Raw genomic sequence first — 57,671 nt, 5'->3', positions numbered from 1 at the left:
GGAACCGTCGATCGATCCGGCGCAGTGGCAGCGGATGAAGCAGGCCCAGCTGCTGCTGCAACCGGTAACGCAACTGGACGGTGATGATCACAGCGGCAGTAACGCCAACCCCACCCCCCTGAGTCTGCTGATCTGGCACCCGGTGTGGGAGCACCACCAGCGCCGCGCGGCCGCCGGTGATATCTAAAGATTATGAACAGGCTCTTAGAATACGGGAATTGCCTTTTCCATTTAAAAACGAAGTATTGACAAGGCTATCTGACTAATGATGACCGTCGAAATATAATCGCTCAAGCCCAGCCCTGTTCCATCGATATTACTTGGAATCAAGGTACCAGTTTGAGGATATGAAGCTACAATATATCTACCAAATAAAAAAACACTTGACGCGAGTTTTAAGGACGGAGCATATTACCAGACGCAGCCCGTTTAAGGCAGCATTAGGATATTGAATGGACTCTTATCTATCGAGGAAGACCCATGAGAAGAATATTTTCATGCCTTGTAGGATGTGCATTGCTCTTAGTTACCTCGAGCGTAATTTCACAAGTACTTTACCTTCCAGATACAAATAATTTCGGAACTGCTTACTGCATAAACCCCCAGACTGGCCAAGTGATCACAAATTGCGATGTAACTCTGCACAACGGCCCCTACTTTGTTCCAAACCAGCATAACCACAACAGTCCCGCTCCCCCAGTCAGTTCAGTGTTCCCTTCATCTGGCAATACAGGTTGCTGCGGCTTACCTGTCAGAATTAAAACAACACAGGTGGGACAGGTAGAATATTTGCAAGTATGTGCATACTACTGTTCTGTGACAGACATTTATGTCGGTTATCCAAACTTAGTTGAACTTACCTCAGGGAGTAATTGGGTGCTAATAGGAAAGACCACGTGGCACCCGGTCAATCATTTTGGTACATCTTCAACAGTCAACGGGATTAAGGCTGTAGCTAACCAGTACCATTCTGAATACCCACAATATCCTGTTATCGCAATAAACGACATCGCTTTGCCACTGTCAGGCATATTTGATTTGAGCCGAAACTGGCAAGGCCCGCATTACAACCACAGCCAAGGAAAGGCGGTGGATGTTCGAGGCAATGGAAATCCTAACAGTGTACCGAGAGTTACCAGCGTCCAGAATCGTTTCAAACAAATATGCAGCTTGAAAGGGGCAACTCTAGTTCTCCATGAGTCTGTAGGCACCACAAATGAGCACTTCCATTGCCAATGGCCGTAATTGAAAGGAGTCAGATAATGAAGAAATTAATTCTTACAGTATATCTTTTATTGATACCGGTTTGCACAGCGTTTGCTCAGCAAGAAGGGCTTGGCCAATTAAGCCCCGTTCCGATATGGCCTGGAGATGACGTTATCCCTCCGGAACTGAGCGACAAATATGTATTCCTGGACCCCGAGGCCGGCCAGATGATTTTGGCCTACCCAGAAGGGTTGGGACAACCAAATACGGCAAAAACGGGGCAAATGCATATAGAGCGTCTAAATCTCGGCAACCAAGTTAAAGCTTCCTTATCTGTAGCAGTAGCAAAGAATAAAGGTAAATATGTCTATCGATACACTGTTGAAAATGGCAAAGGGGCCCGTCGACCGATTAAGAAATTTGACATACCTGTCCCAGATCTTGGGCAAGACGATGAAGTTTTCTCTCCAAAAAAATGGCAAGGAGCCAAGGCCGAGACGCAGATACGGGCATTACAAATTGCGACCGGACAGCCGTCAGGATTCTTTCTAAGCTGGTATAACTACGACGAAGAGGAAAGAAAGGATGGTCCAGCAATAAAAGCAGGAGAGAAACTTTCCGGGTTCCATATAGAAAGCGAGTTGAAACCGGGAATTACAATGGCCTATGTAGGAACAGGGGATTACCCTGCCTTGCACGGAGCAATGCCGCAATCCGTTTTAGAGCAGGCTGCGCCACTGATGTCAATAGAAGCCAACAACCAGAATGTGTTAACGGTCGGGCCAAAGTTCCCCAGTGACACCCATAAACTGATTATCGCAGGGGATTTCCATCTCGGCATCAGTCGTATGGTGCGGCACGGGCAACTCGATGGAGATTCGCCTGCGATTCAGGAGGCGCTTCAAGTTTTGGAATATTACCTGAAAGCGGCTGAAGCCGCGGAGGGCGCCGAACTGGAAGATTTTGTTGGTCCCCGCATGGAATTCACTGAAAAGCCAAGGCCTGGACTGGAATCGGATGTACTCCATGCACTAACGGTCGGTCTGGAATAGGCTATCGGATTATTTGAAACTTTTTCGGCGTGCCCCGAGTACAGAAGTCGATTGATCGGGATTCAACCAAAAAGGTAACTACTCACCCATAGGGAACCTGCATTGGCTTAAGCGAGCCACCCTGTAGGAGCGGCGGGGCGGCCATCCGACATGCCCGCGAACAGAACCCGATCGCGGGCATGGCCCGCTCCTACAGGGATGAGCAGTTACCCAAAAAGAATGTATGCGATGGCCCAGCCGGCAAGCAGGCGCCTACAGTACGCTTCGCTGAAGTTGCAGGTGCTGCAATAGCATAATGGTCTTGCCATCGCGGATCTCGCCGCTGGCGATCATGGCGCAGGCCCGCCCGAACGGGAGTTCCAGCACCTCGATATGCTCCTGCTCGCTGGCAAGGCCGCCGCCTTGGGCAACCTGCATATCGTCGGTGTATTCCGCCAGGTAGAAATGCAGCTTTTCCGTGACCGAGCCGGGAGACATATAGGCCTCGAATACCTTGGAGGCCTTCTCTACCCTGTAGCCGGTTTCCTCTTCGGCCTCGCGAAGGACACATTCCAGGGGGTCCTCTCCGTCCAGGGCACCGGCACAGGCTTCGATCATCATGCCGCCGCGATTGCCATTGAGAAATGTGGGCAGGCGAAACTGGCGGGTGAGTACTACGGTGTCTTTTTTCCTGTTATATAACAGCACCGCTGCGCCGTCACCGCGATCGTAGACTTCCCGCTGCTGGGCCTCCCAGCTGCCGTCCGCGGTTCGGTATTCGAAGGTGTATTTCTCGAATTTGGACCAACTGCGCGAAAGCACTTCCGCTTTCAGGTTTTTGACTCGATCGGTCATTTGCTCGCCAAGCTCACCTCTAAGCACAATACGTTGAGTTCAGGTTCGGCACCCTGTGGAGCCTGCAAAGGCGGCCAGGCTCAATCGTTGGCCTCAATACGGTTGAGTTAGGCCACTTTTGTATTCGTAGGGTGCGCCACGCGCACCGCCCCAGGGCTCGCGCGGGTTTCAGACTTTTTTGGTGCGCACGGCGCACCCTACGGTTGGGTCTTAACTCAACAGTATTGTGTCGTTAGCCCACCTTTTCCCCGTGCGCCTGCTTGTCGGCATGGTAGGAGGAGCGCACCAGTGGCCCGCAGGCGGCGTGTTTGAAGCCGATCTGTTCGGCGTAGCGGCGGTACTCTTCGAATTCGTCCGGGTGTACATAGCGCTGCACCGGCAGGTGTTCCCTGCTCGGTTGCAGGTACTGGCCGATGGTGAGCATGTCGATATCGTGTGCGCGCATATCGTCCAGTACAGCGAAGATCTCTTCCTTCTCTTCGCCCAGGCCCACCATCAGGCCGGACTTGGTGAGCACGTCCGGGCGGCGCTTCTTGTATTCCTGCAGCAGTTTCAGCGACCACTTGTAGTTGGCGCCGGGACGGGATTCGCGGTACAGGCGGGGGACGGTTTCCAGGTTGTGGTTGAACACGTCCGGGGCCTCGGCTTCGAGAATATCCAGGGCCACGTCCATACGCCCGCGGAAATCCGGGGTGAGGATTTCCACTTGGAGATTCGGGGACTTTTCGCGGGCGAGACGGATGCAGTCGGCAAAGTGCCGGGCGCCGCCGTCGCGCAGATCGTCCCGATCCACGGAGGTGATCACCACGTAGCGCAGGCCCATGGCGGAGATGGCTTCGGCCAGGTGCTGGGGCTCTTCCAGATCCAGTGGCAGGGGTTTGCCGTGGCCGACGTCGCAGAAGGGGCAGCGGCGGGTGCAGATCTCGCCCATGATCATAAAGGTGGCGGTGCCGCCGCTGAAACACTCTCCCAGGTTCGGGCAGCTGGCCTCCTCGCACACGGTGGCGAGTTTTTGCGAGCGCAAAATGCTCTTGATGCGGTCCACCTCCTTGGAGGCGGGCACTTTCACGCGAATCCAGTCCGGCTTGCGCAGCAGGTTGTCGCTGGCGATCACCTTGACCGGGATGCGTTCAACTTTATCGCCGTCGCGCAATTTTTCGCCCTGCTGTAAGCGGCGGGTGCGTTTTACCGGTACCAGATCGGGTCTCTCAGCCATTGCTCGTTTCCTTTGCGGCGCTGCACGCCGTAAAAATGCTTTCGTCCGCAGTTTCCCAGCGGGTCTCGGACAAGTTCAAGGTGCCCAGTAATTCGCGCACAGTGATTTCCGCCACCGCCTGCCAGCCGGGCACCGGTTGAACCAACTCGGCCATCTGCACCATCTGCAGGCCCGCGTAGCCGCAGGGGTTGATGCGCAGGAAGGGCGCCAGGTCCATATCGATATTGATGGCGATGCCGTGAAAGCTGCAACCGCGGCGCACGCGCAAACCGATGGAGGCGATCTTGTTGCCGGCGCGGGGGCCCTCGCTCAGGTAGACGCCCGGTGCATCGGCGCGGGGCGCGGCCCGGATGCCGAACTCCGCCAGCATGGCTACGGTGGCGCTCTCCAGGGCGGTAACCAGTTCGCGCACACCCACTTTGGCGCGCCTCAGATCCAGCAGCGGATAGACCACCAGTTGACCGGGGCCGTGGTAGGTCACCTGGCCGCCACGATCCACCTGCACTACCGGGATGTCGCCGGGATTCAGCAGGTGCTCCGCCCTGCCCGCCTGGCCCTGGGTGAACACCGGCTCGTGTTCCACGCACCAGATCTCGTCCGGGCTGTCGGCATCGCGGGTATCGGTGTAGTGGGACATGGCGCGCCACACGGTCTCATAACCGCGCCTGCCCAGGTCTCTTACGGTGGTCATCAGAGCACCATATGCACGAACGGGTGAGCCTTCAGTTCCTCGAACAGCGCCAGTAGCTGGGGTTCGCCGGTGGCGACGATAAAGAAGGTCACGGAGGTGAACTTGCCGTTGCGGCTCTCGCGCAGGGTGATGCGCCCCTCGTCCAGATCCGGCGCGTGGCGGCGCATCACTTCCAGAACGAATTCGTGCACCTGGTCATCGGAATCGCGCACGACCTTGACGGGGTAGTCCTCGCAGGGGAATTCGATTTTGGGGGGCACTTGGGGATCTTTGGAATCTTCGCTCATTACCGCTCTCGTCGGACGCGCGCCTGTGCGTGTCGGGCGGGATTATACAGCGGTGGGGGGGAATGATGAATGCGGAATGCGGAATGCGGAATGCGGAATAGTATCTGGGTTTGGGAGATCTGTGACCATAATCGCTCTACCGGTCAATCCGAGGATCAATCCCAGCCGAGGGACATCCCCGCAGCACTATGTCAAACCGTATTCATGGGGTACGGCTGTGCAAACCTGTTCCCGACAGATTTGTTCGCATTCACCTTCATCATTCAGCATTCCGCATTCCGCACTCCGCATTCAACTAAAGAGGCCCATCACGAAGCGCTTGATCGAATCCCAGATACGCTTGAAGAAGCCGGCCTTTTCCACTTCCTCGGCGGCCACCGCGGGCACGTCGGCCACGGTCTCGCCGTCCAGGGTGACCACAACCTTGCCTACAGGCTGGCCCTTCTCCAGTGGCGCTTCCAGCTCGCCGTCGATGATCAGGTCGGCCTTGATGTTCTCCTCGCCGCCACGGGGGATGGTGACGAAGACGTCTTCCTGTACCGAGATACCCACCTCGGCGGACTTGCCGCCCCAGACGCGCTCGGTCTGCAATGTGTCGTCCTTGCTGTACACCTTGTGGGTCTGGAAGTAGCGGAAGCCGTAAGCGAGCAGTTTCTGGGTCTCGGAAGCGCGCTTTTCATCACTGTCGGTGCCTACCACTACTGCGATAAGGCGCATGCCGCGCTTCACCGCGGAGGCCACCAGGCAGTAGCCCGCCGCCTCCGTGTGGCCGGTCTTGATGCCATCCACCGCCGGATCCCGCCACAGCAGCCTGTTGCGGTTGGGTTGGTTGATGCCGGCGTAGCTGAAATACTTCTCCGAGTAGATATCGTAGTGCTGGGGATGGTCGGCGATTACCGCGCGGGCCAGGGTGGCCAGATCGCGGGCGGTGGTGAGGTGTCCTTCCGCCGGCCAGCCGGTGGCGTTGACGAAGTGGGTGTCACGCATACCCAGCAGTTCCGCCTGCTGGTTCATCACCTCGGCGAACACTTCCTCACTGCCGGAGACATGCTCCGCCAGGGCGATGCTGGCGTCGTTGCCGGACTGCACGATCACGCCGCGCAACAGATCGATGACCGGCACCTTGTTTCCCACTTTGACAAACATCTTGGAGCCGCCCTTGCGCCAGGCCTTTTCGGAAATGCGCACTTTGTCGGTCTCTTTGATACTGCCCTTCTCGATCTCTTCCGACACTATGTAGGCGGTCATCATTTTGGTCAGGCTGGCGGGGGGTATCTGCTTGTCGGCATCGTGCTCCACCAGCACCTGTCCGGTGTGCGCGTCGACCAATATATAAGCGGTGGCCGACAGCTGCGGTGGCGCGGGGATCAACGACTGTTCAGCCTGGGCCAGTGCGGCGCAGATAAACAGGAGGGAGCAGGCGATAAGGCGTTTGATCATGGGCAGTTGTCTCTTTGATTCCTCGTATTTTGGTAACTACTCTCCCCTCTCCCGCTTGCGGGGGAGGGGGCGCTGACCGCTCCCCCTCTCCCTAACCCTCTCCCCCAAAGGGGGAGAGGGGACTGTCGGGGAGAGTAGTTACGTATTTTGTTTATAGCTAGTCGTAAACCACCTGGGGTTGGCCGAGCCGGTTCTTTTCCACCGATTCCCGCAGCGCCACCAGCGCCCGCTGCTGGGAGATGGGCCCGATGCGCACACGGTAGAGTGTTTTACCCTCGCGCTCAACGGGGCTGACCGATACAGGATAGTCGACAACCGCCGATACCCGACCACGCACCTTGTCTGCCTGGGAGGCGCTGCCGTATGCACCCACCTGCAGGAAGGTTTTTGCGGGCAGCTTGAAGCTGGCATCTTCCGCCAGGGCTTCCCGCGCGGAAACATCTTTTTCCACCGCCAGCGTTTCTCCCGCCGTCGGCAGTGTCTCCGGGTCCAGCGCCACCACTTCCACCCGGGTCACACCCTTGTTGATGTAGCCGAGTTTCTGTGCGGCAGTGTAACTCAAATCGATAATGCGGCCCGGGACGAATGGGCCGCGATCGTTGATCCGCACGATCACGCTGCGGCCGTTTTCCAGGTTGGTGACCTTGGCGTAGCTGGGCAGCGGCAGGGTTTTGTGCGCGGCGGACATGGCATACATATTGTAGACCTCGCCGTTGGCCGTGCGCTTGCCGTGGAACTTGGTACCGTACCAGGAGGCGTGCCCCTGCTCCTGATAACCTCGTGCACCGCTGCGCACCCGGTAGGTGACGCCGTTGACGACGTAGGGGGATTTGTTGCCGGCCACACCTACCGGCTCGCGCACCGGTGTGGGTTCCGGTGCCGCCAGCATATCCACCGGCACCGGCGGGCCGCTGTCTCTGACCATATCCCCCGCGGGTTTTGCGGGTTTGCTTTGCTGGCCACCGCAACCCGCCAGCAATAGAAGGATCAATGCCGCACCCAGGTGGACGTTGTTCTTGTACATGCTTCCCCCAGCGCGCGGCACAAAAACTCCGCGCCCCCAAGCCATCGTTATCAGAAATGGTTTTTAAAATCAGATTCTATGGATTATCGGAGCAGAAAAAGGTTCAGTTTACACGGGCAGTGGTGAATTCGACATGACTCATACCACTGTTTTTCCGAGCGGGCCTGCGGCCCGCAAGCCGAACTGGAGCCCGGCGCTCCCAGGTCCCGAGTCCCGAGCCCCGAGAATATTTTACGGCTTGCCGCCGCGGGCCTTGACGATCTCCCGGCCCAGTTCATAAGCCGCCATGGCGTAGAGGCGACTGCGGTTGTAGCGGGTGATCACATAGAAGTTGTTCAGGCCGATCCAGTACTGCTTGCCTTTCTTCAACTGCAGGGAGAAAACATTGGCGGCCATATCCGACTCCACCTGGGCGGTGGTGGGAAAGCCCTGTTCCGCCAGCTCGCCCACGGTCCAGTTCAGGTCCAGGGAATCGTTCACCAGGGTCATGTCCGCGTTGGGGCGCGGCTGGCTCAATACAGTGACCGGTTCTCCGGGCTTCCAGCCGTGCTCGGCAAAATAGTTGGCCACACTGCCGATGGCGTCAGTGGTGTCTGTCCAGATATCCACCCGGCCGTCGCCGTTGAAGTCCACCGCGAAGGCGCGGTAGCTGGAGGGCATAAACTGGCCGAAGCCCATGGCGCCGGCATAGGAACCCACGAGCGCAGTGGGGTCCACTCCCTGTTCGCGGGTGAGCAGCAGGTAGTTTTCCAGCTCCTTGGTGAAAAACGGGGCGCGGCGCGGATAGTTGAAGGCCAGGGTGGCCAGGGCGTCCAGCACACGGTAGCTGCCCATGTTGCCGCCGTAGCGGGTTTCGATGCCGATAATGGCGACGATCATCTCCGCCGGCACGCCGTATGTCTTCTCGGCGGCCTCCAGCGTCTTGGCGTTCCTGTCCCAGAAATCCACTCCGCCGGCGATGCTCTGGGGGGTGACGAAGAGTTCGCGGTATTCGTACCAGGGCTTGGCCTTTTCCGCCGGGCGCTTGATGGCCTTGAGGATGGACTCCTTCAACCGCGCCTCGCGCATCAGTTCGAGGAGTTCCTCGCGATCAAAGTCGTGCTCGGCCACCATGTAGTCCACGAAATCCCTGGCGCTCGGGTTATCGCCGTGGCCGGGTTCCTGGGCGCAGGCCGCGAGTATCAACCCCATTCCGGCCAGTAGTCCTGTGGTCCACTTCAAAATAACCGCTCCTGTTCTCATAATACTTCTCTACAACTTCCGGATTTTTATCATTCAAGTTTCGGGGTTCAGTTAGGGGAGCTGTGCCACCGGCGGGTGCCTCGAACTCCGAAACTTGAGTTATCACTCTAAAACGACACCCTGCGCCGCTCGGTGCCAATGGCCATCAGGATACCAAAGCCCGCCATCAGGGTGACCACAGAGGTGCCGCCGTGGCTCACCAGGGGCAGGGGCACGCCGACCACCGGCAGCAGCCCGGTGACCATGCCGATATTCACAAATACATAGACAAAGAAAGTCAGGGTTATACTCCCCGCCAAGAGACGGCCGAAGACATCCTGGGCCATAAAGCTAATATAGATGCCCCGGGCAACGATCAGCAGGTACAGCGCCAATAGTAGCAGCGCACCGCGCAGCCCCCACTCCTCCCCCAGCACTGCGATGATAAAATCCGTGTGACTCTCCGGTAAAAAGTCCAGTTGCGACTGGGTGCCCTGCATGTAGCCCTTGCCGTACAGCCCTCCGGAGCCGATCGCCGCCTTGGATTGGAAGATATTCCAGCCGGCGCCCAGGCGATCGGCATCGGGATTGAACAGGGTGAGGATGCGCTGGCGCTGGTAATCCCGCAGCCCCCACTCCCACATGGGCCAGGAAGCCGCCACCAGCGCCACCAGCGCGCCGCCGATCATCTTCCAACTGAGCCCCGCCAGGTAGAGAGCGAACAGGCCGGAGGCGGCGATCAAAATGGCTGTCCCCAGGTCGGGCTGGCGAACGATCAGCACCGACGGCACCGCGGCAATGGCCAGCGCCCCCAGTACGGTGAGGAAAGACGGCGGCAGGGGCCGGCTGTGCAGGAAGGCGGCCACGGACAGGGGTACCGCCAGCTTCAGCGCCTCGGAGGGCTGGAAGCGAAACCCGGCGATCTCCAACCAGCGCTGCGCGCCCTTGGCCCCCACCCCCATAAACAGCACTGCCACCAGCAGGCCGCAACCGCCCACATAGAGCCAGGGCGACCAGCGCCGGTACATATCCACCGGCACCTGGGCGGCGACGAGCATCACCGCGAAAGCCAGCGCCAGGAACACCGCCTGCCGGCGCACGTAGTGCACCTCGCCGCCGGCGGCGCTGTACAGCACTATCAGGCCTACACCGGAGAGCAGCATCAACAGAAGCAGCAGGGGCACGTCGATATGCCAGCGGCGCGACAGGCTCGCCGGGCGGGAGAGACCGCCGTGGGAATCCGGCAGCCGGTGCATGTAATCGCGACTAGCCACGGTTTCCCCCCTCGCCGTCCGCTTCGGCGGCGCGCACGGTGTTTTCCATCGGGCGCGACATCCAGTCGAAAAACAGCTCCCTGGCCACCGGCGCGGCCACCGCGCCGCCGCCCTCGCCGTTCTCCACCAGCACCGACACGGCGATCTGCGGGTCGTCCACGGGGGCGAAGGCCACGAACAGCGCGTGGTCCCGGTGGCGTTCTTTCAGTGCTTCGGAGTCGTAACGCTCACCCTGGGCGATACCCACTATCTGGGCGGTGCCGGACTTGCCGGCAACCCTGAAATCCAGCCCGGCGCCGGCTTTTTTACCAGTGCCGTGCACGCTGTTGACCACGGATTCCATCCCCTCGAACACCAGTTTCCAGTGCTCCGGTCTAGCCTCCACGTGGTGCAGAATTTCCGGCGGCTCCTCCACGCCGTCCACGGCCATCACCACCTGGGGTTTGTAGTGGGTGCCGCGGTTGGCCATGGTGGCGGTCATCACCGCCAGTTGCAGGGGCGTGGCCAGTACGAAGCCCTGCCCCAGCACCGCGTTCAGGCTGTCCCCGGGGAACCAGGGCAGGCCGCGGGCACCGCGCTTCCACGCCCGCGAGGGGAAGAGGCCGGGGCGTTCCACCGGCAGGTCGATTCCGGTCTTCGCCCCCAGGCCGAAGCGGCTGGCGATATCGTGCATACGATCGATATTCCACTTGTGGGCCATATCGTAGAAGTAGACGTCGCAGCTCTCCGTCAGCGCCTGGATCAGGTCCACCTTGTTGCCGTGGCCCCAGCGCTTCCAGTCCCGATAGCGCCGGGTGTCGTTGGGCAGCCGGTAGAACCCCGGGTCCTTGATGGTGGTTTCGGCGGTGATCACCCCGTCCGCCAGGCCGCCCAGGCCCATCATCGGCTTGAGGGTGGAGCCCGGGGGATACTGCCCCTGCAGGGCGCGGTTGAACAGTGGTACGTCGAGGGAGTCGCTGAGCGCGCGGTAGTCGTTGAAGCTGATGCCGGTGACGAACAGGTTGGGATCGAAAGACGGCTTGCTGACGAACGCCAGCACGCCGCCGGTGTTCACGTCGATGGCCACCACCGCGCCGCGGTGTTCGCCGAGGGCCTCGGTGGCGACCTTCTGCAGGCGGGCGTCCAGGTGCAGGGTCAGTTCCCTGCCCGGCTCGGGGTCGTGGCGCTCCAGTACCCGCAGCACTCGCCCGCGGGCGTTGGTCTCCACATTCTCGTAACCCACCTCGCCCAGCAGCAAATCCTCGTAGGAGCGCTCCAGCCCCACCTTGCCGATGCTCTGGGTACCGCTGTAGCGGCGCACGTCCTCTTCGCTGAACCGGGCCAGATCGCGCTCGCTGATGCGGCCCACGTAGCCCACGCTGTGGGCGAAGAGGTCGGCGAGGGGGTAGTAGCGCACCAGTTCCGCTTCCACGGACACGCCGGGCAGGCGGAACTCGTTGACGCTGATGCGCGCGATTTCGTCCTCGCTGAGGCGGAAGCGCAACGGTATGGGCTCGAACGGCCGCCGCCGCTGCAGGCGCTTGCGGAATTTCTGTACGTCGCTGTCTTCCAAGCGCACCAGCTGGCCCAGCAGCTCCAGGGTGGCGTCCATGTCGCGGATCCGCTCGTGGACGATGGCCAGGGTATAACTGGGGCGGTTGTCCGCCAGCAGGGTGCCGTTGCGGTCGTAGATCAGCCCGCGGGTGGGCGCCACCGGGCGCACCTGGATGCGGTTCTCGTCGGACTGGGTGCGGTAGTCGTCGTAGTTGACCACCTGCAGGTTATAGAGGCGCGCCACCAGCACCCCCAGCAACACCGCCACCCCCGCGAGCGCCACCAGCATGCGGTTGCGAAACAGCCGCTGCTCGGTGAGGGGGTCTTTGAAGTGCAGATCGTGCATGGGGTGACTGGAAGTTTGGCGCGTAAAATTGATTACAGAGTGTACAGGGATAATGCGGAATGATGAATGCGGAATGCGGAATAAACAGCGAAACCACCACATTCACGAGGCACATCCCTGTGCCCCGCCCGCGTTGCGGGCAGCCTTCGGCTGTGCAAATTTGTTCCAGACAAATTTGTCCGCATTATTTGTGATACGGGTGCCCGGCGAGTAGTGTCCAGGCGCGGTACAGCTGTTCCGCCAGTACCACCCGCACCAATGGGTGCGGCAGGGTGAGCGGCGACAGGGACCAGCGCTGCCGGGCGCGCGCCAGGCAATCGGGCGCCAGGCCGTCCGGCCCCCCGATCAGCAGACTGACGTTTTCGCCCAGCATCTGCCAGTCCGCCAGTTGCCGGGACAGCTGCTCCGTGCTCCAGGGTTTGCCCTTCACATCCAGCGCGACTACGTGGTCGCGCGGCGCCAGCGCCGCCAACATCGCCTCGCCCTCTTTCTGGCGGGCCCTTTCCACCAGCGCCGGCGAGCTCTTTTGGCCGCGCTGGCCCAGGGGGATTTCCACCATTTCCAGGACTATTTCCCGGGGCAGCCGCTTGGCGTACTCGGCGTAGCCTTCCTGAACCCAGCGCGGCATCTTGCCGCCGGCGGCGAGAATACGGATTTTCATCAATCTCTACACGTAGGGTGGATAAGCGCAGCGCATCCGCCAGTCACCACCGGGACGGTGGATGCGCTGCGCTTATCCACCCTACGCATTCACTGCCTCCCGGTGGGGGTCATGGACCAGAGCTTCTCCAGGTCGTAGAAGCTGCGCACTTCCGCCAGCATCACGTGCACCACCAGGTCCCCGTAGTCCACCAGCACCCACTCGCCCTGCTCCTTGCCCTCGACGCCGATGGGACGGGCTCCGGCTTTCTTGCCCTCCTCCACCACATTGTCCGCCAGGGACTTCACCTGGCGGTTGGAGGTGCCGGTGCAGATCACCAGGGTGTCCATCACATCGCTCATTTCCGAGACGTCCAGGGCGACGATGTCCTTGCCCTTGAGATCTTCCAGTGCCGCCAGGGCGATATCTTTGATATTCGTCATAACACCTTTGCTTGAAACCTTGACTAGGGGCCGCTTTGAGTGGCCGTTCGATAGAGTTGTTTGTTTTCAATATATTGCAATACCGCATCCGGCAGCAGGTAGCGCGGCGACCGGCCAGCGGCGATCAATTGGCGGATACCGGTGGCGGATATCGGCAGCAGTGTCTGCTCCCGCACCACCAGGCGCCCGCGGGTCTCCCGGTGCAGTTGCTCCACCTCGCCGCCGCGCCTCTCCAGCAGTTCCGCCACCTTCCCCTCCCCGGGCAGCCGCCAGCCCGGGCGGGCGACCACCACCAGGTGGGCCAGCTCCAGCAGGCGCTCCCAGCGGTGCCAACTGGGCAGGGTGAGCAGCGAATCCAGCCCCATGCAGAAGCTGATGGATACTTCCTCTCCCAATTCCCCGCGCAGTTCCTCCAGGGTGTCCACCGTGTAGGTGGGGCCGGGGCGCTGGAGTTCGCGTTCGTCCAGTTGCAGTTCCCCACAGCCCGCCAGCGCAAGCGCCAGCATCTGCCGGCGGTGTTCCGCCGACACCCCCGGGCTCTCCCGGTGGCGCGGCTGGCGGCTGGGTAGAATGCGCATCTCGTCGACCCCCAGCGCCTCGCGAAGCTCCAGGGCCATACGCAGGTGGCCGAAGTGCACCGGGTCGAAGGTGCCGCCGAACAGGGCGATGGTGTGCAGCTCGCTCATCAGGTCAAACCGCGGCGTGGATAAGCTGCGACGGTGGATGCGCTTCGCTTATCCACCCTACGAAACGACTTATTCCTGTAGGAGCGGGCCCTGCCCGCGAAATACCCTTGCGCTGATCGCGGGCATGGCCCGCTCCTACAGGGTGGTTTCCCTGAATCAATGTGGATTTCCTATAGGTCAGGTTCATTGCCGAACGTGGCCATCCCCCAACACTATCCACTTCTGCGAGGTCAGCCCCTCCAGCCCCACCGGGCCGCGGGCGTGGATCTTGTCGGTGCTGATACCGATCTCCGCCCCCAGGCCGTACTCGAAGCCGTCCGCAAAGCGGGTGGAGGCGTTGACCATCACCGAGCTGGAGTCCACTTCGGCGAGGAAGCGCCGGGCGCGGCTGTAGTCCCCGGTGACAATGGCTTCGGTGTGGCCGGAGCCGTAGCGAGCGATATGGTCCATGGCCGCATCCATATCCCCGACGATACGAATGGACAGCACCGGCGCCAGGTACTCCTCGCTCCAGTCCGCCTCCGCGGCGGGGTTGCAGTCCTCGAGGATCTTGCGCGTCCGCTCGCAGCCGCGCAGCTCCACGCCCTTCTCGCGATAGGCCTGCGCCAGCTTCGGCAGTATATCCCCGGCGACGCCCTCCGCCACCAGCAGGCTCTCCATGGCGTTGCACACGCCGTAGCGGTGGGTCTTGGCATTCAGCGCGATATCGAACGCCTTTTGCAGGTCCGCGCGGTCGTCGATATACACATGGCAGACGCCGTGCAGGTGCTTGATCACCGGCACCCGCGCATCGCGGCTGACCCGCTCGATCAGGCTGGGGCCACCGCGGGGCACTATCACGTCCACGTATTCCGGCATGCTGATCAGTGCGCCCACCGCCGCGCGGTCGGTGGTGTCCACCACCTGTACCGCGGTCTCCGGAAGCCCGGCCTCTGCCAGGCCGGCGGCGATGCAGGCGGCGATGGCGCCGTTGGAGTGCAGCGCTTCGCTGCCGCCGCGCAAAATGGTGGCGTTGCCGGATTTCAGACACAGGCTGGCGGCATCGATGGTCACGTTGGGGCGGGATTCGTAGATGATGCCCACCACCCCCAGGGGTACGCGCATCTTGCCCACCTGGATGCCGCTGGGGCGGTATTTGAGGTCATCGACCTCCCCCACCGGGTCCGCCAGTTCGGCAATCTGGTGAAGGCCGTCGATCATCCCGTCGATCCGCTCGCCGGTGAGTTCGAGCCGGTCCAGCAGCGCCGCGTCCAGGCCATTGTCGCGCCCCGCCTTCATGTCCCGGTCGTTGGCCTCGGCGATCTGATCGCGGCGGGCGTCCAGTTGTTCGGCAATGGCATGAAGTGCGCGGTTCTTGGTGGCGGTATCCGCCCGCGCCATCCGCCTCGATGCCTCGCGGGCGGCGCGGCCCATCTCTTCCAGTCTGGCTTGAGTGGATTGTTCACTGGTATTTGCGGCGCTACTGGTCACTCCAACTCTCCGTTCTGTTCTCTTGCTGTTCTCTGGGGCCGCGCAGTATAACCCACCGGACTGCGGATTCACCGGGCCACAGGGGCTTATTCTCGACTCCAGCGATCCAGGCTGGCGGCGATAGTGGCCAGGCGTTCCAGGGGATCGGAAGTGGCCAGCAGTTCCACACGCACCCGGTCCTCCAGCGGCAGCAGTTGCGCCAGTTGCCAGGACAGGGCGTCGGCGCTGTCCACCGGGGCAAACTGCAGGGACAGCATGGCTGCGTGTTGCTTCAACTCCCGCAATACTTCGAGCAGGCCGTCGCAGTTCACGGGCACCGGCCTGGCCGGCTCGTCCGGCAGCCACTCCACCTCGTCGCCGATCAACAGGCCGTCCTCCGCACGGTGGGTTTCCAGTATCCGGAAGCGGCGCTGGCCGCGCACCTGGATATGCAGCAGGCCCTCTTCCCCCTGGCTCCAGTCGACGATCTGCACAGTGAGCCCCACCGGCCAAACCGAAGCGCGGCCCACTTCCTTCCCCTCGCGAATCAGCGCCACGCCAAAGCCACTGTCCGTCTTCAGTGTCTCGGTCACCAGGCGCAGGTAGCGCTGCTCGAAAATACGCAGGGGCAGAGTGACCCCGGGGAACAGCGCCATACCGAGGGGGAAAAGGGGAATCTGTGGCAAAAGTGGTACTCCCGATTCGATCGTCCGAGTTCCAAAGATATCATTCGCGCGGGGCGCGACTTCTTATAGAAAAGAATTGTATGCCAGCTGGACTAAACTTTTCGGAGAATCCCTTTTGGAGTCCCCCATGCGCTGGCGCCAGGGCCGCAGAAGCGAGAATATCGAAGACCGCCGCGGCCAGTCCCCGCGCTCGGGCAACCGACTGGGAAATCTTTTCGCCCTGGCCCCCCTGCTGCTGCGCAGTAAAAAGGCCTGGCTGATCCTCGGCGTGATCGTCGCCATCTACTATTTCAGTGGCGGCTTGGAATACCTGCCCGGCGGCGGCCAACCCCCTCCCCTCAGTACCGAACAGCCCGGCCAGCCGGGCACGCCCGGCGACGAGGTCGCCGATTTCGTTTCCGTGGTACTGGCGGACACCGAGGACACCTGGGACCAGTTGTTCCAGACCGCCGGCCTCCAGTACCAACCGCCCAAGCTGGTGCTCTACCACGACACCGTGCGCTCCGCCTGTGGTTTCAATACCGCCGCGGTGGGCCCTTTCTACTGCCCCGACGACAGCAAGATCTACCTGGATCTGGATTTTCTCAGCGACCTGAAACAGCTGGACGCGCCGGGGGATTTCGCCTTCGGCTACGTCATCGCCCACGAAGTGGGCCACCATGTGCAGAATCAGCTGGGCACCACCCAAAAGGTACAGCAGGCGCGCCTGCAGTCGGACAAAGCCACTGCGAACCGGCTGTCGGTAATGCTGGAATTGCAGGCGGACTGCTTCGCCGGCGTCTGGGCCTACTACGCCAACCGCGACCGGCAGATGCTGGAGCCGGGCGACCTGGAGGAGGGCCTGGCCGCCGCCTCGGCAGTGGGCGACGACCGCCTGCAAAAACGCACCGGGCGCGCGGTATCCCCCGACGCCTTTACCCACGGCAGCGCCAAACAGAGGGTCTACTGGTTCAAGCAGGGCTTCAACAGTGGCGACGTAACCAAGTGCAATACCTTTGCCGCCCTGGCGGGCCAGTGACAGCCGCGCTAAGCTGCTCTCCGTAAACGACGATTCCCGGCCGGTAGCACCGGCCCATTTTATGGAGAAAACCCATGCCAAAGGCCACAGCCCGCCACATCCTGGTGGAAAACGAAGAAGAGTGCCTCAAGCTGAAAAAAGAGATCGAAGAGGGCGCCGACTTCGGCATCATCGCCCAGGAACACTCCAAGTGCCCCTCCGGCCGCTCCGGCGGAGAGCTGGGGGAATTCAGCCAGGGGCAGATGGTGCCGGAGTTCGACAAGGTGGTATTTTCCGGCGAATTGAACAAAGTGCTGGGGCCGGTGGAAACCCAGTTTGGGTATCACCTGATCGAGGTTACCGACCGCAGCGACTGATCCGAGGTTTCAGCCGCATCGGCCGCGGTGGTCCGCAAAACAATTATTTCATCCAATAGCAACGGCCGGAGTCGATATCCAGGCATACGCCACTGGCAGCCACTGGCAGCCATTGGCGCAGGGCTTTTCAGGTCACGACTACCGGCCGCTCCCACGCATATCCTGCAATTCAATCGCGATAGCGCTTGGTCAGATCCCCGTAGGCCTCGATGCGCCGGTCGCGCAAAAACGGCCACCAGCGCCGCACATTCTCGCTGCGCGCCAGGTCCACATCCGCCACCAGCACTTCCGCCTGTTCGCCAGCGGTCGCGATGAATTCGCCCTGGGGACCGGCGACGAAACTGTGGCCCCAGAACTGCGAACCCTGGGTCTGTGCCGTCGGGTCCGGCTCGAAACCGATCCGGTTGGCGACCAGCACCGGCAAGCCGTTGGCCACCGCGTGGGCGCGCTGGATGGTGATCCAGGCATCGCGCTGGCGGCTCTGCTCGGCCGCGTCATCCGCCGGGTTCCAGCCGATGGCCGTGGGATATAGCAGCAGGTCCGCGCCAGCCAGCGCCATCATGCGCGCCGCTTCCGGATACCACTGGTCCCAGCACACCAGCAGGCCCAGCTTGCCGACACTGGTGTCGATGGGACTAAAGCCCAGGTCGCCAGGGGTGAAGTAAAACTTTTCGTAGTAACCGGGATCATCCGGGATATGCATCTTGCGGTAGATGCCGGCAATGCTGCCGTCCCGCTCCAGCACCACCGCGGTGTTGTGATAAAGGCCGGCCGCACGCCGCTCGAACAGGGAGATGACCAGCACGATGCCGAGTTCCCTGGCGAGGGCGCCGAACTGCTCGGTGGACGGGCCGGGAATCGGTTCGGCCAAATCGAACAGGTCCGTGCTCTCGTGCTGGCAGAAATACAGGCCCGTGTGCAGCTCCTGCAACAACACCAGTTGGGTGCCGCGCGCGGCGGCCTCGCGGATACCGGCGATGGTAGCCCGCACCGTCTGCTCGCGATTGTCGGAACAAGCCTGTTGCACCAGGCCAACGCGCAGGATTTTCTTACTCATAAACTCTCCGGTATTTACCCACTTGCGTAACTACTCCCCCGGTAGGAGCCTGCTTGCAGACGAACAAGAACGAAACTCCGTAGCCGTTCGCCTGCAAGCAGGCTCCTACAAGGTGGTTCCCCGAAATCAATCCGGGCTCCCTAGGGGTGAGTAGTTGCCACTCGGTATCTGCATGGTCACACAGTGCAGGCTGCCGTACTGCTCGATCAGCGCGCGGCAGTCGATGCCGATCACTTCGCGGTTCGGGAAGCAGGGGCGCAGGCGCGCCAACGCCTCATTATCATTTTTATCGCCGTAAACGGGCACCAGCACCGCGCCGTTGATGATCAGGAAGTTGGCGTAGCCCGCCGGCAGGCGCCGGCCGTCCTCGTCGAAGACCGGCGCCGGCAGGGGCAGCGGTACCAGCTTGTAGGGCTCGCCGTCCCCGCGGCGGAAGGCGGCCAGCTCCACGGCCATGGCCTGCAGATCCGCGAAATGCGCATCGCCCCGATCCTCACACGCCTGATAGGCGATGGTCCCGGCATCGCAGAAGCGGGCAATGGTATCGATGTGGCCGTCGGTATCGTCGCCGAGCAGGTCTCCGTGGCGCAGCCACAGCACCCGCTCCACCCCGAACAGCGGCTTGAGGAAATCCTCTATCTGCGCCTTGTTCAAATGCGGGTTGCGGCTGGGCGCCAGCAGGCAGCGCTCGGTGGTGAGCAGGGTGCCGGTGCCGTCCACCTCGATGGCGCCGCCCTCCAGCACGAAATCCAGCGCTTCCACTTCCGCCGCCAGCGCGCCCTGCTCCGCCAGCTTGCGCGTGATCCGGTTGTCGCGACCGGCCGCGAACTTGCCGCCCCAGCCGTTGAACACGAAGTCCAGGTGCCGAAGGCGGCCGCTGCGGAACACGGTGATGGGCCCGTGGTCCCGCACCCAGACATCGTCGCTCTCCACCCGGTATATATGCAAGCGCTGCGGGCGGGCGCCGGCCAGCACCAGGCGGTCGCGCAGAAGGGCCGGTTCCAGGCCGTAGTTGATATGCACATTCTGGTAGCGGCTTATGGTCGCGGCTATCTCCACGAAGCAGCGCTCCACCGCAGCGAAGTGCCGCGCAAAATCCCCATCGGCGCGCGGCCAGGTCAGCATCACCGCCGACTGGGGCGCCCACTCCGGGGGAAGAAAGGATGAGTTCATAACTGGACCCGGAAAGACTCGGAGGTGCTGGATTCTAACCGCTTTGCGTATTCTTCGCTCACTGGGAGCGCGGGGCCATCTACGGGGAGCTGAGGGCTCCTTACCGGGAGCTGAAGGCTCTTTACCGGGACTCCTATTGTAGGATGGGCAAAGCGGAGCGTGCCCATCAACCTCCCGGAAGATGGGCACGTCGCTACGCTCCTTTGCCCATCCTACAACTGTGGGAGCCTGCTTGCAGGCGAACATTCCCGGTGCCTTGCCACGACCTCAATTCGCCTGCAAGCAGGCTCCTACAGGGGGATTCCGCTCAACTTAGTACCATTCGGGTCAGGAGCTAGCCATCTCGCCCTCTCCCACCGCCTGCGCCTTTCCCATTTCTTCCGGCGCCCCCAGCGGCTTGAACAGCAACAACAGCAGCGGCAACAGAGTCAGCGATCCCAACAGCGCCGCGGACATGGCCAGTGCAGTGAGCAGGCCGAAGTAGATGGACGGCACGAACTTGGACAGGGCCAGGATGGAGAAGCCGGCGATAATGGTAATGGCGGTATAGAACATGGCGCGGCCGATGGTGGCGTGGCTGCGGTGCATGGTGGCCAGGTAGTCGCCGTCCTTTTCGAATTCGGCGCGGAAACGATAGAGGTAGTGGATCGCGTGGTCCACACCGATCCCCACGGTGATCGCGGCGATGGTGATGGTCATCATGTCCAGCGGAACACCGGCCAGGCCCATGCCGCCGAGCACCACGCAGGCGGCGAGCATATTCGGCACCAGGGCGATAATGGCCAGGGACAGGGAGCGGAACAGCACCAGGAACATCAGCAGGATGCCCACGAACACCGCGCCCAGGGTGAGTATCTGCGACTTGAACAGGCTCTGCAGCATATTGTTGTAGAGCACCAGCAGGCCGGTCTGGCGAATATTTTCCGGCGCTATCCCCATGTTGTCTTCCGCATAATTGTAGATCCGCTGGATCAGCTCCTCGCGGCGCAGGTTGGGATCGGTTTCCATGGCGCGCAGGGTAATTCGCGCCTGGCTGTGTTCAACGGACAGATAGGGGGCTACCAGCACATCGTTGATGTCCTCCGGCAGGCTGGTGCGCGCCACTGCCAGTTCGAAATCGTTAAGAGGGCCGTTGTTTAAATCCCGTGCCACTTTGTACAGGGTGGCCAGGGACTGCACCTTGCCAATTTCCGGTTGCTGCTCCAGGAAATCGTGCAACTGCTCTATTTTCGCCAGGCCGGCGACGGTAAACCAGTAGCTGTTTTCCACTGTTTCCTCTTCCCCGCCGAATGGATCATCGGCGGCAAAGGGGTCTTCCCCGGCAAAGCCGTCGTCCGCCACATCCATGGCGAAGGGGTCCTCCTCGCCCTCGAATGCGGGAGCCTCTTCCTCCGGTTTATCCAGAATGATATCCAGGGTCACGGTACCCCCCAGGCGCTGATCGATCACCTGCATGCCCTGGTAAATTTCCGTGGATTTGTCGAAGTAGTCGATAAAGCGGTTTTCCACCTTCAACATGGAGATACCCACGGCGCTGACCACCGCCGCCAGTAGCGAGACGCCGAGCACAATGCCGCGACGCCGCTCGGCGAAGCGGGAAAAAATCAGGGTGAAAACTCCGGAGTTGTCTTCCCCGACGCCGTCGGTACGCTTGCGCAGCAGCATCAGTGCCGCGGGAATAATCGCGAACGACAGCACCAGCGCCAGGGTCACGCCGATGGTCATCATCCAGCCAAAGTCGATCACCGGGCGGATGCCGCTCACCACCAGCGATACGAAGGCCACCATGGTGGTCAGCGCGGTGTACAGGCAGGGCTTGGCCATAAACTGTACCGTCTCCATCGCCAGCCGCCGGCGGTCCCAGTCCGGGTTCTGCGCGGCGAACTCGCGGTAGCGCACCGCCAGGTGAATGGTGATGGCCAGGGTGATAATCAGCAGCAGGGCGACGAAGTTGGCGGAGATGACCGTGAGACGCCAGTCCAGCCAGCTGAGCAGGCCCAGCATCGTCACCGCGGTAACCACGCAGGTGGCCAGGGGCAACAGAACCCAGCGCGCCTGCCGGAAAATAACCAGCAAGGTGACGATAATAAACAGCAGGATACCGCTGCCGAAGACCACCAGGTCGCTCTTGATAAAGGAGATCATATCGGCGGTGATCATCGATACGCCGCCGAGGAACAGCTCGGCGTTGCCCTTGTAGTCGGTGAGGATTTCCCGCACCTCTTCCACCCGCTCTCGGGAGCGCTGCTCCCCCTGGGTGCGATGCTGCAGGTAAGCGGCACTGACCTCCTCCAGACGCGCGGCCTCTTCCCCACTCAGCCCTTCATCGCTATTGCGTTTGCGGCGCAGGGCGTCGCGCTCGCGCACCAGTTCCAAGCCCCGGCGGTCCAGTTCCAGGTTGAGCAGCAGTGCGGTGGTCTGGCCGTCCGGGCTCAGGATCAGTTCGCGGTATATGGGGCTGGAGAGAAATTCCTGGCGCGCCAGCTTTCTGTCCGTGCCCGGGGTGGAGAGGGTGCGGATGCCGTCGGCAATATCGGCGATCGCCGGTTTGGGACTGTACAGCAGCGGAACATCGAGAATGGTCTGCACACTGGTAATGCCTTCCACCTGCGCCAGCTCATCGCGCAGGCGACGCAGGGTGGCCAGGGAGTCGTCGTCGAACAGGTCGCCGTTCTTGTAGCGGTAGGTGGCCACCAGGAAGTCGCCGGAGGAATAGCGCTCGGCGATCTCGCGGAAATAATCCAGGGAGTCGTCGGCTTCCAGGGTGAGGGAATCGGCGGAGGCGTCCAGCTTGAAGCGCGGCAACCCCGCAGCCGCGATCAGAGTGAGCAGCGCGACGATCACCAGCACGGTCTTCGGGTGCTCAATTACCAGTTTTTCGTAGCAGGTCTTTAAAGCTGACAACATGGCTATTCGCTTATTAAAAATAGAAATTCTTTAAAATTTTCCTGGCTTGATGGGCACGCTACGCTTTGCCCATCTACAGGTCTTTCCCTGTAGGAGCCTGCTTGCAGGCGAACACGGCGGTTGCAACAGGGCTTGGCAATGTTCGCCTGCAAGCAGGCTCCTACAGGGGGATATTCGAGAGTTTTGCAGGATGGGCAAAGCGCAGCGTACCCAGCCATTTTTTTCTCAGGCGTCAGCGGTCGATATGCCCCAGGTCGCGTTCCGGGAACAAGAGATCGCGCACGCGTTTTTTCAGTTCCTTGGGGCCGGGAAAACCGCCGTCCCGCACACGCTCCCAGATCAACTGGTCGTCGACGAAAATTTCAAACACGCCGCCGCTGACCGGTTTGAGCGCCACCTGCTCCAGATCATCGCCAAAAGTGTAGAGCAGCTCCTGGGCCATCCAACTGGCGCGCAGCATCCAGTTGCACTGCACGCAGTAATGAATCGTTACCGTAGCCTTCACACTTCCCCCCATTTGGGCAGCAGTTTCTGTTCGATGCCCAGTTGATCCATCAATCGCGCCACAACGAAGTCCACCAAGTCCTCCACCGACTGCGGCTTTTGATAGAAGCCGGGGCTGGCCGGCAGTATCACCGCGCCCATGCGCGTGAGCTTGAGCATATTTTCCAGGTGGATTTCCGAGTAAGGCGCCTCCCTCGGCACCAGAATCAGTTGCCGTCGCTCCTTCAACGCCACATCCGCGGCGCGCTCGACCAGGTTGTTGGAGGCCCCGCAGGCGATCGCCGACAGGGTACCGCCGCTGGCCGGGCAGATCACCATACTGGCGGCGCTGCCGGAACCGGAGGCCACCGGGGAAAACCAGTCCCGCTTGCCGAACAGTTGCAGTTGGCCCTCGCGGGCGTCGAAGCGGCGGTGGAAAAATTCCTCCAGTTCCTTGTCTCCCTCCTGCGGCAGCCGGCAGTCGGTCTCGGTGTCGATCACCACTTTGGCCGCATCGGAGAGCAGCAGCCAGACCCGGCAGTCGGCGGCCAGCAGGCACTGCAGCAGACGCAGGCCGTACTGGGCGCCGGAAGCGCCGGTTATGGCCAGGGTGACTGTTTTGTTGTATGAAGATTGGGCCAAGGCTGTTTCCGCGTAGGGTGCGCTGTGAGACTGTGAAAGTATTCCTGCTCAACTCTAAAGATCGCGCTCCTACGTGGCTACTTTAGATTTAGCAGGCCCAAACTCGCTTAGTATTTGCGAGAGAGCACCAATATCGGCTATTAATTGATCAACCTGGTGTGTTCAAAAAATTCTTTCACAGTCTCTGTGCGCACCTTATATCGATTGTCGATTCCAAGGGGGTTCCGGGCGGTGCGCACGGCGCACCCTACGGCTACGAGTTCCGGCCGTGCCTCTTTTCCAATGCCCCCAGCAGGCGCTGGTGGATGCCGCCAAAGCCACCGTTGCTCATCACCACGATATGGCTGCCGGGGGCGGCCAGATTGACTGCGGATTCTACCCCAGCGTCGATATTGTCGAAAATCTTCGCCGGCACAGTGGAATGGTGAACCACTTCACCCAGGGACCAGTCCATCCCCGCCGGCTCGTACCAGAGCACCAGGTCGGCGCCGGCGCAGGCGTGGGCCAGTTGTTGGCGGTGAACCCCCATGCGCATGGTATTGGAACGCGGTTCGATCAGGGCGATGATCTTTTCGTCCCCCACCTTCGCACGCAGCCCGTTGAGGGTGGATTCGATGGCGGTGGGATGGTGGGCGAAATCGTCGTAGACGCGGATTCCCCCAACCTCTCCCAGGCACTCCATGCGGCGCTTGACCCCCTCGAACAATCCCAGGGCCTGCGCAGCCAGGCCGGGTGAAACGCCGACGTGGCGCGCGGCGGCCATGGCGGAGAGGCCGTTGCGTACATTGTGCAGCCCGGTCTGCTGCCATTCCACCCGCGCCACCTCGGCGCCGCGGAAGTTCACCGCAAAGCTGCCGCCGTCCGCGGCGATATCCATCGCGCACCAGTCGGCCAGGTGGACGCCCTCCTCGCCCTCGGTGGAAAAACGCTGCAATTCGCTCCAGCAGCCCCGTTCCAGCACTTCCTCTACCGACCCGTCGGCGGCAGCTACGATCAGGCCGTTGCCCGGTACGGTGCGTACCAGGTGTTGGAACTGACGCTGGATGTCCGCCAGGTCGCTGAAGATGTCCGCGTGGTCGAATTCCAGGTTGTTAATGATCAGGGTATGCGGGCGATAGTGTACGAACTTGGAGCGCTTGTCGAAAAAAGCGGTGTCGTACTCGTCCGCCTCCACCACGAAAAATGGCGTATCCCCCAGGCGTGCGGATACGCCGAAGTTCTTCGGCACGCCGCCGATCAGGAAGCCGGGATGCATACCCGCGTGCTCCAGTATCCAGGCCAGCATGCTCGCGGTAGTCGTCTTGCCGTGGGTGCCGGAAACCGCCAGTACCCAGCGGCCGCCAAGAAAGTGATCACAAAGCCACTGCGCGCCGGAGGTATAAGACAGGCCCCGCTCCAGCACCGCCTCCACCGCCGGATTGCCGCGGGACAGGGCGTTGCCGATGATCACCAGGTCCGGCGCCGGCTCCAGTTGAGCCGGATCGTAGCCCTCGGTGAGCTGGATTCCGGCATGCTGCAACTGAGTGCTCATGGGCGGGTAGACATTGGCGTCACTGCCGGTGACCCGGTGCCCTTCGGCCACCGCCAACTGGGCCAGGCTGCCCATAAAAGTACCGCAGATACCTAGAATATGGATGTGCATGCCGGTTATGCCTACTCCTACTAATTGCGGCGCAAGCTTACCATGGCACTTGAGCGCAGTAATTGCCAAATCCCGCGTTTTCGGTGCAATTGCAACGTCATTCCATTAGACTGCGCGCCGAATTTGCCAGCCTCTCCCTCCATAGGATAGATATGTCGAAGAAGAACGCTTTTTATGCCCAATCCGGCGGCGTCAGCGCCGTGATCAATGCCTCCGCCTGCGGTGTGATCGAGGCGGCGCGGGAACACCACGACCGGATCGGCAACCTGTACGCGGGGCTGAACGGCATTGTGGGCGCACTGCGCGAAGAGCTGATCGACGTAAGCCAGGAGAGTTCGGACAATATCACCGCCCTGCGCCACACCCCCTCCGGCGCCTTCGGCTCCTGCCGCTACAAGCTGAAGAGCCTGGAGGAGAACCGGGCGGAATACGAGCGTCTGATCGAGGTGTTCAAGGCCCACGATATCGGCTATTTTTTCTACAATGGCGGCGGTGACTCTGCGGACACCTGCCTGAAGGTCTCCCAGTTGTCAGAGAAGATGGGCTACCCTATCCAGGCCATCCATATCCCCAAAACCGTGGACAACGACCTGCCGCTGACAGACAACTGCCCCGGCTTCGGCTCGGTAGCCAAGTACGTGGCTGTTTCCACCAAAGAGGCATCGCTGGACGTGGCCTCCATGTGCGCTACTTCCACCAAGGTCTTCGTCTTCGAAGTAATGGGCCGCCACGCCGGCTGGATAGCCGCCGCCAGCGCTCTGGCCCAGGACCAGCAGGGTGATGCGCCCCATATCATCCTGTTCCCGGAAGTGGCCTTCGACAAAGAGAAGTTCCTGGCCAAGGTAAAACAGACCGTGGAAGAAAAGGGCCACTGCGTCGTCGTCGCCTCCGAGGGCGCCCAGTATGCCGACGGCACCTTCCTCGCCGACTCCGGCACCACCGACGCCTTCGGCCACAAGCAGCTCGGCGGCGTGGCGCCGACCCTGGTCAATATGATCAAGCAGGAACTGGGTTTCAAATACCACTGGGCGCTGGCGGACTACCTTCAGCGTGCCGCGCGCCATATCGCCTCCGCCGCCGACGTGGCCCAGGCCTATGCCGTGGGCCGCGCCGCGGTGGAAATGGCCGTGGCCGGGAAGAGCGGCGTGATGCCCGTCATCGTGCGGGATTCCGGCCCGGAGTACAGCTGGTCCGTGGGCGAAGCCCCGCTGACCGAAGTGGCCAACAGGGAAAAGATGATGCCGCGGGACTATATCAGTGAGGACGGCTTCGGCGTCACCCAGGCCGCGCGCGACTACCTGCTGCCGCTGATCCAGGGCGAGGATTACCCGCCGTATAAGAATGGCGTGCCGCAGTATGCGCGACTGAAGAAGGTGTTGGTGGAGAAGAAGCTGAAGGAATGTTTCAGCGTGTAACCAAGTGGCGCCATGTGGGTCTTAGAGCCTGTAGACATTTCCTGGGATATTTGCTCCTGACGGCGAATCCCGGCTCGCTTGTCCTCTGGATCTGAGTTATGCCGCCTTGTCGATCCTGGCCGCGGGTTCTCTGCCGATCACCTGGACCACCTTGGGTGGCAATCCAGCCAAAATAATAAAAGCCATCGAAGCATAAAACCTCGCAACATCCGGCCCGCTCCCGCGGGCCCTTCAACGAGTGGCACATCCAAATTGCGAAGACAATTTTATTATGGCGCTGCCATGTGCACTCCCCCTTGGATCAGCGACGCGAACGTCTTCGCCGCGTCCGCCTCACTGCAGTTTCCTCGCACCATCGCGGCCGAGAGCGCCTCGCCCGCGCCGATCAGGCCGACGCAGCGCCGTTCCAGGTCGACTTGCGGCAAATTAACGTACGGCTCCAACACGGCAGCGAACAACTGGACATAGCCATCGAGTAGCTCCTGGTACACCGCCTCCTTTTCCTCACTGCCCGTCAGCGCCGCTCCAATCGCATGCCACTCGCCGCTGGTATCCGCATAACAGTGGATGTATGCGGACGCGAGGGCCTCGATAGTCTCCTCGAGGCTTCGCTCTCCGGTGATCAACCCTTTCCGGAGTGCGTTTGCCTGCTCTCGGTCGATCGATTTGTAGAGCTCGATCAGGAGCTTCGAGCGCGTACCGAAGTGATCGTAGGCCACCGGCTTGGAGATGCCGGCACGCGCGGCCAGGTGCCCCAGGGTCAGCCGATCCGCCCCCTCATCCCGGACGATCTGAAGCGCCGTATCGAGCAATTGGCGCCGCCGCTCTGCCCTGGACAGCCTTCGGGAGGTTAATATGTGATCACTTTTCATCGCGTCTTCCTGTTGCATAACCTACTAAAAGTAGCTTATTGTGTTAAAAGCTACTTTTAGTAGGTTTTAACACGGAGAAAGGAGAAGTCGCAATGTCCACGGTTCCCATCCTGCTCATCGGCGGCGCTGGCATCGTTGGCCGCCAGACAGCACGATTGCTGCGCGCCGCTCATCCCGATATGCCGCTGCTGATCGGCGGTCGCGATCTCGCCAAGGCCAAGGAAGCCGCAGCCGAAATCGGCAATGCCGAAGCCGCAAAGATCGACCTGGCCACCGCCGACCTCGGGCTCGGTGAACGCCCGGTCAGCTCCGTGGCGATCTTTTTCACGGATACCACGGTCGCCGCACTGCGTTTCGCCCAAGCGCGCGGCGTACCGTACATCAGTATATCCCCGGCCATACACGAGGTCGGCCCCGAAGTCGCGGCATACATGCACGAACCGAGTGCCTCGCCAATCGTCCTCGGTACCGAATGGCTGGTGGGCGCCACAACGATACCCACGCTTGAGTTCGCCAAGGCGTTCGGTCACGTTCACGACATCTGTATCGGTGCCCTGCTCGACGAACAGGACGAAGGCGGCCCGGCGGCATTCGCCGATCTGGAACGCCAAACAAAGGCCATTCCCGCCGTGCTGGCTCGCAGCGACGGCACCTGGTTCTGGCGCACCGTCGACGATGCCAGGGCCGAATTCCGCGCCGCCGATGGCACCGTGGTGCAAGCCTCCGCCCTGTCGCCACATGACGTCGTCGGTCTGGCGACCGCAACCGGCGCACCGAACGTGGAGTTCAATCTGGCCATAGGGACGAGCTCCACCCGCCGTCTCGGCGAGCCGATGTCGACCGAGATCATCATCGAGCTCGCAGGGGAAGATCCTTCAGGTCATCCGCTGCGCACTCGCCATGCGGTCATCCACCCCGAGGGGCAAATGCCACTCACTGGGCTCGGGGTCGCCATGGTGCTCGAACGGCTGACCGGACTCGATGGAAACCCCGCACCCCCGGCCGGGCTTTACTTCCCGTATCAGTTGCTCGAACCCAGGGCCTATTTCGCCCGCTTTGAGCAGATGGGCGGAAAGATTCTGAAGCTGGAGGGGATGTGAGAATCAAGCACTAGAGGTGGATGCAGCTTAATCAGAAAAAAAGAGGCATACTATTCAGCCTTCTTTTCATACCACTCTTTCATGACATACCAGACCTTCTTTTTGACACCATTTTCGGAAAGCAGGCCTTTACGATTCCAGTAGTCCTGGATGTTCGCCAGCGGCCGTCGAGGAGACAGGAAGTCCTTCAAAATCCATGGCGACACGCCGCGAAGACCCACCATGTTATCCAACATCTCCAGGTTGTAACGGTAGACAAGTGCCTGATTTTCTTCGGTAAACACCTGGTGTTCGTCACCGTGGAATCCCTGCAGGGCACCCGCACCAAACTCGCTCACAATAATGGGCTTATCGTAATCAGATACCCAGCGATAGTTTGCGCACTCCTCCGGGGCATCTTCATACCAGCCACAATAGGTATTGATACCAATCACATCCACTTTTTCTGCAAACGGGTCGTCAACGCGGCGACCGTATTCGGTGGTACTCTGAGTATTGATAGCAGCAGTCACCAGACGAGTTGGGTCCAAGCTGTGCACCTTATCCACCAGTTTTCCCAGGAATTCAGTGCGTACTTCGTCTTTCGGGGTTTCATTCGCAATGGACCACAGGATAATTGCGGCGCGGTTCTTGTCCCGAGTCAGCATTTCCGTGTACTGGGTTTCCGCCTTCTGATAAACCTCCTCACTACCAAACTGGATATCCCAGTAAACCGGGATTTCCGCCCACACTAATAGCCCCATTTCATCGGCGATACGCAGCATGGCTTCATTGTGCGGATAGTGGGCCAGGCGCACGTAGTTACAACCCAGCTCCTTGGCCCAGCTCAGCAGGGTTCGCGCATCTTCTTCACTCCAGGATCGGCCGGCGCCTTTGGGGCTCTCCTCGTGGATGGAAATACCACGCAGGAAGACAGACTCACCATTCAAGAGGATTTCTGTACCGTTAATATCAACGGTACGAAACCCAATGCGATCGACCACCTCGCTACCATTGAATGCGATCTCGATTCCATAAAGTTTGGGGTTTTCCGGCGTCCACAATTGCGGATCAGCCGGAATGATTACTTCTGCCTTCCCGTTTTTATCCAATGCAACGGTTGCGTTGATACCCAGCTCAGGAACTCGAAATAGAACTTTGGATTTCTTGCTGTAGTCACCAGCCGCCTTGAAGTATGCCTTGATGGCTGGCTCTGAACCCGGAGCATAAACTGCGGAGTAGTCAGAAATATAAGCATTCTCCAGCTCGAGCAGTTTGACAGAGCGTGTGATACCACCATAGTTCCACCAGTCAGTACTCATGGTCGGAATATAATCCGGCTCCCTGCGATTGTTAACTTTTACTACCAGGGAGTTTTCGCCGTCCTTCAAATTGTCATTGACATTAAACTGGAACGGGGTGAATCCGCCTTCGTGCCCACCAAGGAACTCGCCATTGAGATATACTTTTGCAATATAGTTAACCGCCCCTAAGTAGAGTACATAATTCTTGTTCTTACGCTTATCTACAGTAAATTTCCGGTGATACCAGACAGATCCCTCATATCTGAACAGCTCTTTATCCTGAGTATTCCAGTCTCCCGGGACCTGCAGCTTCATGCTGCTGGAAAAATTGTATTCAACCAACTGTGAAGGACTGCTCGGGACAGTGTTTGTGAAGAATTTTCTTTTGTCGCCAACATCAAACGCATCAATAATCACGTTCCACTCGCCATTCAGACTCTGGTAATCCCGGGATTCCGTATTCTGAATGAGCTCTACCGCGAACGCGGAAGGCAACCAGCCGATGAGTAAAATAAGCCAGCACTTCATATTCTCTCTCTACTTACTAAAGTAAGGCAGAAGGGAAGGATACTCATCTCCCGGGACCGTACAAGACAGGGATACCGATTGCGATCGTACAGAGATGTATATGCCGAAATGGGTATCCCTTCCTTCCGACCCGGTAGTATGTAACCGCGCTCTTCCCCAACTTATCCAGCCCGGTTAATCCAGGTGAAAAACCGTCTGCAGTTGAGTCGTCTTCGGGCTCTTATCCGTTTCTGTATCCATGATATCGGCCATGTAGGCCCACCATTTCTGCATAACCGCCCTTTGAGGAAGATTATCCATTCCGTGGTTTTCGGCACGCTTTAGTACGGCGAACAATTGAAGAGTGTCCCGGTGAAGATAAATGGAATAGTCTTCAATTTCGGCCGACTTTAATTCTTCAACCAATTCAGGCCATATTTCGTCGTGCCGCTTCTTGTACTCCGCTTCACAGCCTGCTTTCAGCTGCATTACAAATGCAATTTTTTCCATAACGGTAAACTGTCTGATCTCCGAGAAAGGCAATTCCTGAAAGTGACAAAATCAGCCAGGAAAAAAACCTGGCAAATTGTTTAAATCCGACCGGAGACTAGCTTCCGGTCGGTAAATTCCATAAAGAATCAGGACGTCACATCTTGTAAGAAAACCCAAGCGCGAACTCGCGGCCGGAATACCGCAGGTCGGACAACCGGTGCTCGCCGGCGGTTTCCACCCTGGCTTCCTTCAACAGGTTCCTTCCGTCAACAAAGAACCTGAGATCGGTGTTCGGCAGGGTGTAAGAAATTTTGGCATCCAGGTAGCCCGCATCTTCGATAAATACCGGGTTGCCGGACCGGTCGGAGGGGCGAGCCAGATACTCATCGCGATAGTTGTAGGCAAGTCGCAAACTCAGCGCCTCGCCTTCCCAGAAAGCCGTCACGTTATAGCTGTCTTCGGACTGGGATGGAAAAGGCAGTTCCTCGCCGGTCAACTGGTTGAACAGGCCAATGTTATCGGCGGTCATATGGGTGTAGTTGGCACTGCCACCCAGGCCGTTGAAGGGGTACGGCAGCATGGTGAAAACCGTCGACGCCTGCAGCTCTATGCCCTTGGTTTTTACACCACTGTCGCCGTTTATTTTCTGCCTGACGTCCCAGAGACGACCGTCACCCAAGAAGTCGATATCCTGCCGCGTTTCCGCATCGAGGATCCAACTGGTGATGTCCTTGGTAAAGTAGGCGGCGGAGACCATCGAGTCCTCGTTCGGGTACCAGTTCAGGGCTATATCCATTTGCCTTGCGCGATACGGATCAAGCAGCGGATTTCCACCAGAACAGGTGTTGGGCATCTGGTCAATTTGTGACTGGCGGGTGGTGTTAATCGTGCAGCTTGCATTCACATTCAGGTCACTGCTTCGAGGTCTGGCCATAACCTTGGCCATGCCGAAGTACAACACCAACTCGTCGGGAATAAGCGCCAGGTTCATATTGATGCTCGGCAGGAAGTCGCTGTACTCTCTGCTGAAGGTCTCTCTGCCAACAAAGGCATCCGGGTGGTCCGGATCTTCAATCCCCGGCCTATCCAAGTCGGTACCCGGATCGACCTGGACGTTGCCGTCTTCATCCAGCTGATCGACAATGACTTCCACCCGGATATCCCCGTTAGTATCGGTATTTGTGACCACATAACGTGCACCGACATTGCCCCAGAAGGGCATACCGCCGAATTCCGTTTCAAAATCCGTTTGCAGGTAAACCGCCTGGGTATCCACGCTGATATCGTAATTGCCAGTGCGCACGTCCAGGTCTTCACGAGTGGTATTGTCCTCACTGACTTCCCGAATGGCCGCAATAAAGTCGTCGGTGTGAACCGCCTGGTAGCTGCCCACAGTGCTCACCCCCAGGTCGTAACCGGAAAACAGATCCGGTGACTCAAAGGTGTTTCCGGAAATAAGGGCGATCTGGTCCTGCGTTGTCCAGACTTCACCATTATATTCCTCGCCCACATCGCGAATGATATTGTACTGATAGTCAGCATTATCAGTGGAACTGGATGTTGCCCTAATACCGCTTCGAATTCTTTTTAAAAACCCTTCTTCAAGATTGTACACAACATCCAGTTTTACACTGGACTCGGATGCTTCATCATGATGGGGCGCATACTTGAAGCGGGATCGGGTTCGGTAGCTGGCGGGACTGTTGACGTTGAAGGTGTCCGAGGTGTCAGCAGGATTATCGGCATTGTAAAAGTAGCCGGTATTGAAATCCCACTCCGGCGCACCGCGGTCATCGAGCGCCACTTGAACACCGGCGATACCGCCTGCGGTAATGTGCGTATCGCGGGAATCTATGTCCTGCTCAGAAGTCGAGTGGGCGGCCATACCACTGATATCCCAGGCACCGCGGCTGAATTCAAAGCCTGTATCGAAAAGGCTGGTTTCCTGATCCCAGGCAAAGTTGAGCGTTCGGTTGGTCACGGTCGCTGCCTGGGATTCAAAGTAGGTAACGTTGTGATTTTCGTCCACCTGCACAGAATCCGCATTTACACGCTCGGCGGAGTGGGTCTCCAAATGCAGGTTGAGGTCAGTCGCTTCCTTGTCTCGCTTGTTGTAGGTGTAACCCGCGTATACGGAAAGCTCATCACTGATATTGTACTGAAAGGTGGTATTGGCACTGATGCGCTTTTCTTCGAGTCCCCATATGCCATACCTGGGCAAGCGCGGAGAAAAGTCCCACCACTGCATTTCACACTCTTCCACACCGTCGCAGTCTGCCATATCCGTGGCAGATGCATAATTCTCGTCGACAACGGTCTTCTCCGGCGAGTTATCATAATCGGCCACGCGGTGCCATTCCGTGTTGCGCAACGCGTGGATCATGGTGTCTTTTTTAGAGGTGGTTACGTTGAGCAAGCCACCAAAATCCTCGTTGAACTTCATTACCCCGATCAGGTTGACCCTGGGGCCCGATGCATCGCTCAGGTCGTTGTACTGCTGTTCACCGTTTACGGACAGAAAATTGCTGTCAAATTCATTCGGCTTGCGCGTGTTGATTTGGATAGTACCACCAATACCACCTTCGGTAAGGCGCGCCTCGGACCCCTTGATGACATCGAGGGACTTGACCAGCTCGGAGGCCATATCGCGGAAGTCGACCGCGCGGCTGCCCCCCATGCCCATCGCCGACACATTGTTGACTTCAACCCGGGACAGGTCGGGATCTACGCCCCGAATACTAACCTGTGCGCCCTCGCCGAAATCGCGGACCAGTTGTATACCGGTGATTCTTTGCAGCGCCTCACCAATGTTTTTATCGGGAAATTCACCGATATCCTCCGCAACCAGAGAGTCGGTCATTGTGCCGGCGTTCTTTTTGCGATCGATGGCGCTGCGCTGGCTGAAGCGGTGGCCTGACACGACTACTTCTTCCATTGCGACGCTGTCGGCTTGTTTCTCGAGTTCCTCCTCGGGCTCCTCCTGGGCAAATGCCGTGGGGGCGGTCAGAAGGCTCAAGGAGATCCCGGTGAGAACCAGCGTGCGTATGCGTTCGGCTAAAGGTTTGAAAATGAAAGGGAGTCTTTCGCGGGAGGTTCCAAATACATCGGATTGGCCAATTATTGTCATCTCATCATCTCCGATTATCTTATTTATATTATTGAGCGATGATGTTAGAAGCGCGCGCCCGCATTGTCAATCATATTCAATCATTATTCTCATGAAATCAGTCACTCGAATGATCGATTATGACGACTCATGCTCTATATTCTTATAACCAATAATTGGAGATTTCCTTATAACGGGTCAGACTAAAGTACACGACGGCTCGACCTGCTCTGCCGGGAATCCGGCGCAAGAGTAACAGGTCCGTGCATGACGGACCCGCCAAATTTATAAATTAGCCACGGGTCTTGTTCAATTGAACAGCCCTCCACTGGTAACGTTGTAGCGTTATCCGGCCAGGCTTTATGGATTTTGACGAAATAGCATCAATCGCCCCCTCCGGCAACCTTAAGGTACCCTCCTGGTCACTCATATTGATGGCGATCCAGAACCTCTCGCCCTTTCTATTAATCCGCGGGCTTACCACCACACCGGAGGCGGCATCGTAACGTTCCGTTACTCCCGTCAGATCCGCGTAGTGATTAATCAGGTTGTTAATGAGTGTTTGACCTTGCTCTCCATCGGGCTGAGCTCCGAGAACAACTACACGGCCTTGCCCGATCTTGCGTTCCGTGATAAACGCGTGCCCCTTGGCAACTCCCGTCTCGATCGTGCCTATCCGTTTTACTCCGCTTTTTACCTTCATCGCAGAACACCAGCCGCTCAGCGACACAGTAGTACCCAATGCACTACCGGTGGAATCTGTATGGGTTAACGGCACCACAAATTCAGTGCTGACTCCGGCCAACTCATCGAGCAAACCCAGACCGGCGGTGGTTGGTACCGTATGTTCGACTGAGCGGATACCAGTGACAGGACCAGCGATCCAAATACCCCCAGCCTTGACAAATTTTAACACCCGGGAAATAAAGGCTTCGCTGACATACGGCATCGCCGGGGTGATCAACAGTTTCAGGTTATCAAGCGCGGCATTTTCGAAGCGTACATCCCGGTGGAAGCCCAAATCACGCACCGTGGCATGCCACATTTCGATAACCCCGCGATAGCGCGAGGGAAAACCTTCGCGTCTGTCCAGGGCTTCGGTTTCAATCATGGCTCTGGCATGATCGGAATAGGTAATAGCCACCTCGGCCGGCGCAACCGTACTCTCAACCAGTAAAGGTTCCAGTTGCTTCCTCGACGCGTTGAGTTTCTCCACCTCCTTATAGCCGATACCCGGCTTAAACCAGGCACTCATTACCGCGCTGTGGGGGAGTTCGGCACCCGTTCGCTGTTGCCGCCATAGCCAGTAACAGAACGCCTCACCACCCAAGGCGTATGTCAACACGGCTTCCGCTGGCAGGAATCCTTCGGGATGAGGGGGCTGATGATTGCCCAGCCAACCGTTGTGGGACACGCTGGTTTCCATTAGCCAGAAAGGACGTCCGGGAATAGCCGCCCGGTATAAATCAGAGCGAAATACCAGGGCACCCCATTGTTTATCGGTTGGGTAAGCATCATAAGAGGCGAAGTCCAGGGCCTCCATGGAGCGTTCGTGGTGAATATTGAACGCCGGGTTGTCATTATGAGTGACGGGTGCGCTGGAGTACTCCCGTATGATACTGCTCTGGTCCTTCATGAAATCCGCGATACTTTCGCGGTTGAACATACGATAAGCGGTACTTAACGATGCGTTGTGAAGGAATGGCGTTTTCAGTGGCGCAGGCACCTGCTCAAAGCTTTGGTAATACTGACTCCAGATATGCGTTCCCCAGACCTGATTCAGCCGATCTATGGTTCCGAATCGCTTTCTTAACCAACGGTGCCAGGAGGCAATGGCGGCATCGCTGAAATCTTCCGCCACATGGGCTTTCATCTCGTTGTCCAATTGCCAGCCGATCAATGCAGGATGTTGGCCCAGTCGCTCCGCCATGGCCTTGATGATCTTGAAACAGGCTTCCTTTACATCGGGGTGTTCATAGCTGGCATGCTGGCGCGCTCCGTGGATTAAAATTTCTCCGTCGGCATTTTTATGACACCGCTCAGGATGGTTGTGCGTCAGCCAGATGGGAGGTGTGGCGGTCGGAGTGCAAAGCACAACGTCAATACCGGCGGCGTGGAGCTTGTCCATAACCATCTCAAAAAAGTCGAGGGAAATTTCGCCACGCTCCGGTTCCATAGTTGACCAGGCGAACTCTCCCATACGGGCGACGTTGATATCCAACTTCTTCATTTCAACGATATCGCGATCGATATCTTCTTCCGGCCATAGCTCCGGGTAGTAGGCAACACCGTGATACAGTTTTTTTATCTTGTAATCAGAGCGCCGTATGGATTTAGCGGGTGTGGCGGACAGCAATCCGGAGTGGACGGCAAGACCCAGAGCGGCGGCAGAACCGCCCAGGCGAAAGATATCACGGCGACTGCATTTCATAGGAATCCCTCAGTCTTGTGTTAAGTACGTATTAAGCGACCAGACTTTGAAATTTCGATACTGAAAGCGGGTCCATTTCATCTGTCGGAAACCTATCTTCCCGGACCCCAGGACGGGTTTATTGCTGCCGTCATCGATATGGTCAATGACCTTCCTTCCATCGACAAACATAGCAATATGGGCGCTGTCCTTTATCAGGCGGACTTTATGGATTTTCGTGGATTGGGTGGGGATGCCATCGCCCCCTTCCTGAAGTAGCGTAAAGGTATTGTTTTTACGCAGGTTCGCGTGGCCCCTGTCCGGGTTATGTGTGGCATTGGCGTAGTAGGAGATATGGTAGCTGTGTATCTTCCCCTGGGTGTACTGGTCGAAGGTTCCGTTTCTCGGTGGCAGGTCGGGATCAAATATATCCTGTCCTCCCTCACCGCTGGCAGCGAGAAAGACTATTACCAGGCCCGCCTCCGGATTGAGGTTCTGCGCTTCCCACTCCGCCACAAATGCGTCCGGAAAGTCTTCCGGGCACCAGAATACATGATGCATTTCCTCGCCCGGCGAGTATATCTGCATCCACCCATTGTCAAATGCCAATACACCCGGGCCCTCCATTACCCAGCCGTCGACGCTGGCCGGCTCGCTCATATCTGCCCGGTAGAGAAGTTCACCTTTGTTGACGTACTCGTCGAAGTCATGAACGTTCTTCTGGGCCAACGCGGGTACGCAGACAAAGGTAAGGAACAAAAGGCTGTAGAAGCGCATTTTTTTGGTACTCCGGACCCTCTCTACAGGGCCAGCAAGGGTTTCAGCTGCAGCGCCACCATTTCTGCATTCAGCTCAGCCCCGGCTTTGCTGGTGTGCGTGTGCTTATCGGCAAACAGATTTTCGACCTGGCGCTTACCCAGCCGGTTGTATTTGTCTGAAATCAGTCCGTAGAGGTCGATAAAGGGACTCTGGCTCTGGCGGGCAACCTGCAGGGCCCACCGAGGATAGCTGTCGGTGGCTTCCTGGATCAGACCGTCGCGCCATATTTTTCTCGGCACCGGCGAGCAAACGATGGTAGTGATTCCCCGGGCTTTCGCCTGGCCGATCATCTGACGCAGATACCAGCCGTAGCTGTGCACCCTTTCCGGTTCTCCGGTGACCAGATTGTCGATGTCTTCATACTCCTCCCCTACTCCGGGAATGGTACCCCGCGCCCTGGTCTCGTCGTTTAGCGGCGCTGCGTCGTTATGGCCGAACTGCAGCAGCACCACATCGCCGACCTTCATCATATTTAGCGCCCGCTGCCAGTGGCCGCCGGTGACGAAGGTGCGGCTGCTCAGCCCACCGACGGCGCGATTGACGATGTTAAGGCTTTTTGTGCCCAGTTTTTCGTCCAGATAGTCTCCCCAGCCCCATTCACCGTTGGCGCCGTCGCCCGCGCCGTTGCGCACGGTAGAGTCACCCACGAGAAATATGCTCGACTTCCCGGCATCGGCGGGAAATGGCAATCTCAACCATGCCCACTCCTGTGGTTTCACTTGCCTTCCCAATTCTGAGAACCAGTTCGGCTCCAGGCCCGGACGCAACCCTTTCAGGCCGGCGACGATTGTCTGCGCATGCAAATGTGCGCCCTCGGTCGCGAAATGCGTGTGGTCCCTGGGGTAGAGCTCGGCCGTTTTTTCGGGACCCATCTGTTCGAACTGGTCGGCCATGGGGTTGGTTACATCTATAAACGCGGTATCCAGATCCCAGGCGAGTTGATAACTCCAGTGACCGTACTGTCCCGATCCGCGTTCTATACGGCTTGACTTCCACCGGTTCCTGGCGGTTAGTGAAAGGAGTACAGGCACTGCGTTTTTCGCGCGGACATCGGCGACCATACGCCGGATATAATGCCCGAAGGTGTAAACCGTTTCCTTCTTCCCGGTTTGCAGGTTCAATATTTCTATACTGTCGTCGCCCACACCGGGCAGGCTTCCCCGGGCTTTCTCCTTATCGTTGATTTTACCGGCATCGTTATGACCAAACTGTATCAGGACAATATCGCCATCGCTGAGATCATCCACGAGCCCCCGCCAATGGCCTTCGGTTATAAATGTGCGGCTGCTTCTTCCGCCGCGCGCCCGGTTGACGATATTCACTTTACTCCCGTCGAAATACTGCGAGAATACGCCGCCCCACCCCTGATGGTCAGTATTTTCGTAGGTGGCGGCCGTTGAATCACCAGCAATGAAAATTATCGGTAGTTGACTGTCGTCATCGCTACTGGCAATGGAAAACTGGGCGATGAATAAGGCAAACAGAACCCCTATTACTTTTAAATAATTGTTTGCCAGACACATATCATTATTCATTTTCAGTTTTACCTCTGATTGACCCATGGTTCGGAGTTAAAACCTACCGGACTGGCGCACCTCGCCCCGGTTCCCGTATCTGATCGTCGACGCTTTTTCCCACGGAATTGTTACCCCAAAGATTCTCATAGGGCCATCCGGAAAGGTCTTCGACGATCGCCTGGTTCTCGCTCGTTGAAGGCGTGCTTTCTCCCCGTTTGAAACGCTCAATCTCCGACATGAGCACTGCATGAGTATCCTTGCTGATCTTGAACCTGGTCGACACCAGGAATCCGAGAAGCAGCACTACCACAGGCCCTATTACCAGGGTTGCCACTATAGTTGTAATCGCCTGCTCGCTTTGCGTTTCGGAGCCGGATACAAAACCGCCGGCTTCGAGTACGATACCCACAAACATGACCGCGGCTGCCTGGGTGGCCTTTCGGATAAAGGTCATTACCCCGGCAAAGCTGCCCTCGCGTCGGCGCGCGGTGACGATTTGGTCGACGTCCGCCATGTAGTTGTAGGTATTCCAGGGGATGTAATTGAGAGCTCCCCGTCCAAGACCGGCCAGGATCAGTGCGCCAACCAGCCAGTATTGGCTGAATCCGTTATTCAGAAGATAGAGAGAAAGCAATCCCAGGATACCCAGAATATAAAAGTTGATGGCAATCCGATAGGTGGGAGCGGGACCAAAACGAACGACCATTGGAATCGCGACAGCAACAGCGACCAGTTGCGCAACATAAGTCAGCGCCATCATTTCGGACGCAATCACCACGGTGCCGCCAATGGCGAAAACGACAAAATAGGTGAAGGCCGCGTTGAAGATATCCTGGCTTATATACCCACCCAGATACATGCCAAGATGCAAGCGGAAAGCACGGATACGCAGGGTCGAGCTCAAATTGAGGAACAGGGTTTTCAAGGTGCCCAGCAGGGTCCAGTTCTCATCCGGCTTCTCTTCTTCCGGAAACTCCGCGGGGTCGCGCTCCCAGGTATAGGCCCAGACGATAAAGACAACCACCATAAAGGCAATCGCAAAAACGGTGCCCATCACCAGAAACGTTGATGCCGAGTCCTTTCCTCCGGCAATGCTGACGATCCAACTGGGCAGGATACCGGCGAATATGGCGGATATCTGGCCGGTCAGTATGCGTGCTCCGGCGAGTTTTGCCTTTTTCTTGTAGTCATTGGTCATTTCCGCAGCAAGCGTTTCATAGGGAATGATGACCGACGCATACAGCAGTTCGAAGAATACATAGGTAATCAGGTAATAGAGATATTCCTGGCCGCTGACCCACATTAACGCGAAGCTCGGCATTAGGGGGATTGATCCCAGCAGGAAGACCCGCCGGCGACCAAATCTTTTTCCGAAACGGGTATTTCCCAACCCATCCGAGATATGGCCGATCAGGGGGCTGGCAACGGCATCCAGGATACGGGCTATCGCAAAGATCGAGGCGGCCTGAACTGTGGTCAAGCCACAGAAGGTGGTGTAGAAAAACAGTATCCAACCGCTGATAACGGCCATGGAACCTGCACCCAGAACATCATTGAGTCCGTAGGCGACATAGTTCACCGGCTTTAACTCGCGTCTTGTCATCATCGCACCTCATCGCACCTATGTGTTTTTTATTATTTATTGAACGTAACTACTCGCCCCAGTCAGTAGGTCGCGCCGCGCGAACCACCGGGGCTCTTGCGGTGCGCACAGCGCACCCTACGTGCTCCCGGTGATTAGATGTAGTAGTTCATATATTCAACCAGGGCCAGAATCGCCATCGACTGCCCGTAGGGCATGGAGGTCAGCGGGATATCCCTGTACCCTTGCAAGTCGTCGAATACCGGCGTTCCAAAGGATACCTGCCGCAATTCTCCGCTTTCATCGATATTTTTCAGTACAGCCTTCACAGCCCTGATTCCAGAGTATTCATATTTCTTTGGCAGATAGCCTTTGCGCACGGCTTTCAATATGCCGTAGGCAAATCCGGCCGCGGCCGATGCCTCAAGGTAGGAGTCCGGATCGTCGAGCAACGTGTGCCAGAGACCACTGTCATCCTGGCAATCGACCAGGGCTTTTACCTGTGACTCAAGCGTTTCAATAAGGAACTGTCTCAGGCCGTCGGACGGCGCCAGGTCGAGAAGTTCTATAAACTCCGGTATGGCGATGGTGACCCAGCAGTTGCCCCGCGCCCAGAGGGCGTCGGCGAAGTTGTGCCGGCCGTCAAACGTCCAGCCATGAAACCACAAGCCAGTTTTCCTGTCCGCCAGGTACTTGGTGTGCAGCATAAACTGGCGTTTGGCCTCTTCGACGTAGTGGGGGCGATTCAGCAGCAGGCCAATCTTTGCCAGCGGGAGCACACTCATCATGAGTGTGTCGTCCCATAATTGCTGGTAATTTTCCGAGTTGTAGACGATATGCTGCAGCCCGTTTTCTTCGGTACGCGGCATGTCGCGCATAATCCATTCCGCCCATACATCCAGGTAGGGCAGGTAACTGCGTTCACCGGAGCGCTCCTGCAGGTAGGCCAGGGTCAGGAAGGGGGCCACCGTATTGACGTTCTTGGTAGTGGTTCCTTCGGCAAAGCGGTCCCTGAACCAGGCTTCGATAATCTCCCTGGCTTTTTCGTTGCCGGCGATATCCCAGTATTTGAGCAAGCCGTAGAGGCCGATGCCGTGGGTCCACTCCCAGCCGTTCCAGCCCTTGGTGTCTATCACCCGGCCGTCTTCCAGCTCCAGGAGAAACTCACCGCTTTCGTCTGTGATGTTGACCAGGTTGTCGATCAGCTTCTCTATGCTGTATTGAACCGTGTCGTAAGAGATATTGTGCGCATTCTTTGGCATATTGTTCACTTCCCTCAATGTAACTACTCACCGCCGCCCATCCTACGAGAACTCTAATTTTTTATCAGCCTTCGAGCCCACCCACTATCAGCGCGAGATTCTGAATGGCCGCCAGTCCCCATTGCGCGGCGTCATTGGTCGATACCCAGGGCACTTCAATGATGGGATTTAATACGTCCGGTCCGGTGATTTCCTGCGTGGCCAGTTTTCTTCCTGTCCATTGGTGCGTAAACTCCCGCTCGCGGGTAAATTCTTTCCAGGCGCGCCGAGCCAACGCCCTGTCACCTTCCTGCACCGCCACATAGGCGGTCAGGCGCGAGTGGGCCACGGTCAGGCTGTTATTGTGGAAAGGCCTGCCCAGCTCGGCCTTCTGCTCCGCGTCACTGGCGCTGTAGTACCTGCCGTACCGCAACCATGCAGCCTTGAATTCGGGCACATCGATCAGCTGGTTCAATTCAGTGCATACTTCAATCAGGCCGAAGACAGCGCTGAGGTGTGACAGCGCCGGCCCCTTGTCCGGTGGGGGAAGTAGTTTCTTGCTGTCGACATCAAAGCCGAAGGCGCCGGCAAAAAATCCCTGGGGATGGCCGCCGATAACCCGCATCGCATTCTCCAACCAGCGCCGGTATTTGTCGTCACCGGTGCGCTCCCAGGCCGTCAGCCAGTTGGCGGCGGCGGAACCCCAGTCGGTGCCCACGCCAATTTTGGCTTTTCCGGGGACAGGCACCCCGCTTGACACCTTGCGCGTCGCGTTCAACTCGGCGAGTGCGCGGTCGGATTCGATGACTTCGTTGAGCACATCGCCGGTTCGTTCATCACCAGTCAGGAAATAGTGAAAACGCCGGTAGGCCGAGGTGCTGATGCGCAGCTGTTTGGCACTGCAGCCCCAGTGCTGCACGTTGTGGCGGGTTCCCAGCCCCTTGAAACGGCCGAGGTGATAGATATCCACATCGCGATTGTGGCGGGTCATGGCTTCGGCGATGCGGAAGGTGTCCGGGTCGCCGGTGCGCAGAAAGGAATACCAGAGCCACAGGTCCGGGGACAGCTCCGAATTGTCCCAGGCATAGCCGCCGACGTCGTAGCGCCACACGTGGCGGTCGGCGTCGTAGGTGTGCATTATGTCGCCGTAGTTCCAGAAGCCGTACCAGTGGTGCTGGTTTATCTGCTTCCTGTAGTACTGCACCGACCAGGCCAGCCTTTCTTCAATGGCCTTTTTCATCGGTGTCGATCTGTCGGGCAGGCTCCACAGGGAACCGAATACGCCCGCTTTGAGGTAGTCCTCCGGGGCAGCAACAACTTGAGCCGGTTTGCGAATGGTATCCGCGAGCGCGATAGTATCGGCCCGCGATGGGGTGGCCCCTAAAACGTACAGGGTAAAATCCGTGCTGCGAGCGACGCCGTAGGCGCTTCCAAAGCCCGGCTCGTAATCCTCGTAAGTGATATTGAGGGCGTCGAGCTGTTGCTCATAGGTCTCCTGCCCCATACCGTCGTGATAGAAACGCACATCCATGGGGGGCGCTTCGGGCGACCAGAACCAGAGGGTGGCTTCGGACACCTCCCGACCGGCATTGCGGATATCGATTTGAGTCGGGTGCAGCTGCCAGAAATCCCGCATGCCCAAGAGTACACCGCCGGAGACTCCGCCCAGGTAGCCCACGCCGCTGGCCCGCTGCCCCTGGGCGGCATCTATCCAGCCGTGACCGCTTTTGGTTCGCTTCTTGATGGAAAAACCATTCGCGTTCAGTTGGGAGAGGCTGTAGTCATTCCACACCGGCACCCAATGCATGCGGCTGCTGACCCGGCTGTCCCACTCGCTGAGCGGGGGCGTGGCGACGCCGTCTATTTGCGCCTGCCTGACGGCGCGCCCGGGGTCCCTGCGCAGGCCGGTGATACCCTGCGGCGATTCACTCCAGAGGCCGCTATCCTCACCCACAAACCGCACATGCCGGTTGTAGGGTTCGTCGCGCTGAATCACCTCGAAGCGGAAACCCAATCCGCGGATAAAATCTTTTTGATCGTCTCCGTCGTAGATAAAGTTGTGACTGACACGCAGCGACTCCCCGCCGGCATAGAAATACAAACGCAAACTGAAGGGCAACCATTCGCGACCCGTCTCGGTGCGGTGCACACCTTCCATTTTGATGACCGCGCGAACGGGCCCCTGTTGCTCCGCCGTAGCCCGGTTGATGTGGGCCCGGAACGACTCTGTCTGGACCGCGGATTCAATTTCAACGCCGTCCTGTACAAGGCCGATGAGCCTGGCATTTTTTGCAATCAAACGATCGTCACGCAGCATTTCCCGGATAATATGCGGACCGCGCTTGGGGATTACCCAGCGCACAACACCCGTATCCACTTCAAATCTGTCGCGCCGGTTTTCGACGCGAACCGCCTTCACCGGCGCCGGACTCAGACCTTTTTCGACCCGGAACTGTCCCCCCAGCGCAGTGTTGGCGGGTACGGCATGTGCCGTCCATTTGACACTGCCATCGGGCCAGTAGGCCGTGGGCCAGCTCTGCAGCGCCGCCTTGCCGCCCCGCTCATTGACCAGACAGAGTGCCCGCCCGGGTTCAAGCACTCCCCGGGGCCACGCCTGTCCCCAAGTGGCACCGGATTTGACAACAGGCTCCTCCCCATCCAGCCAGCTCAAGTGGCCTTCTTTGCGCAACGGGGGGAGAGGGGAACGGAGGAGGGCGGGCGCCGAAGCCGTATGCATACCCTGCCCCGCCAGGGGCAGGGAGGCGGCCAGTGCACCTTTCTTGAGAAAATCGCGTCGATCCATAATTGTGATTCTTTCGTTATTATTGATCGCCCGGCGCAATGAAGCGGCATAAAGCGGGTTGAGGTCTTTATATCGCAAATGACTTATTGTGACAATATATGATTGTAGTTGACTGATAATGTGGGAAAGAATGCCGCCATAACGGTAAAGGCTCCAGGTGAAGAAAGCTATTCAGCTACCGACACAACGGATCCCAGAGCCATGCGCCATCGCCGCTTATAGCGTTCGAGATTTTTCAGGCGCATTGCCCCACCACCTTCCACGAGCGGTCTGTTGACTTCCCCGCCCCAATCCACCAGAGATGCGCATCCCTGCACCGTGCCCGTGTCATCCGCGGACAGCCAGACTCGCTGATGGCTCCGCAACTGCGTCAGCAATGCACACAGATTGGGATTCTTCAAAAAAGCACCCTCAATAAAAATGTCGCCCCGCGCATCGAGCTGATCCAGCAGGTAATCCAACATCAGGGCGCAGTACAGCGAGGCCAGCGCAGCTCCACAACCAGTGGGAACAACACCTTCAAGCCTGCCTTCCCGGCCCGGGAAAGGGCCGCTGCCGCCGCTGAAATCCGGCAGCGCCATGGTACCCGCATCGATCAGTTTCTGCAGTTCAGCTTCACCGTATTGCTCATCGATTGCCGCCCCCGCCCGCTTGCACACAGCCGCGTATTCCCGCCCACCCATAAACCGCGCGCAGGCCACCGGCTGCCCGGTGACATCCACATTGGCCAACATATCGCGGCCGGCATCCAATCCCGTCAACGGTATGCCCGCTGCCATCAGAATCGACCAGGTCCCGGTAGAAATTACCGTAAAGGGTTTGTGGGCACAGCTGGCCCGGTAACGCAAAAAACTGGCGTTGCTGTCGTGAACACCGGCGAATACGCGACAGGAATCCGGGAGTCCGGTCAGCTTCCCGATCTCCGGCCTGACACATCCGAGCTGGGCCCATCCCGGGACCACCCGGGGGAACAGGTGCCGCCATCTCAGGTTTTCCACCAACGAAGAGAAATCAGCTGTCAGCGGCGACCAAAGATCTGTATGGCATCCCAGTGAAGTTACTTCCGAACAGCACTGCCCCGTTAATCGCCACGCCCAGTATTGCGGATACATAAGGATATCCGTCACCCGGGCGAATGCCTCGGGATACTGTTGCCGTTGCCAATAGAGCTGGCGTCCCAGGTTCAGGCCGGCCGGCAGGGTCGGCGAATAAGTCTCGGAAAATTCGGGGCGCAAGCGGTCGTACTGGGAATTACAACTTTCGATACCAGTATATTCGTAGTCCAGAACGGGCAATACCAAACCCGCGTCTCCCCCATGGCGGTTGATCAGTGCAGCCGCCGCGCCGTGGGTGGTGATGCTGATGGCCGAAACCGGATACTCCCGGGCCGCTTCTCTTATTCCCGCCAGCATCCACTGCCAAAGGCCCTCGATATCGAAATGGGGATAGGGCGCGCTTTCCAATACCCGGTTAGGCGCCTCGCGGGAAAAAACCGATTCTCCGGCGCTATCGAGAAGATGAAGTTTGATGTGGGTTTTCCCCACATCCAGGATCAGCTTGTGACTCATTGGCGGCGATCTCAGTCGATTATTTGCATATCCTATAGCCCGCATTTCTCACAAATTTCCTACCGCGGCGGCCCCAGAGCAAGATCTGGCAGGCTTTCGCTCAGCCGGAGTGCTCGACATACACTGCAAGACGCCTGTGCGCTCCTCCTGTCGCGAAAGTCACGCCGCGAAACCGCCTCGCTACGGATCTTTACGGGAAATGCGGGCCGGGCCCGACGACCTCGGGAGAGCCACTCGAGCTCGCGGCGCCCGATTTCACACCGATCAATACTATGGATCGATGACAGATTTTGCAATTTCTTTAGTCATAATAGCCTCAAAACTCCATTTGACCGCACTCAATTCAATCATATACAATCATTTTCACTCAGAAAAATACCAATATCCCTGCTTCCAGCAGAGCAGTCGTTCAAGTCAATAAAAAAGAGTGAATTTAGATGAGCTCACCCCTACAGAACCTTTGGGATGACCAGTTGGCATCCGGCATGAGCGAAGCCGAACAATTGAAATATCGCTCCAATCTTCTGGGGTCCGACCTGCGCATCACCAACTACGGTGGCGGCAATACATCCGCCAAGATCTTTATGCGCGATCCGCTGATCGGTGAGGAAACGCAGGTACTCTGGGTCAAGGGCTCCGGCGGCGATCTGGGCTCTATCGAACTGGACGGTTTTTCCACCCTCTACATGGATAAGCTGCAGCAACTGAAGGGCCTCTACCGGGGCCTCGAACACGAAGACGAGATGGTGGGATACCTGCCCCACTGCACCTTCAACCTGAATCCCCGCGCCGCCAGTATCGACACTCCCCTGCATGCCTATATACCCCACGCCCACGTGGACCATATGCACCCGGACGCGGCCATCGCCGTCGCCTGCACAAAAAACAGCAGGGAGCTGACGGAGGTGATCTTTGGCGGCGATATGGGCTGGCTGCCCTGGCAGCGGCCCGGCTACGACCTGGGCCTGAAACTGGAAAAGACGGCGACCGGCAATCCGCACCTGAAAGGCATAGTCCTCGAAGGTCACGGCATTTTTACCTGGGGGCCGACGTCGAAGGACTGCTATCTCAACACGCTGGATATTATCCAGCGGGCCGCCGATTGGCTGGCGGCCAACAATACAAACGAGGCGTTCGGCGGGAGCCGCTATGACCTGGACTCCCCCCTTGATACAGAGAAGCGCAAGTCCGTGGCCGCCAGGCTGATGCCCCTGATCCGCGGCAATATCACCAACGCCCAGCGCAAGATCGGTCACTTCGATGATTCCGCCACCATTCTGCAGTTTGTAAACTCCCGCGAACTGACAACGCTGGCGGCCCTGGGCACTTCCTGTCCCGATCATTTCCTGCGCACCAAAATCCGCCCCCTGGTTATCGACTTCGATCCCGCCGCTGCCGACCTGGACAGCGAACTGGCGCGTTGCGTGGAACAACTGGGTCAGCAGTTGGCGACCTACCGCGAGGATTACACCGCGTATTATCAGCGCTGCAAGCGCGACACCAGCCCGGCCATGCGCGACCCCAACGCCGTGGTCTACCTGATCCCCGGGGTGGGCATGATCACCTTCGCCAAGGACAAAGCCACCGCCCGCATCGCCGGCGAATTCTATATCAACGCCATCAACGTGATGCGCGAGGCCAATGGCGTCGGCGAATATGTTGGCCTGGACGAACAGGAAGCGTTTGATATCGAGTACTGGTTACTCGAGGAAGCGAAATTGCAGCGCATGCCCAAACCCAAGTCACTGGCCGGCCGCGTCGCCTTCATCACCGGTGGTGCCGGCGGCATCGGCAAAGCCAGTGCCGTGCGCATGTTGCACGAAGGCGCCTGTGTGATGCTGGCCGATATCGACCGGGAGGCGTTGGAGACCGCCGTCGCCGAGCTCTCGGCGGTCTACGGCCCGGACGTAGTGCGCGGGACGCACTGCGATGTGACCAGCGAAACGGCGGTCGCAGATGCCATGGCCGCGACATCACTCGCCTTTGGCGGACTGGATATCCTGGTCTCCAACGCCGGTATCGCCAGTTCCGCCGCGCTGGACGAAACCAGTCTGGAATTATGGAACCGGAACATCAGTATTCTGGCGACGGGCTACTTCCTGGTCAGCCGCGAGGGCTTCAAGCTGATGAAAACGCAGAACACCGGCGGCGCCATGGTATTCGTGGCCAGCAAGAACGGGCTGGTGGCCTCGCCCAATGCCTCTGCCTATTGCACCGCCAAGGCGGCGGAACTCCAACTCGCGCGCGGCGTCGCCCTGGAAGGGGCACCGCTGGGCATTCGCTGCAATGTGGTCAACCCGGATGCGGTGCTGCGCGGCTCCAAAATATGGACCGGCAAGTGGCGGGAGGAACGTGCCGCGGCTTACCAAATGGAAGAAGGTGATCTCGAGGGGCACTACCGCGAGCGCAGCCTGCTCAAGCGCGATGTCCTGCCGGAAGATATCGCCGAGGCCGTATACTTCCTGGTTTCCGACCTGTCGGCCAAGTCCACCGGTAATATAATCAATGTGGACGCGGGGCACGCGCCGTCGTTTACCCGCTGAGCCGGTCGCCCCAAAAGAGAAAACCGTAGAGGGAAGACAATAATGGAAGAAGCTATCCCATCAACCCTGATCGCTGAGCAGAATGAGAAGCTCGCCCGGGACCTGCACAAAGACTACGACGCCCTGGGCGAGAAGCTGTCCCGCACGGGGCTGGATATCGAGCAGCTCACAGAGCGCGCCCGGACCTTCGAACTGGCCGTGCCCTCCTGGGGCGCCGGTACCGGCGGCACCCGCTTCGCCCGCTTCCCCGGCGTTGGCGAACCGCGGAATATCTTTGAAAAGGTCGAGGACTGCGCGGTGATTCACCAGCTCTCGTCCTGCACCCCACTCATCTCGCCGCACTTCCCCTGGGACCAGGTGGAGGATTTTTCCGAACTGAAGCAGTACGCCGACAGCTTTGGTATGGGCTGGGGCTCGGTCAACTCCAATACCTTCCAGGACCAGCCGGGCCAGGCGCACTCTTACAAATACGGCAGCCTCAGCCACACCGCGGCAGCAGCGCGCGAACAGGCCGTCGCCCACAACCTGATGTGCATCGAATGGGGCCGCCAGCTGGGTTCACAGGCCCTGACGGTATGGGTCGGGGACGGCTCCAACCACCCCGGCCAGCAGCATTTCCAGCGCGCCTTCGAGCGCTACCTGGACAGCGCACGCACCATCTACAGCGCCCTGCCGGACGGCTGGGAAATGCATATCGAACACAAAATGTTTGAACCCGCCTTCTACTCCACGGTGATCCAGGACTGGGGCAGCAATATTCTCGCCGCCATGGAACTGGGCGACAAATGCAAATCGCTGGTGGACCTCGGGCACCACGCCCCCAACGTCAATATCGAAATGATCGTCTCGCGCCTGATCCAGTTCAAAAAACTCGGCGGCTTTCACTTCAACGACAGCAAGTACGGCGACGATGACCTGGACAGCGGCTCGCTGCACCCCTACCAGCAGTTCCTGATCTTCAACGAGTTGGTGGATGCGGAGTACCGCCAGCAGGACGGTTTCGGGCCCGCCTATATGCTGGATCAATCCCACAACGTGACCGACCCGATTGAAAGCCTGATCAATTCCGCAGCCGAAGTGCAGCGCTCCTATATCAAGGCCCTGCTGGTGGATCGCGAGGCCCTGAACAACTATCAGGAAAACAACGACGCGCTAATGGCCAGCAACACCCTGAAAGCCGCGTTCAATATCGACGTCTCGCCGATTCTGGCCATGGCGCGCCTGCGCAGCGACGGAGCCATCGATCCGATCGCCGCTTACCGGGCCTCCGGCTACCGCGCGCAAGCCGGCAAAAAACGGCCCGCCTCCGGCGGCAGCAGTTCCGGTATTGTCTAGATTTTCTCTCCTCGTCTGCGCCGGCTAGCCGGCGCTTTTTTTTGATTGGTACTGGGGGCTCGCAACTCAACGAACGTAGGGTGCGCCGTGGCAGATCTGCTCCATGCGTTCTCTGCATGACCGCCATCCATGGCGGCCTCGCACCGGGTGATGCGCGTGGCACACCCTACAACTTAAGCCGGAGACGATATTTTGTAGGATGGGCACAAATCGGCAGGACCGCCGATTTGTGCCCATCCTACGGAGGAAGCATCACTTAATTCGGGCCAAAGGTTTTAACGAGAAAAAAGAACCATGAACTCTGCATCATCGGGCTCACCCCTCCATGTCGGCCTTTTCGCCACCTGTCCCGTGGACCTGATTCGCCCCAGTGTCGGCTTCGCCACCGCCAAATTGCTGGAACAGGCCGGTTGCCGCGTCAGTGTGCCGCCGCAGAGTTGCTGCGGTCAGGTCGCTTTCAATAACGGCGACCCGCAAGCGACCCGAAAACTTGCCTGGCGCATCGTGGAAGATTTCGAACCCTTCGACTATGTCGTGCTCCCCTCCGGTTCCTGCGGCGGCATGATCCGGCTTCATTACCCGGCGCTGTTTCGCGATGATTCCCGTTTCGATCGGGTTGAGCGCTTCTGCGCCAAAGTCTATGAACTGACCACCTTTCTGGCAGAGGTAATCGACTACCAACCGGCGGCCCCCAACTGCAATCCGGCACAGCGCAATATCACCTACCACGACAGCTGCGCGGGACTGCGCGAACTCAATATCCGCAACCAGCCCCGCCAGCTGCTCAAGCGGTGCGCCGGGGTCGACATCACGGAAATGCGCGATACCGAAGCCTGCTGTGGATTCGGCGGCACCTTTTGTGTCAAGTTCCCGGCGATCTCCAACCGCATGGTTACCGACAAGGTGAGCAACGCCCGCGATGCGGGCGCCGACCTGCTGCTGGGCGGTGATCTTTCCTGCCTGCTGAATATCGCCGGCAAAATCCAGCGGCAGCAAAGCGAAAACCCCCAGCTCCCCAAGGTGCAGGTGCGCCATGTGGCGGAAGTGTTGGCGGGCGATCTCGACGCTCCGGCCATCGGCGAAGGCACAGAGGCGCAAATACCCCATGAGTAGCGTGCAAGCCTACGTGCCGGACAAGGATTTTATCTATCGCGCCGGCGATGCACTCGCCGATTCCCAACTGCAACAGGCACTGGCCAAGGCCGGGCGGGGTTTTGTCGATAAACGCTCCGCGGCGGTGGCCCGGGTTCCCAATTTCGAAGCCATGCGCGATCGCGCCCGCGCGGTGCGACAGAAGGCGCTGCAGGACCTGGATATCTACCTGCTGCACTTTGAACAAAAGGTTACCCAAGCCGGCGGCCAGGTGCACTGGGCCGAAACACCGGCGCAGATGCGGGAAATCGTCCTGCAACTGTGCGCGCAACACGCCGCCGCGCGGGTAACCAAAGGCAAGTCCATGGTGGGCGAGGAGGTCTACCTCAACGAGGCCCTGGAAGAAGCCGGCATCACCCCCTTCGAAACGGATCTGGGCGAGTATATTCTGCAACTGGCCAAGGAGCCGCCCAGCCATATCGTCGCCCCGGCGTTGCACAAGACGCGGGCCCAGATACAGGATCTGTTCCTGCATCACCACCCTTTAGGGGAGCGGGACCTGAGCGCCGTGGAAGCCATCGTCGACGAGGCGCGGCAAGTCATCCGCGACCGGTTTCTCAGCGCCGATATCGGCATCACCGGCGCCAACCTGCTGATTGCCGAAACCGGCACCGTCGCCATCGCCACCAATGAAGGCAACGGCGACCTCACCGCCACCCTGCCCCGGGCCCATATCGTCACCACCACCATCGACAGAGTGGTGCCCACCTGGGAGGATGCCAGTGCAATTTTGCGGGTACTCGCCCGCAGCGCCACCGGCCAGCCGACTACCACATACACCTCCTTCTTTACCGGCGCCAGGGGCGACACCGACAAAGACGGCCCGGAAGCTTTCCACGTGGTGTTGCTCGACAACCGCCGCAGCCAGTTGCTGGGCAGCGAGTACCAGGAGATGCTCCACTGCATCCGCTGCGGTGCCTGTATGAACCATTGCCCCGTCTACCAGACAGTCGGCGGCCACACCTATGACAGCGTCTACCCGGGCCCCATGGGCGCCGTCCTGACACCACTGCTGCGCCACCGCGAGGGCGATTACCAGTTGCCCAACGCCAGCACCTTCTGCGGGCGCTGCGAATCCGTGTGCCCGGTCAGGATTCCCCTGCCCGACCTGATGCGCAAACTGCGTATCCAGGAGCAACGGGAAGCGCAACACAAAGGATTCGGGTACTGGATCACCAGGGCCTTTTGCGCGCTCGCCGCGTCGCCGCGACTGTACGGCGCACTCACCAGTATCGGCACAAGGGTTGCCGCCCTGCAGGGGGCCAGGCGGGGTCGCTTCAGCCGGCTGCCGCTGCTCGGCGGCTGGACGGCGCACCGGGATTTCCCCGCGCCCCAGGGGGGCAGCTTTCAGTCCCAGTGGCGCCGCGCAAGCACAGACACCAATGAAGTCAAGGCAAAACCCCCTGTGGGGTAATAACTCAAGTTTCGGAGTTCAATCGTAGGGTGCGCCGTGCGCACCGCTCCAGGGCTGGTGGGGCCTCAGACTTTTGGTGCGCACGGCGCACCCTACGCTCCTACCAGCACTGCTTCCATCGCCTGGCAGTTTTTTGCTCCTGCAAAACCTGCATTTCCGCTGGGCGGCATTCCGCTGGGCGGCACTCCGCTGGGCGGCATTCCGCCATCCATGGCGGTCACAAGCAGGCTCCCACATTGCCGGGGCCATAACGAAAGGAGTGACCATGAGCAATGCCCGAACGGCAACCCTCTCGCGCATCCGCCAGGCCCTGAATAAACGGAGCGCAGCGGTGAATATTGAAGAAGCCTTTGCGAAGCTGACGCTGCAAACACATTCGCCTGTGCAGCCGCCCCTGTCCGCTGCAACAGTGGAAACCTTCAGTGGCGCCGCCGCCGACAACGGCGCGGAGGTGCACCGCATCGAAACGCTGGAAGAGCTGCCCCGCTGGGTGGCGGCGCGGGCGGCGGAGCTGGATCAAACACCCGGTGTGGTTGTGTCCCCGCAGTTCGCCGACGCCGGCTTGCAGTGGGCACCGATTGAAACACTTGAGCGGATTCGCCAGGGGACCGACTGGGGCCTGGCCAGAGGCTATGCCGGTATTGCCGAAACCGGAACCATTGTCTCCGTCAGCCGGGACTGCCCCAGCAGTTCGCTGTTTCTGGTGCAACGCCTGATTGTTACCCTGGATCCGGCGGATATCGTCGCCTACCAGGAGGAGGTCTGGAGCCGGCTACGGCAGCGATTCAACGGCCAGATGCCCCGCACCGTCAATCTCATTACCGGCCCGTCCCGTACCGCGGACGTCGAACAACAGATCCAGATCGGCGCTCACGGTCCAAAATGGACGGACTATGTCATTGTCGGCTAGCCCCCAGGCAATCAAAAGCAATCACTTTTATATTTTTTGCGTCAAATTTGAAACTATTCTACTTATATTGCTTGATAAGCATTCAAGCTACTGCAGTTATGATTAGATATGGATAAAATAGCTGACACTACAACCAAATCCCGCAAAAGACAGGTAGCTCCCGTGCTGGAAAAACAACGCCACCAGTTGATTATCGATATCCTCGACGAGCAGCAGTTCGCCAGTGTGCGCAGCCTGTCGAGCCAGCTGAATGCCTCGGAAGCCACCATCCGCCGGGATCTCACCAAAATGGCGCGGGAAGGACAACTGAGGAAAATCCGCGGCGGTGCTGAAGCCCTTCCCCTGAGTGAGAAAAAAGTGAAGCGGCCACACCTGACCGGCTCGGCGTTCCTGGTCGACAAAAAGAAACAGACCGGCGTCAAGCGGCTGATCGCCCGCAAAGCCGTTGAACTCTGCGAGGACGGTGAATCCATTATTATTAATGGAGGTAGCTCCACCTATATGATGGGCGAATTTCTGGCCCACCGGCAGCTCAACATCCTCACCAACTCTTTCGTTTTGGCGCAGGAGCTTTCAGAGAACAGCGACAACCAGATCACCCTGCCCGGCGGAGAGATCTACCGCAAACAAGGCATTATCCTGAGCGCCTTTGAAAACGACACCATCCAGTATTACCACGGCAGCAAGATGTTTATGGGAACCCCGGGTATCGGTGAGTTTGGTGTTATGGAATCCGACCCACTGCTGATTCGCGCGGAACAAAAGCTCCGAAAACAGGCCGATCAACTGATCATACTGGCGGACAGCTCCAAACTGGGAAGACGCAGCAATTTCATTTTCAGCGCCCTGGCCGACGTGGATGTGCTGATTACCGACAGCCAGGCCGATCCAGATATGCTCCGCATGTTTGAAGCCCAGGGTATCAGGATTGTGATTGTGGAAGCGCCGGCCAGGGCCGGAGCGGAAGCTAACGAAGCCGCTATTTAAAACGCTTATTTTTAGTCAATTGGTAACTACTCACTCATAGAGAACGTGCGTTGGCTTAGGGGAACCACCCTGTAGGAGCGGGCCATGCCCGCGATCGGCCTCTGTTCGCGGGCATGTCGGATGGCCGCCCCGCCGCTCCTACAGGGGTAGCAATTACGGTCAATTGTTGCAAATCGTGACTACTTCTCCAGGCAAAGAATGCGTCTCCGTTGTGAGGTCCGTTTTGTGTGTTTTCCCCCCAATCGTGAAAGACGTCCCTCCTGGATCAGGCCCCCCAACGTGAACTGTTTCACGTTTACCCGGATTCTACCGCCCTGGCAGTAGTCAATCCTGTCCCAGGCACACTGCGTTCATATCCTTCAACCCCAAATCGTATATACTCGGCCAAACGCGAAAACATCAGTGCGGCAGCCCTGGTGAATACTAAAACAAGCGTTTCCGCCGCCGGAATCCTGGGGTAGTGGCAAGTGGCAATCTTCGACAAGACACAACTGAAGGTAATCGCCGAAAAAGGCGAAGCGGAGTTCTCCAAGGCTTCTCTGAACAAAGATCTTTCCATCGCCGGTTATGACCAGGATGGCAAGTTCTTCTATGTCACTATGGACAAAGTGCTGTTCGACGACCCGGTCAGCACCATCAAGACCGTTCTGGAGGCCCACGGCTTTGTTTCCAACCTGGAAAACATACTCGCCTGCCTCGACAGCTTCGCTTTTGCCGCCTACGCCAAAACCGGCACCAGTCGCGCGGGCTCGACCCTCAAGGTCAACGAGTACAACGCCTGCATCCGCTTCGAGCTTCCGCAAAAAAACAGGATCGGCGCGATCCTGCAAAGCTTTTACGACGAGATTTCCAAATACGAGTCCCAGAGCGGAAACGAGACCTTGCAGTCCGATCCGGAACTGAAAAAGCTCAAGGACTTAAAAAGCGAAGCAGCTGAACTCAAGCGGAAAAACAAGGAATTGCAGGAACAGGTCAGCGCACTGACCCTCCAACTGAACAGGGAGCAGAAGTCACTGAGCCGGGCATCGCGGGCGCTGGACTCCCAGAAGGTGCTGCCGGACAACGTGCGCATCTGCAAGGTGAAACAGGTGGACCTGAGGCGCCGCACCGTGAAGCTGAGCAGCCAGCGCAAGGAATTTGAGGTTCCCACCCACCTGTTGGACCGGGTCCCCCGGTTCCAGGCCCGCTGCCTAGCCATTTTCGACGAAGAACAGGATGTGCCGCTCGGCATCATCTTCCTGGACAACCGGGAGGCGTCCGATGTGGAGCGGCGAACGGCGGAACTGCTTTACGTGGAAGGTGACGCGTTCAAGGCCAGGGACTCCCGGCGCAATGAACTCCAGGTAAAGGCCGTCAATGACCTGGAAGCGGATACCATCAAGAGCCTGCGGCGAGGCATGAAGGTACTGGTATCCATGAGCGAGGGCCATGTGGTGCACTTCTCCGTGCTCAGCGAGTTACAACCGGGCGATTTTATCGTCCGTGTACACGAACAGTTTATCGTCGGTGACATAGGCCGCAACCAGCTGGTGCCCATAAGCGACGACTAAATTCCAACGTCACTACTCGCCCCTGTAGGAGCCTGCTTGCAGGGGAAAATTGGCGGGCTTTGTCCACCCGCTATTCGCCTGCAAGCAGGCTCCTACAAGGGAGTTAGCTGCCTTGGGCGCAAGTAGTTAAATTCCAACCAGGATTTGGGAAATTTTGTGAACAGTCTGCTCAACAAAGAATACCTGACCGTATCGAAGAAGCGCTTTGATCCCATCACCGTAGTGTTCAGCGTCGGCCTTCTGGTGGCCGTGCTGTTCAACGCAGTGGGCATGGATCTCGGCGCGGGCACGGGCTCCCAGGAGCTTATTCTCTTCAACGACTTCCGCAGCTTCTTTTTTGTGGTGGGTGGCACCCTCGGTGTTCTCCTGTTCCAGTTCGACCTGGAAACATTGGTGAAAACCCTCATCCTGGTACTACGCTCCTTCTTTGCCAATCCGGTCAAGCACCTGAACCCGACCATTGAGGAGTTGGACGAAACCATTATCAAATCCCGCAGCATCATGGACTTGCGGGAGGGAAAGGAAATCACCGGCGAGTTGCTCAACGACATCATCTACATGATCCGGCAAAAGCTCTTCTATGAGGAGATCGAGGATTTTGTCGGCAACCGGATCGCCACTATTTTTATGGGCCGCAAAACCGCCGCGGCGCTGCTCAACAAGGGGGCCAAGGTCGCACCGGCGCTCGGCCTGCTGGGTACCGTCATCGGTCTGATCGAAGTGCTGCAGTCCCTGGACGATCCCGCCAGCATCGGTCCGGCCATGTCCCTGGCCCTGATGACCACCGCTTTCGGCTCGGTGCTGGGCTCACTGGTTTTCACACCGCTCGCCGGCCGGCTGGAACATCACAACAGTATTTACGTGGAAACCCACAAGCTGCTCATGAACCGGATCAGCGTGCTGATCCGCCGGGAAGATCGCCTGCTGGACATCACTAAAATGAACAGGAAAGTCGACGAGACATGAAGCTGGAGCAGCTGACCGGCCAGGACGAAGAGGGCCTCGATTCCTTTTACATCAGTTTCGGCGACCTGATGGTGATTCTGTGTGTCTTCTTTGTCATGCTCCTGTCCATGAGCAAGGTGGACGTGGGTTCCTTTGAAAGACTCCGCAGCGTAATGACCGGGAGCACCGACGACACCCTGGTGGAACTGGCCGAATCGCTGCGGGTCATCGTTGAGGAATCCCCCGGTGTCCCCGGCGCCTCCGTCGAACTGGCGAAAGACGGTGTCAGGGTGAACCTGGATACCGCCGCCCTGTTCGCGCCGGGCAGTGCCGTGATCAAAAACCGCGCCCTGGATTCCCTAAAGCCCCTGTTGGACGAGATTCATCAGACCGACTACCAGGTGGACATCGAAGGGCACAGCGACGACGTGCCCTACTACCGGGTGATTGACGGGGAAACGGAGACCAACTGGAGCCTCAGTGGCAAGCGGGCAAGCAGCGTGATTCTTCACCTTCTCTCCATGGACTTTTCGTCCCAGCGCCTGCGCGCGGTGGGCTATGCGGATACCCGGCCGGTGGTGGATGTGACCGGTAAAGGCGGTGCGGCACTGGAAGAGGCGCGGGCGCGAAATCGCAGGGTATCGCTGTTAATCCGTTAACCTAACTCCTCCCTCTTTGTAGGAGATGTAATAAAGCGGCGAGCCAAGATCTAGCTCAGTAGGAGGTCAGTCCCCTAAACTGGTTGAGTTTTGAAACACAAGGTCGCTAAGCGCCTTAAACCAGAAGGGGACTGACATGAATAACTGTGGCATTG

General features: G+C 58.8%; 46 protein-coding genes (1 of these 46 running past the window's edge). 15 read left to right on the top strand and 31 right to left on the bottom strand.

All coding sequences use genetic code 11. The annotated features are described in order from the left end of the window. Together ACRC0P_RS12790 and ACRC0P_RS12785 are read left to right on the top strand one after the other, a co-directional pair. A protein-coding gene (locus ACRC0P_RS12790) for a BNR repeat-containing protein (RefSeq protein WP_438631492.1) crosses the window boundary here: on the top strand, positions 1 to 187 show its final stretch. It extends 1,190 nt beyond the left edge of the window; only the last 187 of its 1,377 coding nucleotides appear in the window; the start codon falls outside the window, past its left edge; its stop codon occupies positions 185 to 187. A gap of 1,075 nt (positions 188 to 1,262) precedes the next feature. Beyond that, complete coding sequence (locus tag ACRC0P_RS12785; protein WP_438631490.1) at positions 1,263 to 2,258, top strand: hypothetical protein; 996 nt, start codon at positions 1,263 to 1,265, stop codon at positions 2,256 to 2,258. Between the two features lie 252 nt (positions 2,259 to 2,510). Here the strand turns inward: ACRC0P_RS12785 and ACRC0P_RS12780 are convergent, their stop codons facing one another. The 14 genes from ACRC0P_RS12780 to ACRC0P_RS12715 all read right to left on the bottom strand — a co-directional run bounded on the left by ACRC0P_RS12780 (position 2,511) and on the right by ACRC0P_RS12715 (position 16,028). Then, positions 2,511 to 3,092 (bottom strand): NUDIX domain-containing protein, encoded by a 582-nt coding sequence (locus ACRC0P_RS12780; RefSeq protein WP_438631488.1) that lies wholly within the window; start codon positions 3,090 to 3,092, stop codon positions 2,511 to 2,513. Between the two features lie 232 nt (positions 3,093 to 3,324). Next, complete coding sequence (lipA, locus tag ACRC0P_RS12775; protein WP_438631486.1) at positions 3,325 to 4,308, bottom strand: lipoyl synthase; 984 nt, start codon at positions 4,306 to 4,308, stop codon at positions 3,325 to 3,327. Then, positions 4,301 to 4,999: a lipoyl(octanoyl) transferase LipB gene (gene lipB, locus ACRC0P_RS12770; protein WP_438631484.1), complete on the bottom strand. Its 699-nt coding sequence runs from the start codon at positions 4,997 to 4,999 to the stop codon at positions 4,301 to 4,303. Before lipB ends, lipA begins: the two co-directional genes overlap by 8 nt. Next, a complete protein-coding gene (locus ACRC0P_RS12765) occupies positions 4,999 to 5,286 on the bottom strand; it encodes an HP0495 family protein (RefSeq protein ID WP_438631482.1) in 288 nt (95 codons plus the stop codon). Before ACRC0P_RS12765 ends, lipB begins: the two co-directional genes overlap by 1 nt. A gap of 291 nt (positions 5,287 to 5,577) precedes the next feature. Next, entirely contained in the window at positions 5,578 to 6,726 is a 1,149-nt protein-coding gene (locus tag ACRC0P_RS12760; protein WP_438631480.1) for a D-alanyl-D-alanine carboxypeptidase family protein, read from the bottom strand. A gap of 157 nt (positions 6,727 to 6,883) precedes the next feature. Then, on the bottom strand, positions 6,884 to 7,750 hold the full coding sequence (locus ACRC0P_RS12755) for a septal ring lytic transglycosylase RlpA family protein (protein WP_438631478.1): 867 nt from the start codon (positions 7,748 to 7,750) through the stop codon (positions 6,884 to 6,886). 231 nt (positions 7,751 to 7,981) lie between these two features. Beyond that, positions 7,982 to 8,971 (bottom strand): lytic murein transglycosylase B, encoded by a 990-nt coding sequence (gene mltB / locus ACRC0P_RS12750; protein WP_438631476.1) that lies wholly within the window; start codon positions 8,969 to 8,971, stop codon positions 7,982 to 7,984. 128 nt (positions 8,972 to 9,099) lie between these two features. Beyond that, entirely contained in the window at positions 9,100 to 10,227 is a 1,128-nt protein-coding gene (gene rodA, locus ACRC0P_RS12745; protein WP_438631494.1) for a rod shape-determining protein RodA, read from the bottom strand. A gap of 10 nt (positions 10,228 to 10,237) precedes the next feature. Then, positions 10,238 to 12,124: a penicillin-binding protein 2 gene (gene mrdA, locus ACRC0P_RS12740; protein WP_438631474.1), complete on the bottom strand. Its 1,887-nt coding sequence runs from the start codon at positions 12,122 to 12,124 to the stop codon at positions 10,238 to 10,240. Between the two features lie 184 nt (positions 12,125 to 12,308). Next, positions 12,309 to 12,785: a 23S rRNA (pseudouridine(1915)-N(3))-methyltransferase RlmH gene (gene rlmH / locus ACRC0P_RS12735; protein ID WP_438631472.1), complete on the bottom strand. Its 477-nt coding sequence runs from the start codon at positions 12,783 to 12,785 to the stop codon at positions 12,309 to 12,311. Positions 12,786 to 12,874: 89 nt separating this feature from the next. Then, entirely contained in the window at positions 12,875 to 13,207 is a 333-nt protein-coding gene (gene rsfS, locus ACRC0P_RS12730; RefSeq protein ID WP_438631470.1) for a ribosome silencing factor, read from the bottom strand. A gap of 23 nt (positions 13,208 to 13,230) precedes the next feature. Continuing rightward, positions 13,231 to 13,893 (bottom strand): nicotinate-nucleotide adenylyltransferase, encoded by a 663-nt coding sequence (gene nadD, locus ACRC0P_RS12725; RefSeq protein ID WP_438631468.1) that lies wholly within the window; start codon positions 13,891 to 13,893, stop codon positions 13,231 to 13,233. A 183-nt stretch (positions 13,894 to 14,076) separates the two neighbouring features. Then, complete coding sequence (locus tag ACRC0P_RS12720) at positions 14,077 to 15,363, bottom strand: glutamate-5-semialdehyde dehydrogenase (RefSeq protein ID WP_438631466.1); 1,287 nt, start codon at positions 15,361 to 15,363, stop codon at positions 14,077 to 14,079. An 86-nt stretch (positions 15,364 to 15,449) separates the two neighbouring features. Beyond that, complete coding sequence (locus ACRC0P_RS12715; RefSeq protein ID WP_438631464.1) at positions 15,450 to 16,028, bottom strand: LON peptidase substrate-binding domain-containing protein; 579 nt, start codon at positions 16,026 to 16,028, stop codon at positions 15,450 to 15,452. Positions 16,029 to 16,155: 127 nt separating this feature from the next. On the opposite strand from ACRC0P_RS12715, the gene ypfJ reads away from it, so the two are divergent. After that, positions 16,156 to 17,046 (top strand): KPN_02809 family neutral zinc metallopeptidase, encoded by an 891-nt coding sequence (gene ypfJ / locus ACRC0P_RS12710; protein WP_438631462.1) that lies wholly within the window; start codon positions 16,156 to 16,158, stop codon positions 17,044 to 17,046. A 74-nt stretch (positions 17,047 to 17,120) separates the two neighbouring features. Further along, the gene (locus ACRC0P_RS12705; protein WP_438631460.1) at positions 17,121 to 17,402 is read left to right on the top strand and encodes a peptidylprolyl isomerase; all 282 of its coding nucleotides are present in this window, start codon (positions 17,121 to 17,123) and stop codon (positions 17,400 to 17,402) included. 169 nt (positions 17,403 to 17,571) lie between these two features. Here ACRC0P_RS12705 and ACRC0P_RS12700 read toward each other — a convergent pair whose 3' ends face one another. From ACRC0P_RS12700 to mpl, 6 genes are all read right to left on the bottom strand, one after another. Further along, positions 17,572 to 18,459 (bottom strand): carbon-nitrogen hydrolase, encoded by an 888-nt coding sequence (locus ACRC0P_RS12700; RefSeq protein WP_438631458.1) that lies wholly within the window; start codon positions 18,457 to 18,459, stop codon positions 17,572 to 17,574. A 126-nt stretch (positions 18,460 to 18,585) separates the two neighbouring features. Beyond that, complete coding sequence (locus tag ACRC0P_RS12695) at positions 18,586 to 19,632, bottom strand: agmatine deiminase family protein (RefSeq protein WP_438631456.1); 1,047 nt, start codon at positions 19,630 to 19,632, stop codon at positions 18,586 to 18,588. Between the two features lie 327 nt (positions 19,633 to 19,959). Continuing rightward, positions 19,960 to 22,539 carry an efflux RND transporter permease subunit gene (locus ACRC0P_RS12690; RefSeq protein WP_438631454.1) on the bottom strand — a complete coding sequence of 860 codons (2,580 nt, stop codon included), beginning with the start codon at positions 22,537 to 22,539 and terminating at the stop codon, positions 19,960 to 19,962. Positions 22,540 to 22,771: 232 nt separating this feature from the next. Further along, the gene (locus ACRC0P_RS12685; RefSeq protein WP_438631452.1) at positions 22,772 to 23,044 is read right to left on the bottom strand and encodes a SelT/SelW/SelH family protein; all 273 of its coding nucleotides are present in this window, start codon (positions 23,042 to 23,044) and stop codon (positions 22,772 to 22,774) included. Beyond that, positions 23,041 to 23,664 (bottom strand): flavin prenyltransferase UbiX, encoded by a 624-nt coding sequence (locus ACRC0P_RS12680; protein WP_438631450.1) that lies wholly within the window; start codon positions 23,662 to 23,664, stop codon positions 23,041 to 23,043. The genes ACRC0P_RS12685 and ACRC0P_RS12680 overlap by 4 nt, the downstream gene beginning before the upstream one ends. 253 nt (positions 23,665 to 23,917) lie before the next feature. Continuing rightward, positions 23,918 to 25,306 (bottom strand): UDP-N-acetylmuramate:L-alanyl-gamma-D-glutamyl-meso-diaminopimelate ligase, encoded by a 1,389-nt coding sequence (mpl, locus tag ACRC0P_RS12675; protein WP_438631448.1) that lies wholly within the window; start codon positions 25,304 to 25,306, stop codon positions 23,918 to 23,920. A 152-nt stretch (positions 25,307 to 25,458) separates the two neighbouring features. Here mpl and ACRC0P_RS12670 point away from each other — a divergent pair, with 152 nt between their 5' ends. After that, the gene (locus ACRC0P_RS12670; RefSeq protein WP_438631446.1) at positions 25,459 to 26,721 is read left to right on the top strand and encodes a 6-phosphofructokinase; all 1,263 of its coding nucleotides are present in this window, start codon (positions 25,459 to 25,461) and stop codon (positions 26,719 to 26,721) included. 269 nt (positions 26,722 to 26,990) lie between these two features. Here the strand turns inward: ACRC0P_RS12670 and ACRC0P_RS12665 are convergent, their stop codons facing one another. Beyond that, positions 26,991 to 27,593, bottom strand: a complete 603-nt coding sequence (locus tag ACRC0P_RS12665) for a TetR/AcrR family transcriptional regulator (protein WP_438631444.1) — start codon at positions 27,591 to 27,593, stop codon at positions 26,991 to 26,993. Positions 27,594 to 27,685: 92 nt separating this feature from the next. On the opposite strand from ACRC0P_RS12665, the gene ACRC0P_RS12660 reads away from it, so the two are divergent. Further along, the gene (locus ACRC0P_RS12660) at positions 27,686 to 28,693 is read left to right on the top strand and encodes a hypothetical protein (protein ID WP_438631442.1); all 1,008 of its coding nucleotides are present in this window, start codon (positions 27,686 to 27,688) and stop codon (positions 28,691 to 28,693) included. 50 nt (positions 28,694 to 28,743) lie between these two features. Here ACRC0P_RS12660 and ACRC0P_RS12655 read toward each other — a convergent pair whose 3' ends face one another. The 10 genes from ACRC0P_RS12655 to ACRC0P_RS12610 form a co-directional block, all read right to left on the bottom strand. Then, on the bottom strand, positions 28,744 to 30,504 hold the full coding sequence (locus ACRC0P_RS12655) for a glycoside hydrolase family 2 protein (RefSeq protein WP_438631440.1): 1,761 nt from the start codon (positions 30,502 to 30,504) through the stop codon (positions 28,744 to 28,746). Between the two features lie 174 nt (positions 30,505 to 30,678). Beyond that, complete coding sequence (gene rhaM / locus ACRC0P_RS12650) at positions 30,679 to 30,993, bottom strand: L-rhamnose mutarotase (protein ID WP_438631438.1); 315 nt, start codon at positions 30,991 to 30,993, stop codon at positions 30,679 to 30,681. A gap of 136 nt (positions 30,994 to 31,129) precedes the next feature. Beyond that, on the bottom strand, positions 31,130 to 34,102 hold the full coding sequence (locus tag ACRC0P_RS12645; protein WP_438631436.1) for a TonB-dependent receptor: 2,973 nt from the start codon (positions 34,100 to 34,102) through the stop codon (positions 31,130 to 31,132). Positions 34,103 to 34,373: 271 nt separating this feature from the next. Continuing rightward, on the bottom strand, positions 34,374 to 36,512 hold the full coding sequence (locus ACRC0P_RS12640; RefSeq protein WP_438631434.1) for a beta-galactosidase: 2,139 nt from the start codon (positions 36,510 to 36,512) through the stop codon (positions 34,374 to 34,376). 9 nt (positions 36,513 to 36,521) lie between these two features. Next, on the bottom strand, positions 36,522 to 37,268 hold the full coding sequence (locus tag ACRC0P_RS12635) for a DUF1961 family protein (protein WP_438631432.1): 747 nt from the start codon (positions 37,266 to 37,268) through the stop codon (positions 36,522 to 36,524). Positions 37,269 to 37,291: 23 nt separating this feature from the next. After that, on the bottom strand, positions 37,292 to 38,845 hold the full coding sequence (locus tag ACRC0P_RS12630) for a rhamnogalacturonan acetylesterase (protein WP_438631430.1): 1,554 nt from the start codon (positions 38,843 to 38,845) through the stop codon (positions 37,292 to 37,294). Between the two features lie 43 nt (positions 38,846 to 38,888). Continuing rightward, positions 38,889 to 40,433, bottom strand: coding sequence for an MFS transporter (locus tag ACRC0P_RS12625; RefSeq protein WP_438631428.1), 1,545 nt, complete (start codon positions 40,431 to 40,433; stop codon positions 38,889 to 38,891). Positions 40,434 to 40,564: 131 nt separating this feature from the next. Then, positions 40,565 to 41,671, bottom strand: a complete 1,107-nt coding sequence (bglB, locus tag ACRC0P_RS12620; protein WP_438631426.1) for a beta-galactosidase BglB — start codon at positions 41,669 to 41,671, stop codon at positions 40,565 to 40,567. 64 nt (positions 41,672 to 41,735) lie between these two features. Then, positions 41,736 to 44,453 carry an exo-rhamnogalacturonan lyase family protein gene (locus ACRC0P_RS12615; RefSeq protein ID WP_438631424.1) on the bottom strand — a complete coding sequence of 906 codons (2,718 nt, stop codon included), beginning with the start codon at positions 44,451 to 44,453 and terminating at the stop codon, positions 41,736 to 41,738. A 167-nt stretch (positions 44,454 to 44,620) separates the two neighbouring features. After that, complete coding sequence (locus ACRC0P_RS12610; protein WP_438631422.1) at positions 44,621 to 46,021, bottom strand: FGGY-family carbohydrate kinase; 1,401 nt, start codon at positions 46,019 to 46,021, stop codon at positions 44,621 to 44,623. 437 nt (positions 46,022 to 46,458) lie between these two features. On the opposite strand from ACRC0P_RS12610, the gene ACRC0P_RS12605 reads away from it, so the two are divergent. The 9 genes from ACRC0P_RS12605 to ACRC0P_RS12565 all read left to right on the top strand — a co-directional run bounded on the left by ACRC0P_RS12605 (position 46,459) and on the right by ACRC0P_RS12565 (position 57,516). Then, positions 46,459 to 48,564, top strand: coding sequence for a bifunctional rhamnulose-1-phosphate aldolase/short-chain dehydrogenase (locus ACRC0P_RS12605; protein WP_438631420.1), 2,106 nt, complete (start codon positions 46,459 to 46,461; stop codon positions 48,562 to 48,564). A 42-nt stretch (positions 48,565 to 48,606) separates the two neighbouring features. Next, positions 48,607 to 49,899 carry an L-rhamnose catabolism isomerase gene (rhaI, locus tag ACRC0P_RS12600; RefSeq protein WP_438631418.1) on the top strand — a complete coding sequence of 431 codons (1,293 nt, stop codon included), beginning with the start codon at positions 48,607 to 48,609 and terminating at the stop codon, positions 49,897 to 49,899. Between the two features lie 294 nt (positions 49,900 to 50,193). Then, a complete protein-coding gene (locus ACRC0P_RS12595; RefSeq protein WP_438631416.1) occupies positions 50,194 to 51,012 on the top strand; it encodes a (Fe-S)-binding protein in 819 nt (272 codons plus the stop codon). Further along, positions 51,005 to 52,465: a lactate utilization protein B gene (locus ACRC0P_RS12590; protein ID WP_438631414.1), complete on the top strand. Its 1,461-nt coding sequence runs from the start codon at positions 51,005 to 51,007 to the stop codon at positions 52,463 to 52,465. The genes ACRC0P_RS12595 and ACRC0P_RS12590 overlap by 8 nt, the downstream gene beginning before the upstream one ends. Positions 52,466 to 52,730: 265 nt before the next feature. After that, complete coding sequence (locus ACRC0P_RS12585) at positions 52,731 to 53,375, top strand: LutC/YkgG family protein (RefSeq protein ID WP_438631412.1); 645 nt, start codon at positions 52,731 to 52,733, stop codon at positions 53,373 to 53,375. Positions 53,376 to 53,537: 162 nt separating this feature from the next. Continuing rightward, positions 53,538 to 54,362, top strand: a complete 825-nt coding sequence (locus tag ACRC0P_RS12580; protein ID WP_438631410.1) for a DeoR/GlpR family DNA-binding transcription regulator — start codon at positions 53,538 to 53,540, stop codon at positions 54,360 to 54,362. 467 nt (positions 54,363 to 54,829) lie between these two features. Beyond that, on the top strand, positions 54,830 to 55,912 hold the full coding sequence (locus ACRC0P_RS12575; protein ID WP_438631408.1) for a hypothetical protein: 1,083 nt from the start codon (positions 54,830 to 54,832) through the stop codon (positions 55,910 to 55,912). 156 nt (positions 55,913 to 56,068) lie between these two features. Further along, entirely contained in the window at positions 56,069 to 56,878 is an 810-nt protein-coding gene (locus tag ACRC0P_RS12570; RefSeq protein ID WP_438631406.1) for a MotA/TolQ/ExbB proton channel family protein, read from the top strand. Further along, positions 56,875 to 57,516: an OmpA/MotB family protein gene (locus tag ACRC0P_RS12565; RefSeq protein WP_438631404.1), complete on the top strand. Its 642-nt coding sequence runs from the start codon at positions 56,875 to 56,877 to the stop codon at positions 57,514 to 57,516. The genes ACRC0P_RS12570 and ACRC0P_RS12565 overlap by 4 nt, the downstream gene beginning before the upstream one ends. The last annotated feature ends 155 nt before the right edge of the window (positions 57,517 to 57,671 follow it).

Origin of the sequence: Microbulbifer sp. (genome assembly GCF_051659245.1) — a bacterium.
Taxonomy (GTDB): Bacteria; Pseudomonadota; Gammaproteobacteria; order Pseudomonadales; family Cellvibrionaceae; genus Microbulbifer.
This window is presented reverse-complemented; position numbering and strand designations above follow the sequence as displayed.

What these genes read in the sequence shown, in the direction of transcription:
- ACRC0P_RS12785 (WP_438631490.1), top strand. Translation starts at nt 1,263, where the DNA reads ATGAAGAAATTAATTCTTACAGTATATCTTTTATTGATACCGGTTTGC.
- ACRC0P_RS12780 (WP_438631488.1), bottom strand. Translation starts at nt 3,092, where the DNA reads ATGACCGATCGAGTCAAAAACCTGAAAGCGGAAGTGCTTTCGCGCAGT.
- lipA (WP_438631486.1), bottom strand. Translation starts at nt 4,308, where the DNA reads ATGGCTGAGAGACCCGATCTGGTACCGGTAAAACGCACCCGCCGCTTA.
- lipB (WP_438631484.1), bottom strand. Translation starts at nt 4,999, where the DNA reads ATGACCACCGTAAGAGACCTGGGCAGGCGCGGTTATGAGACCGTGTGG.
- ACRC0P_RS12765 (WP_438631482.1), bottom strand. Translation starts at nt 5,286, where the DNA reads ATGAGCGAAGATTCCAAAGATCCCCAAGTGCCCCCCAAAATCGAATTC.
- ACRC0P_RS12760 (WP_438631480.1), bottom strand. Translation starts at nt 6,726, where the DNA reads ATGATCAAACGCCTTATCGCCTGCTCCCTCCTGTTTATCTGCGCCGCA.
- ACRC0P_RS12755 (WP_438631478.1), bottom strand. Translation starts at nt 7,750, where the DNA reads ATGTACAAGAACAACGTCCACCTGGGTGCGGCATTGATCCTTCTATTG.
- rodA (WP_438631494.1), bottom strand. Translation starts at nt 10,227, where the DNA reads ATGCACCGGCTGCCGGATTCCCACGGCGGTCTCTCCCGCCCGGCGAGC.
- mrdA (WP_438631474.1), bottom strand. Translation starts at nt 12,124, where the DNA reads ATGCACGATCTGCACTTCAAAGACCCCCTCACCGAGCAGCGGCTGTTT.
- rlmH (WP_438631472.1), bottom strand. Translation starts at nt 12,785, where the DNA reads ATGAAAATCCGTATTCTCGCCGCCGGCGGCAAGATGCCGCGCTGGGTT.
- rsfS (WP_438631470.1), bottom strand. Translation starts at nt 13,207, where the DNA reads ATGACGAATATCAAAGATATCGCCCTGGCGGCACTGGAAGATCTCAAG.
- nadD (WP_438631468.1), bottom strand. Translation starts at nt 13,893, where the DNA reads ATGAGCGAGCTGCACACCATCGCCCTGTTCGGCGGCACCTTCGACCCG.
- ypfJ (WP_438631462.1), top strand. Translation starts at nt 16,156, where the DNA reads ATGCGCTGGCGCCAGGGCCGCAGAAGCGAGAATATCGAAGACCGCCGC.
- ACRC0P_RS12705 (WP_438631460.1), top strand. Translation starts at nt 17,121, where the DNA reads ATGCCAAAGGCCACAGCCCGCCACATCCTGGTGGAAAACGAAGAAGAG.
- ACRC0P_RS12700 (WP_438631458.1), bottom strand. Translation starts at nt 18,459, where the DNA reads ATGAGTAAGAAAATCCTGCGCGTTGGCCTGGTGCAACAGGCTTGTTCC.
- ACRC0P_RS12695 (WP_438631456.1), bottom strand. Translation starts at nt 19,632, where the DNA reads ATGAACTCATCCTTTCTTCCCCCGGAGTGGGCGCCCCAGTCGGCGGTG.
- ACRC0P_RS12690 (WP_438631454.1), bottom strand. Translation starts at nt 22,539, where the DNA reads ATGTTGTCAGCTTTAAAGACCTGCTACGAAAAACTGGTAATTGAGCAC.
- mpl (WP_438631448.1), bottom strand. Translation starts at nt 25,306, where the DNA reads ATGCACATCCATATTCTAGGTATCTGCGGTACTTTTATGGGCAGCCTG.
- ACRC0P_RS12670 (WP_438631446.1), top strand. Translation starts at nt 25,459, where the DNA reads ATGTCGAAGAAGAACGCTTTTTATGCCCAATCCGGCGGCGTCAGCGCC.
- ACRC0P_RS12665 (WP_438631444.1), bottom strand. Translation starts at nt 27,593, where the DNA reads ATGAAAAGTGATCACATATTAACCTCCCGAAGGCTGTCCAGGGCAGAG.
- ACRC0P_RS12660 (WP_438631442.1), top strand. Translation starts at nt 27,686, where the DNA reads ATGTCCACGGTTCCCATCCTGCTCATCGGCGGCGCTGGCATCGTTGGC.
- ACRC0P_RS12655 (WP_438631440.1), bottom strand. Translation starts at nt 30,504, where the DNA reads ATGAAGTGCTGGCTTATTTTACTCATCGGCTGGTTGCCTTCCGCGTTC.
- rhaM (WP_438631438.1), bottom strand. Translation starts at nt 30,993, where the DNA reads ATGGAAAAAATTGCATTTGTAATGCAGCTGAAAGCAGGCTGTGAAGCG.
- ACRC0P_RS12645 (WP_438631436.1), bottom strand. Translation starts at nt 34,102, where the DNA reads ATGACAATAATTGGCCAATCCGATGTATTTGGAACCTCCCGCGAAAGA.
- ACRC0P_RS12640 (WP_438631434.1), bottom strand. Translation starts at nt 36,512, where the DNA reads ATGAAATGCAGTCGCCGTGATATCTTTCGCCTGGGCGGTTCTGCCGCC.
- ACRC0P_RS12635 (WP_438631432.1), bottom strand. Translation starts at nt 37,268, where the DNA reads ATGCGCTTCTACAGCCTTTTGTTCCTTACCTTTGTCTGCGTACCCGCG.
- ACRC0P_RS12630 (WP_438631430.1), bottom strand. Translation starts at nt 38,845, where the DNA reads ATGAATAATGATATGTGTCTGGCAAACAATTATTTAAAAGTAATAGGG.
- ACRC0P_RS12625 (WP_438631428.1), bottom strand. Translation starts at nt 40,433, where the DNA reads ATGATGACAAGACGCGAGTTAAAGCCGGTGAACTATGTCGCCTACGGA.
- bglB (WP_438631426.1), bottom strand. Translation starts at nt 41,671, where the DNA reads ATGCCAAAGAATGCGCACAATATCTCTTACGACACGGTTCAATACAGC.
- ACRC0P_RS12615 (WP_438631424.1), bottom strand. Translation starts at nt 44,453, where the DNA reads ATGGATCGACGCGATTTTCTCAAGAAAGGTGCACTGGCCGCCTCCCTG.
- ACRC0P_RS12610 (WP_438631422.1), bottom strand. Translation starts at nt 46,021, where the DNA reads ATGAGTCACAAGCTGATCCTGGATGTGGGGAAAACCCACATCAAACTT.
- ACRC0P_RS12605 (WP_438631420.1), top strand. Translation starts at nt 46,459, where the DNA reads ATGAGCTCACCCCTACAGAACCTTTGGGATGACCAGTTGGCATCCGGC.
- rhaI (WP_438631418.1), top strand. Translation starts at nt 48,607, where the DNA reads ATGGAAGAAGCTATCCCATCAACCCTGATCGCTGAGCAGAATGAGAAG.
- ACRC0P_RS12595 (WP_438631416.1), top strand. Translation starts at nt 50,194, where the DNA reads ATGAACTCTGCATCATCGGGCTCACCCCTCCATGTCGGCCTTTTCGCC.
- ACRC0P_RS12590 (WP_438631414.1), top strand. Translation starts at nt 51,005, where the DNA reads ATGAGTAGCGTGCAAGCCTACGTGCCGGACAAGGATTTTATCTATCGC.
- ACRC0P_RS12585 (WP_438631412.1), top strand. Translation starts at nt 52,731, where the DNA reads ATGAGCAATGCCCGAACGGCAACCCTCTCGCGCATCCGCCAGGCCCTG.
- ACRC0P_RS12565 (WP_438631404.1), top strand. Translation starts at nt 56,875, where the DNA reads ATGAAGCTGGAGCAGCTGACCGGCCAGGACGAAGAGGGCCTCGATTCC.